This is a genomic window from Streptomyces sp. SCL15-4 (assembly GCF_033366695.1).
In the GTDB taxonomy this organism is placed as follows: Bacteria; Actinomycetota; Actinomycetes; order Streptomycetales; family Streptomycetaceae; genus Streptomyces.
In genome coordinates, this window is record NZ_JAOBTQ010000001.1 from 747,387 (window position 1) to 804,035 (window position 56,649).

Here is a 56,649-nt window from a genome sequence, read left to right on the forward strand (position 1 = left end):
GCCGCCTGGATGACCTCGTCGTAGGCGGCGTAGTCGGCGGCCGGCGAATCGGAGCGGAAGCCCTGGGCGTTGCAGTAGACCAGGCGCGGGTTGCTCTCGACGAGGTCCTCGTAGGTGAGGCCCAGCTTGCGCAGGGCCCGCGGGCGCATGTTGGTGATCAGCGCGTCGGCCGTGCCGATCAGCGCGAGCGCGGCCTGCCTGCCTTCCGGGGTCTTCAGGTCCAGGCGGACGCTGCGCTTGTTGCGGTTGAGGTTGAGCGCCAGCGCCCCGATGGTGTCGGTGTCCCGCCGGTGCACGTGGCGCATCACGTCGCCGACGGGTGATTCGATCTTGATGACGTCGGCGCCGAGGTCGCCGAGGATCTGGCAGGCGTAGGGCCCCATGATGACGCCGGCCAGGTCGATGACGCGCAGGCCGTCGAGGGGCCGGGTGCCGGATGCCGGGGTGGAGTGGCTCATGAACGTCTCATCCCCTTGCGGAATGTCTTACCGGGTGCGGAACGCGGAGGTGTGCGGTGCGGGGCTCGGGAGGGTGCGGGAGCCGCGGGCTCAGACGAAGGCGCTGATGCCGGTGGCCGCCCGGCCGACGATCAGGGAGTTCATGTCGCGGGTGCCCTCGTAGGAGTAGAGGGCCTCGGCGTCGGCGAAGAAGCGGGCCGCCTTGTACTCCAGCAGGATGCCGTTGCCGCCGAAGACCTCGCGGGCCCAGGCGACGGTCTCGCGCATCCGGGTGGTGCAGAACATCTTGGCCATGGCCGCCTGGGCCTCGCTCAGCGCGTCCTCGGCGTGCAGCTGGGCCATCCGTACCGCCAGCGCCTGGGAGGCGGTGATGTTGCCGAGCATGCGGGACAGCAGGTCCTGGACGAGCTGGAAGCTCGCGATCGGCTTGCCGAACTGCTCGCGCTCCACCGCGTAGGCGCGGGCCGCCTCGAAGGCGCCGATCGAGCAGCCGATGGCCTGCCAGGCGACACCGCCGCGGGTGACCTTCAGTACGCGCGCGGTGTCGCGGAAGGAGTCGGCCCGCTGGAGGCGGTTGTCCTCCGGCACGCGGACGTCGTCCAGGACGATGTGGGCGTTCTGCACGCCGCGCAGAGCGATCTTGCCTTCCAGTTTGCGGGCGCTGAAGCCGGGGGTGCCCTTCTCCACGACGAAGCCCTTGACCTGTCCGTCCGCCTCGTCGCGTGCCCAGATCACCACCAGGTCGGCGAACGTGCCGTTGCCGATCCACTTCTTCTCGCCGTTGAGCACCCAGCCGTCGCCGTCCCGGCGGGCCGTGGTCAGCAGTCCGCCGGCCGTGCCCGAACCCACCAGCGGCTCGGTCAGACCGAACGCGCCGATCTTGCGCCATTCGACCATCTGCGGCAGCCAGCGCCGTCGCTGTTCGTCGGAGCCGCACTCGCGGACGGAGCCCATGCCCAGCCCGCTGTGCACGCCGAAGAAAGTGGCGAAGGACGGGTCGACACGCGCCATCTCCATGCTGATGAGGCCGCTCAGCAGCGGGCTGCGGGCGGTGATGCCGGGCGCGTCGCCGGGGATGCCGGTGATGCCCAGGTCACGGATCGCGTCCACCAGGTGCACGGGGGACTCGGCGCGGGCCCACAGCTCTCCCGCGGACGGTTCCACCTTGTCGGCGAGGAAGGAGCGGATGCGCTCCAGCGTCTGCCGTTCCCCGGGTTCGAGCAGGTCCTTGATCCGGAAGAAGTCGCCTTCGACGGCGAACGGGTCCACCTTCTTGTGGTGCGCGGCCATGATCGCCCTTTCTGTCGGTGACACATGCGGGGCACCGGTCCCGGGTTCCCCGGATACCGGGCGAGCGAGTCCTGCTCTTCCAGTGCACGCCCGGCAGCCGCATAGGTCAAAGACGAAATGACGACCACTGTCCAAGGGAATTCCTATGGAGGCCGCACCGCGCGCCTGCGGGCACATCGCAGCAGAATGGAACGAAATGTCCGGCGAACCAGCGGAGGCCCGGTGATACGCGACAGCGCCGAGGACGACGAGGAGCCGATCGAGGAGCGGTTCGGCCTTCCCGACGAGGACGAGGGCACTCCCGAGGACGAGCTCTACGAGCAGACGGCCGGCTCCGACGACGAGGTCTACGACGGCACGGCCGGCCCGGGCGGAGAGCCCGCCGGCCGGAGGAGCGCGGCCGACGCCGAGCCCGACGTCTTCCTGGACGTCCCGCTGCTCAAGGTCGACCAGATCGACCTGGACGTCGAGGACCTGCGGGCACACGTCTCGCTCCAGGCCGAGGTGCTGGACCTGCTGAAGCTGAACGTGGGCGCCGACGTCGCACTGGGCCGGGTGCACCTGGGCATCTCGGGGGTGGAGGCGCGGGCCCGGCTGGAGGTGCGGCTCGACAACGTGGCACTGATCATCAACCGGGTGCTCACCACGCTCGACCGCAATCCGCAGATCCTGGAGGAGCTGACCCGTGGAGTGGGGGCCGCCGTACAGGACGTCGGGGCCGGGGCGCGACAGGCCGTCGGCGAGCTGGGCACGGGCGCGAGCAGGGCCGTCGGCGACATCGGCAGCGGAGCCGGTGCCGCCGTACGGGACGTGGGCGCGGGCGCCGGCCGCGGGGTCGAGCGGGTGGGCCGCGGGGCCGAGCGGGCCGTGGAGGGTGTGGGCCGTGGCGCCGGTGCGGCGGTGGAAGGCGTGGGCCGTGGCGCCGGCGCGGCCGTGGAAGGCGTGGGCCGTGGCGCCGCGAGCACCGTGGAGGGTGTGGGCCGCGTGGCGGGGGGCGCCGTGGAGGATGCCGCGACCGGGGTGGGCCAAGTCGTCGAGGACGTACCGGCTGCCACCGAGGTGCCCGGGGTCGCCGGCGTACGGAAGGTGGCCGGCGTACCGGAGGTCGCCGACACACCAGAGGCCACCGACGTGCCGGAGGTCGCCGACGTGCCGGACCGGGCGGGCGGTGCCGTGCGACGGGCCGCGGCGCCCGGGCGGACCCGCCCGCGGAGGCCCGACGACGAGCACGGCGAGGACCCCGCCGTCCGGAGTCGCCGCGCCGCCCGCGCGCGCCGGGTCCGTGACAAGGAGGGGAAGCCGCCGCCTCGGGCCGGTCACCGCCGCACCACCGGCGAGCGGGACGGGCCGCCGCCATGAACGGCCGACGGCCCGGGGCCGGAAGCCGGGCACCCGGTGTGGGACATCGCGTTCCGGGCGACCGTCCACGCCGATCGCCTCCGCTTCGAGGAGGAACCGCGAACGGCCGTCCGCTTCACCGGCGTTGGGAAGCGGACGTCGATGTCCCGGAGTGAGCGCGCGAACCTCCCGGGAAAGGTCGTCGCCGGCCGGGACTACCCGGACGCCCTGGTCGACTACCGCCTGGCGACCCGGCTCACCGGGTCACCGGAGGCGGGACGGGACGACGATGACGGCACGGACGGCACGGACGACGAGGACGGCCGGGGGCTTACGACTTGACGCGGTGCAACTCGATGTCCCGGTTGACGAAGAGGTGCACGTATCCGCAGTTCCAGCAGATCAGCCCCGTCGCCGTCTCGTCGGCCCAGGCCAGTTTCACGAACTCCATGCCGGTGCTGTTGAGCTTCACGCCGCGCTCGCGGAAGAGATCGCCCCGGCAGACCTGACAGGTGATCCACGTGTCGCCCAGCAAGGCGCGCACCGCCTTCGCCATCTCCGCCCTCCGTGTGCTCTCGCGCCCTGGACAGGGCGGTGTGCGGCATGATCCGCGCCGTCCGTGATCGTTCGGCGCCAAGGTGAACGACACCACACCTGCGACCGGAACGGGCGGTAACTGAGCGAGATCTGAGGAAGTGTGCCGACTCCGGCCGGCCGACGGCCTGGCGTGATCCTTGCGAACCATGGCGTTCGCGCCGTGGTCATGGGCGGGCCGGGCGGACCACGATGTTGGTGAACGGAAGGAGAGCACACTCATGACCCGCATCGCCATCAACGGTTTCGGCCGCATCGGACGCAACGTGCTGCGCGCGCTGCTCGAACGCGACAGCGCCCTGGAGGTCGTGGCCGTCAACGACCTCACGGAGCCCGCCACCCTGGCGCGGCTGCTCGCCTACGACACGACGGCCGGCCGGCTGGGCCGCCCGGTGAGCGCCGACGGGGACACGCTCGTCGTCGACGGCCGGCGCATCAAGGTGCTGGCCGAGCGCGAACCGGCGCGGCTGCCGTGGGCCGAACTCGAAGTCGACATCGTCCTGGAGTCGACCGGCCGTTTCACCTCGGCCAAGGCGGCCCGCGCGCACCTGGACGCGGGCGCGAGGAAGGTGCTCGTCAGCGCTCCGTCGGACGGCGCCGATGTCACGCTCGCGTACGGGGTCAACACCGAGGTGTACGACGCGGCCCTGCACACGATCGTGTCGAACGCCTCGTGCACCACGAACGCGCTGGCGCCGCTGGCCTCGGTGCTGGATGAACTCGCCGGTATCGAGCACGGTTTCATGACCACGGTGCACGCCTACACCCAGGAGCAGAACCTCCAGGACGGTCCGCACCGCGACGCCCGCCGTGCCCGTGCCGCCGCCGTGAACATCGTGCCGACCACGACGGGTGCCGCGAAGGCGATCGGTCTGGTGCTGCCGAACCTGGACGGCAAGCTCTCGGGTGACTCGATCCGTGTGCCGGTTCCGGTGGGCTCGATCGTGGAACTCAACACGACCGTCAGCCGGGAGGTGTCGCGGGACGAGGTGCTGGCGGCGTACCGTGCCGCCGCCGAGGGACCGCTCGCCGGCATCCTCGAATACTCGGAGGACCCGCTCGTGTCGTCCGACATCACCGGCAATCCGGCCTCGTCCATCTTCGACTCGGCCCTCACCCGCGTCGACGGCCGCCATGTCAAGGTGGTCGCCTGGTACGACAACGAGTGGGGCTTCTCGAACCGCGTGCTCGACACGCTCGACCTGCTCGCCGCGCGCTGACCTCGCCACGAGGGCCGCACGGCCGCGGCGCCCCGGACTCCCCGCCTGGTGTCCGGGGCGCCGCCATGCCCGGTCAGCCGGGCAGGTCGCCCGTGTAACGGTAGATGTTCCCGGCGGAGTTCACGCCCCACACGGTCCCGTCCGCGCCCGCGCCGATGTCGGAGAGCCCACCGGGAATCTGCACCCACGGACTCGCGTCGTTGTTCGAGTAGTGGTAGATGTTCCCGGCCGAGTTCACACCCCACACCGTGGTGCGGGAGCCCGAGGCGATCGCCTTCAGTCCGCCGCTGATCTGCTTCCAGTGGCCGGATTCCTGGTCACCGGTGTACCGGTAGATATTGCCCCCGGAGTTCACACCCCACACCGTGCCGTCCGCGCCCGCCCCGATGTCGGAGAGCCCACCGGGAATCTGCACCCACGGACTCGCGTCGTTGTTCGTGTAACGGTAGATGTTCCCCGCCGAGTTCACACCCCACACGTTCGTACGCGACCCCACCGCGATCCGCACCAACGCACCGGAGATCTGCTTCCAGTCGGCCATACCGCCGACTCCTTTCCGCTCGGGAAGTGCTGCCTCCGCATGCTCTCCGAGAGGAACGATTCACCATGTGAACCGATTTAAGGAGTGGTCTTCTTTATTGTCCTGAAGGATGCGTTTCCCGGGGTGATCGCCGGTCACCACTGGCCCCCACCGGCACTCCAATGAGTCGATGTGACGCGAATCAACATCATCCTCATAGGTTATGCACCGATGAGACGTTGACGCGCCTATAAGATCAACCGCTCTATGGATTCACGCGGCCGGCCGAGGACCCGCGCTCTTCCCTCACCTCCGAGCAAGGGGTGACACGCGCCTCGGCCCGGTTCCGGGCCCCGTCGGCTATGCCGCTGCCGGCGCCGCGCTCACGCGCCGGTGGTCCCGTCGATCCGCTCACGGATGAGGTCCGCGTGACCGTTGTGGCGTGCGTACTCCTCGATCATGTGCGCCAGGATCCAGCGCAGGGGGACCTCCTGGGAGCCGACGCGAGCCGCCTGCTGTTCGGGCAGGCGGGCGCAGTCGTCCGGTGACGCGCTGACGATCAGCCCTCGACCCCGGGCGACCTCCGCCTGCCAGGCGGTCATCGCCTCGCCTAGTCCTCGCTCCGGCAGCAGGGCGAAACCGTCCGGGTTGTTCTCGCCCCAGACCGGCGGCAGGTCCCGGCCGGCGAACACCCGCTGGAACCAGTTGCGTTCCACCTCGGCCATGTGCTGCACGAGACCGAGCAGCGTCATCGGCGACGGTGGGACCGCGGCCAGCCGCAACTGATAGTCCGTGAGGCCGGAGCACTTCAGGGCGAGAGTCGCGCGGTGGAAGTCCAGCCAGGCTTCCAGCGTGGCGCGCTCGTCGGCGTGCGCGGGCGGGACGGGCCGTCCGTCCGGTGTCGTCTTCATGCGCTCACCCTGACCGCGTTCACCGCGGTTCACGCCCGTCTTCGCCGCCGACGAACACCCGCGAGGTACGAACTCCCGCGAGGCGCGATTCCGGCCCTCCTCGACGCGACACCCTCACGCCCCTTTGCCGCCGGGCGCGGCCGCCTCCAGGTCCGTGATGGTGCCCGACATGATCGTGCGGACGTGTGCGGTGATGTGTTCGGCGGGCCAGTCCCACCAGGCCAGCGCCAGGAGCCGGGCGACGTCCTGCGCGGAGTAACGGGTGCGGATGAGGCGGGCGGGGTTGCCGCCGACGATGCCGTAGTCGGGGACGTCGCGGGTGACGACGGCGCCGGAGCCGATGACGGCGCCGTGGCCGATCCGTACGCCCGGCATGACGGTCGTGCCGTGACCGAACCAGACGTCGTTGCCGACGACGGTGTCCCCTCGGTTCGGCAGCCCGGTGAGCAGGTCGAAGTGGTCGGCCCAGGAACCGCCCATGGTGGGGAACGGGAAGGTCGAGGGGCCGTCCATACGGTGGTTGGCGCCGTTCATGATGAACCGCACCCCCGTGCCCAGCGCACAGAACTTACCGATGATCAGTTTCTCCGGGCCGTAGTGGTAGAGCACGTTGCGCGTCTCGAACGTGGTCGGGTCGTCCGGGTCGTCGTAGTACGAGTACTCCCCGACCTCGATCAGCGGGGACTTCACGAGGGGCTTGAGCAGGACCACCCGCGGCTGTTCGGGCATCGGGTGCAGGACCGTCGGGTCGGCGGGCACAGGCATGGCAGGCGGTTCCTCGGTGGTGGAGAAGCGGTGGCGAACCGCTCCATGATCGCGTCGGCGGGCCGTCCGGGGACACCGGTTTTCCGGCGCCGCCGGGTGCCCGGTGGTCCTCAGCGGCGGCGCCGGTGGGAGAGCGGCGCGCCGGACGCGCTGTCGCCGCTTGCGGCATACCTCCCGCGCACTCCTGTTGATCATATGACCAATTGGCTTTGGCGCTTCGGTCCGGGCGTGGCAGGGACATCACAGGGGTGGATTTCCCTTCCCGGTGAGGAGGCCGCATGGTGCGGGTCGAGCGTTTACTGGCCGACTGCCTGGACGACGCACGTGCCCAGCCGCTGGGCTCCGTTCCCCTCGCGGCGCAGGACCCCGGTTACCCGGCGGCCCGCCGGACGTTCCTCGCGGCCGGTCTCGATGCCCTGCGCGCCCACGCTCCCGAGGCCGGCTGGGTGCAGCTCGGCCTGGACACCACGCCGTCACCACCCTACGACCGACTCGCCGCCGCCGCGCGTGAGTTGCTCGGCACCGGACAGGCCCGCGACTTCTTCTTCATGCACAAACCGCCGGGGCTGCGCGTACGGTTCCGCGCGGCGGAGCCGGCCCGGACGCCGGAACTGCGCGCCGCCCTGCTGCGGCACCTGGAGCCGCGACGGACCGAGGACACCCGGGCGCGGCCCGTGGCCGGTGTGTACGAGCCGGAGACCTATCTCTTCGGCGGCCCCCGCTCCATGCCCTGGGTGCACGCGTTGTTCACCGCCGACTCCCGGGCCTGGCTGGACGTGCACACCGCCGTGGCCGGTGCTCCGGCACCCGTCGGCTGGCGGGTGTCCCTGGCACTGCTGCACGCCGTGTTCGACGGGCTGGACATCGTCGGCTGGGAGCACCGGGGGGTCTGGCAGGTCGTACGGGAGGAGACCGGCCGGCGGCTGCCGGGCGGCCTCGGCGACCCGGACCTGCGCCGGGCCGCCGCCGGAATCCGCGCCTACTGGGACCAGAGCCCCGAGGACCGGCTCCAGGCTCTGCCCAAGGCCTGGCGGGACGTAGTCGGCGAACACTTGGCGGCGGTGGGACGGGCCGCGGAGCGCTGGCGCACCCACTACTTCGCCTCCGGTGACGCCACGGTCGGCCCGCGCCGGGCCGCCGCCCATCACGTGATCTTCCACTGGAACCGGGGCGCGCTCCCCACGGCACGCCAGTGCCTGCTCACCGAGGCGCTCGCCGCCGACGGCCGGGAGGGGGCGAACTGAGCATGGAGCACGTACCGGCACAGGCGGCCCAGCCCACCGGCGCACCCGGCGTGGCGCTCGGGGCCACGGCGCTGCTGCGGCTGGGCGGCATGCCCGGCGCCGCGTGGACGGCCGGCGCCGCAGGGCACCTCTTCGAAGGCGCCGCCCGGCACGCCGACACCACCGAGCGGCTCGCCGTACAGGCCCGGGCGCTGGCCGACCGGCTGGGTGCCGAGGTCGTGCCGCACCCGTCGCTGGCCCCCGCCGACCGGGGCGCCGTACTCGCCCTGCGGCGGCGGCTGCACTCCGGCGCGGCACCCGGGGCACCGGACTGTGCGCTGCTGGAGCGCTCGGCCGCCGTGCCCGCCGACCTCGCCGGGCAGGCCCGCGCCCTGCTGCGCGGCGCCGAGGCCGCCGAGGCGGCGCTGACCCGGCTGCGGCAGGCGGTCACGGCCGAGCAGCAGCGGGTCGCCGAGCAGGGGTGGCGTACGGCGTGCTCCAGCCCGGTGATGCGCGCGTTCCTGGACAGCGCCGCGCCGGGACTCGCCGGCGACATCGAACGACGGCTCGCCGAGGGCCAGTCGTGGTCCGGGAAGCAGCTGCGCAAACGTACCGCCTATCTGTGGCGCATCGTGGGGCGGGCCGCCGTGAAGACCACGCCGCGCGGCTGGGCGGGCCAGATCGCCGCGCTCCCGGTGGCCGACGGACCGGACGACCGCCCACCGCTCCTCGCACCCGGCACTCCCCTCGGAGACCTCGCCGCGATCGCCGTGGAGAACGTGCACCTGCTGCGGGCCGGCTCCGCCCCCGCCGATCTGCGCACCGCCGGCCCGGCGACCCTGCTGGCGCCGACGCCCCTGCACTTCGCCGAACCGTCCACCATCGCCCCCGGCGGCCCGCCCGGCCAGGTGCGCTGTTACGTCGTGGACCCCCGTGAACCCGGCCGGCTCCGGCAGATCGTGCTGCGCCGCACCCGTGTACTGGAAAGCGTGCTGGCCCTCCTCGCCAACGGGCCGCGCACACTCGGCGAACTGGACCGCGTGCTGCCGCCGCTGAGCGCCCCGCCCGGCCGGCCGCCCGTGGCCGCGGCGGTGCTGCGCGGATTCCTCCAGCACCTGCACGGGCTCGGCGTCGTACAGATCTGCCGGGCGCCCCGGCAGCACTGCTCCGGCTGGGTGCCGGCCGAGACGGTCACCGCCGCCGGTGCCCTGCCGCCGGCGCCGGCGGGCGCGGCGGACGACTGGTTCCTCGACTCCTACCGCCGGCTCGGCACCGACGCCGCCGTGCCCGCCGCAGCCGTCGCACGCGTCCTGCGCGGGCTGCGGATCGCGGCCCGGATCGCCGCCCTCCAAGAGGCCGACCGGCCTGCCGAACCACCGGAGCGGCAGTCCTGGTTCGCCGGGCTGACCGAGCGGGCGCGCCCCATCGGCCAGATCCTCGCCGACCGGCTGAGCGCCGACGAACCACCGCCCCCGGCCCGTCGCTACACGGGCTGGCCACCGGCCCACGACCCCGCCGGCGGCTACGCCCGGCTGCTGGACCACCTCGACGCCGCCGCCCGCTCCGGCACGGCCCGCCTCGACCTGGACGACGCGCTGCTGGACTCGCTGGGCGCACCGCCCGGCGACGCCGTGCTGCCGCCCTGGCCGGTCGACTGCCTGCTGCGTCCGCTGGTCCCGTCCGCCCACGGCGGCCCGGTGGCCGTGCTGGAGACCGCCTCGTCCGCCGGGGTGCTCGACGCCCGGTTCGCCGACGGACTGCGCACCCTGCACGGCGGCTACGGCAACGGCGACGCCTACCGCGCGTTCCTCGCCGCCGTCGAGGAACGCACCGGGGTCCGCTTCGTCGACCTGCTGGTGCCGCCGCTCGCCGAGCGGTCCGCCAACGCCGTACGCCGTCCGGTGCTGACCCGCTGGTGGACCGGCGACCCGGATCCCACGCCGTACTACGGCACGCCCGGCCGGCACGCGCGCTACCTCCCGCTGGACCGCATCAGCCTGCGGCGCGCGCACGGCCGGATCGTCGCCGAGGCGGACGGCCGGCGCGTCCTGCCCGTCTACCTGGCCACCCGCTCCCCCGCCCCGCCCTACGACACCCTGGTGCGGCTGCTGCTCGCGGCGAGCCATCCGGCGTCCTCGTACCTGGTGCGCCTGGACGCGCTGGACGCGGCGCTGCCCGACCGGGACCGGCTGCCCCGGCTGACCGCGGGCGGCGACCTCGTCCTCACCCCGGCCACCTGGCGGATCGACCGCGGCCGGCTGTGGGAGCCGGGCGACGACCTGCTCGCCAAGGTCCGCGTCCTCGCTCTGCTGCGCCGGTCCGCGGGCCTGCCCCGGCACGCGTTCGTACGCACCGCCCCCGGCGCGAAACCGGTCCCGGTGGACCTCGCGTCGCTGACGGCCGTCCAGCTGATCGAGCGGCTGTGCGCCCGGGATGCGGGCTCCGCGCTGCTGGTGGAGGAGATGCTGCCGGCCCCCGAAGACCTGCTGTTGCGTGACCCGCTGCACGGCGGCGCGAGCGTCGCCGCGCAGCTCCTGCTCCGGCTCCCCCACGACCAGAGCGCCGGCCGCCTCGCCGAGGCCGCCGCCGACGCCCTGTTCCGCGGCGGCCGGCACGACGTCCCCGGCCCGTCCGCCAGACGGCCCGCCGGGGCGGCCCACACCCGATGAGTGAACAGTGAAAGGGGAAGTCCCATGCCCGCACACGAGATCACCGAACTCGACACGCTGATCAGCGACTTGGAGGAGCGGATCACCGACGAGGACCTGCCGACCGCCGCGGCGTACAGCGAGGGATGCAGCGGTCTGTGCACGATCATCGTCTGTGCCACGGTCATCATCTGTGCATGACCCTCCCGGAGCCGCCCGCCCGCCCGGGCGGGTGGCTCCGTCCCGCCCGCACGACGTCAGGAGGACGATGCCGCACGACACGGCGCCACCGGCCGCCCCGCCGGACGAGGACGTCCACGGGCTCGCCGTCCGCTACCTGCTGGAGTGGGCCGGAGCGCCCGAACGGGGCGGACACCGCTGCGACCCCGGGATCCCGGTGCTGGCACATCTGGTCGCGGACGAACGGGCGGCGCCCGCCGCCGTGGCCGTGTGGTCCCGCACGGCCGGACGCGGGCCGTCCCACCCCGCGCTGTACGACGGGGGCCTGGCCGGCACGCTCGTCGGGCTGCGCCTCGGCGCCCGGGTGCTGCCCGGGCTCGGGGCCGCGGCGGACCGGCTCGGCGCCCACCTGGCCGGGCGCCCGGCCCGCTACCGCACCCACGAGGTCGCGTTCGTCGACTACGACCTGATCTCCGGCCCGTCCGGACTGCTGCTCGCCCTGTGCGCGACGGAACCGGCGCGGCCCCTGCCGCGTCCGCTCGCCGCCCACCTGGCGCTGCTGTGCGACGAGGAGGAACTGGGACGGCTGCGCGCGGGCCAGTACGCGGACCATCCTCTCCTGGCCTGGATGCAGGGCCGGGTCAACACCGGTATGGGGCACGGTGTCGCCGGACTGGTCGCCGCGCTCACCGCGGCACTGCGCCGCTCCGCCGCTGACCCGGACCCGGCCGTCGACCTCGCCGGGGCGCTCGGCCGGGCCACCCGCTGGCTGGTGCGCCAGGCGTACGACGACGAGCGGGGCATCCGCACCTGGCCCGGCGCCGGACCCGCGCGCCCGCCCTCCCCCGAGGCCAACCCCCGCCAGGCGTGGTGCTACGGCACGCCGGGAGTCGCCTGGGCGCTGTGGGACGCCGCCGACGCCCTCGGGGACGGTGCCGCCGCCGACTGGGCGGCGACCGCCTTCACCACGCTCGCCGAGCACTACGACGAGACCTTCCACCTCTTCGGCGACGCTCCGGGCGACCGCCTCGGGCTGTGCCACGGGGCGGCGGGCGTGCTGGCCGTCGCCGACGCCTTCGACCGCCACGCCCGGCTGCCTGCGGCCGGCACGCTGAAGGACCGGCTCGCCGGCCATCTGACGGCCCGGCTCGCCGCCCACCCGCTCGCCGAATGGCCCGCGGACCTTCTCACCGGCCTGCCGGGAGCGCTGGCCGCCCTGCTGACCGCCGTCCACGGGGCACCCCGCGGCTGGCTTCCGTGTCTGGGGCTGCGCTGACCGTCGGCCGCGGCGCCGGGCCGCACCCTCACTCCTCCCACCACGGGCGGCGGCCGGCGACCCGTCTCTTCGCGGCGAGGCTCCCGCCATCCGGCGGGGGTGGTCCGGCCACCTGCCGGATGGCTGAGCCGCCCGTGCTTCCCGGAGTGTGGGGACTGGACCAGTACCACCCCGCTCACCGGGCCGGTGAGGAGCCGCCTCGTGCGGAGAAGGAGGTTCGGATGGTGACCGTGCGACTGACGATGCTGTGCGCGACCGCCACGCCGGGCAGCCCCGGCCGGGTCTTCGGGGACGGTCTTCCGGGCGAAGACGGCCGGAGCGGGGCCACCGCGGCCCTCCCGCCGTACGCGCGGGCCCTGCGGGCGCCCTCCGTCCGCTGCGCGCGGATCGCCGAGGCCCTGGCGGTCGAGGCCGCGCCGGAGGACGCCCTGCGCGATCTGGACTACGGCGCGTGGGAGGGCCGCCTGCTCCAGGACATCGCGGCCGAGGACCCGCACGGTCTGTCCACCTGGCTGCGCGATCCGCGGGCCGCGCCGCACGGCGGCGAGTCCGTCGCCCGGCTCTGCGCCCGCACGGCGGCATGGCTGACGGCGCTGCCGGCCGGCCCGGGGCGGGTACTCGCGATCACCGAAGCCCCGGTCGTCCGGGCCGCGCTGGTCCACGCCCTGGCCGTACCGGCCCGCGCCTTCTGGCAGCTGCGGGTGCCGCCCCTGTCGACGGTGACGCTGACGCTGAGCGAGGGCCACTGGACGGCCCGGCTCGGCCGGCCCGCGGCACCGCGGCGGCCGTCGACGGCCGAGGAGGCCGTCCCCGTGGCCGCCCTCACCCTGCGTCCGGGCCGGGAGCGGCTGTGTCTCGCCGCACGGTCCTGACCTGACCTCGACCGCACGGCCGCGGCGGCGGGCGGCCACGCTCCGGCCTTCCCGTGGGTGCCGGGCGGCGCGGTCGCGTCCGGCGTGGTACGAATCGGACACAGTACTCCCACAGAGGCTGGAGCACACGTGATCCGGGTACTGGTGGTCGACGACGAAGCCCTGATCCGCACGGGCTTCCAGCGCATCCTGGACGCCGCCGACGGTATCGAGGTGGTCGGCGCGGTCTCCGGCGGCCAGGCCCTGCGGGCGGTACGGGAGAAGCGCCCCGATGTCGTCCTGCTGGACATCCGCATGCCGGACGTGGACGGGCTCACCGTACTGAGCGACATCCGGCGGCTGCCGCAGCCCCCGGTGGTCGCCATGCTGACCACGTTCGACATGGACGAGTACGTGGAGACGGCGCTGCGCTCGGGCGCCGCCGGCTTCCTGCTGAAGGACACCGATCCGGAGGCGCTGCCGCCGGCGGTGCAGAGCCTGGCCCGCGGCGGCACGGTGCTGTCGCCCAAGGTCACGCGCACGGTGGTGGACGGCTATCTGAACAGCGGGGCGCAGGAGCGCCCGCCCAAGGCGCTGGGACGGCTGACCGAGCGCGAGCGCGAGGTGCTGGTCCTGATCGCCGAGGGCCTGTCGAACACCGACATCGCGGCCCGGATGCATCTGAGCACCGGCACCGTCAAGGACCACGTCAGCGCGATCCTGACCAAGCTGGAGGTCAGCGGCCGGGTCCAGGCGGCCCTTCTCGCCCAGCGGGCGGGGCTCCTCGCCGAGGGCACGGGATGACCCGCCGCCCGTCCCCGCTGCTCCTGGACGGCGTGGCCGTGGCCATGGCGCTCCTCGACGTGTGGGCGCACTGGGACATCGACGAGCCGTTGCGGATGGCCTGCGCGCTGGCCGCCGCGGTCGCCCTGCTCCTGCGCCGGCGGCAGCCGCTGCTCACCTTCCTGCTCACGCTGCCCGCCGTGCTGCTGTCCGACGCGGTCTTCGCCTGCCTGGCCGCGCTGTACACGCTCGCCTCGTTCAACCGCCCGCGGGCGCTGCTGGTCGGGTGCGCCCTGGCGTTCGCGTTCAGCGACACGACGTCGCTGCCGTCGCCGCGGCTGGATCTGACCCGCACCCCGACGCTGATCGCGCTCGGCTACAGCGCGGCCACGGCGGCGGCGGCCGTCTTCCTGGGGCAGCTGGTGCGGACCCGCCACGATCTGTCGCTGCGGCTGGCCGAGATCTCGGAGGCGCGGGACCACCAGCAGTTGCTGACCGCGCAGGCCGTCCTCGCCAAGGAGCGCGCCCAGCTCGCCCGGGAGATGCACGATGTCGTCTCCCACCAGGTCAGTCTGATCGCCGTGCGCGCCGGAGCGCTGCAAGTGGGCGCGGGCGATCCGGAGACGAGGGAGGCGGCGGCGACGATCCGGCGGCTGAGCGTGCAGACGCTGGACGAGCTGCGCCACATGGTCGGTGTGCTGCGTGCGTCCAGCGGCCATCCCACGGAACTCACCCCGCAGCCGGCGCTCAGCGACATCCGGCGGCTGGCCGACAACTGCGGCCTCAGGACCGAGCTGCGCATGGCCCTGCCGGACGGTCTTCCGCCCACCGTCCAGCGCGCGGTCTACCGCACGGTCCAGGAGGCGCTGACGAACACCCGCAAGCACGCTCCCGGGGCGACCGCGCGCATCGACCTGAGCCATGCCGACGGTTCCGTGCGGGTCAGGATCACCAACACGGCGCCGACCCAGCCGCCGCTGCCCCTGCCCGGCGCCCACCACGGTCTGCTCGGGCTGCGTCAGCGCGCCGAACTCCTGGGCGGCACGATGACCTCGGGCCCGACCGGCGACGGCGGCTACGAGCTGTGCGTCGTGCTTCCGGCCGAGGACACGCGGTGACCGTGCGCGTCGGAGGGGTTCATGTCGCGGCGACGAGTGTGTTGTCGCCGGAGCGGCCGGCGAGGTAGTCCTCGACGTTGGACACGGTGGTGCGGACGATCTGGCCGACGGCGTCCTCGGTGAAGTACGCCTGGTGCGAGGTGAGCAGGACGTTGTTGAAGGTCATCAGCCGGGCCAGGCGTTCGTCGGTCATCACCTCCAGCGACTTGTCCAGGAAGAACACCCCGGCCTCCTCCTCGTACACGTCGAGGCCGACGCCGGTGAGCCGGCCGGCGCGCAGCGTCGCCAGCAGGGCGTCGGTGTCGACGAGGCCGCCCCGGCTGGAGTTGACCAGGATCGCGTCGTCCTTCATCAGGCCCAGCGCCTCGGCGTCGACGAGGTGATGGGTCTCCGGGAGCAGCGGCACGTGCAGGCTGACCAGGTCCGCTTCGGCGAACAGCCGCTCGCGGGGAACGTACTCCATGCCGAGCGCGAGGCAGTCCGGATTCTCCGCGATGTCCCAGCCCAGCAGCCGCATCCCGAATCCGTGGGCGATCGCGGTGAACGCGGAACCGATCTTTCCGGTGCCGACCACGCCGGCCGTCCGGCCGCGCAGGTCGCGGCCCATCAGCCCGTCGAGCCGGAAGTCGAACTCGCGGGTACGGTGCGCGGCGCGGACGATCCGGCGGTTGACCGCGAGAGCCAGGGTCCAGGCGAACTCGGCGACCGAGTACGGCGAGTAGGACGAGACGCGGGCGACCGTGACACCGAGTTCCCTCGCGGTGGCGAGGTCGATGTTGTTGTAGCCGGTGGACCGCTGGGCGATCATCCGGGTGCCGCCCCCGGCCAGGGAGCGCAGCACGCCGGCGTCCAGCGTGTCGTTGACACTGCTGAGCACGATCTCGTGGCCGGCGGCGGTGGGCACGGTGTCGCGGTCCAGGAACAGCCCCAGGCAGCGCAACTCGTGCCGCCCGTCGAGCACCTTGTCGAATTCCGTCCTGAGCAGGGGCTCCTCGTCGGAGAGAACACCGTACGCGATGATCTCCACGTGCACTCCTCCCGTCGGATCCCCCCACCGTAGGCCGCGCCGCCCCGGAACAGGCTCTCGCACACGCGGTACGAGGCGGACAACCACGCGTACGCCGACGTGGCCCACCGCTTCGGCGGCGACGCCGTCCTCGACGGTCACCTGCCGTTGCTCGACCTGATCGGCGTGGTCGCGCGGTCCTGCGCGGACCGCCCGGATCACCGCGAGGACTGGCGTCCTTGAACCGTCGTGGGGGTGGCGGTGGCTTGCCGGGCCTCGCGTGGGGCCGGGTGCGGGGAGGCGGACGGTCCGGTCGGCGGCTGAGCCTGGCGGGCTTTGCCGTCCTGCTCGGCGCGGGTGTCGTACGCGGCGCGGGCCGCGTCGATGTGCGGGAGGTTCAGCAGGCTCCACTCCAGCAGGGGCGCCGTGGCCTCGCGGAGGGTTGTGCCCATGGGAGTGAGGGCGTAACTGACGTGCGGCGGCATGACGTTGTGGACGGTTCGGGTGAGGATGCCGTCGCGTTCCAGGCCGCGCAGGGTGACGGTCAGCATGCGCTGGCTGATTCCGTCGACGGCGCGCTTGAGTTCAATGAAGCGGCGCGGACCCCGGCTGAGCTGGCGCACGACCAGCAGTGACCACTTGTCCCCGACGATGTCGAGTACTTCGCGGGTCCGGCACGGCTCCTGCGCGCGTGCCCGCCGCGGCTCGCCGTCCGCTGTGCTCATGGTTACCTCCCGGGAACCGGGGCACCGCGAAGTGCCTTATTGATCGGGGTGCGACGGGTGCACCACGATGATGACGGTTCTCAAAGAGTACCGAGGCACGAAAGGGAACCGGCGGTCCGCGGTACGTCCGCGCCCTGTGCCTCCGCCCCGAACAGGAAAGGGCCGTTCCCCATGTCGACATTCCTGCTGGTACACGGTGCCTGGCACAGCGGCCGGTGCTGGGAGCGGGTGGTCCCGCTGCTGGAGTCGGCCGGGCATCGTGTGCTCGCGCCGTCGCTGACCGGCTACGGCGACAAGGCACACCTGGCCGGCCCCGAGGTGGGTCTCGACACACATGTCGGGGACGTCGTCGGTCTGATCCGCGAGGCGGGCCTGACCGAGGTGGTCCTGGTGGGCCACAGCTACGCCGGGCTGGTCGTCTCCGGCGCGGCCAACGAGGTCCCGGAGCGGATCGCGCATCTGGTGTACCTGGACGCGATGGTGCCGGAGCACGGTGAGTCCGCCGTCGACGTGATGCCGGTGACCCGGCAGCTGATCGACCTGGCCGCCGGGTCGGGAGGCGGCTGGCGCGTGCCGCCCCCGCCCGAACTGCCCGCTCCGCTGGGCCTGTTCGGGGTCACCGACCCCGCGGACGTCGCATGGCTGCGCACGCTGCTGTCGGATCAGCCGGTGCGCTGCCTGGAGCAGCCGGTCCGGCTGGACGACCCGGCCCTGAACGCGATCCCGCGCACCCACATCCACTGCACCGGCGCCCGGCCGGAAGGCATCACACGCCGGCCGGTCCCACCCGTCCAGCCCAACGGCACCCCGGCCCGCGTCCTGGAACTCCCCACCGGTCACGACTGCATGATCACCATGCCGGCGGAGCTGAGCGAACTCCTGCTCGGGCTCGTCCCGTAACCCGGTCGAGGAGGCGGGGGCCGGGCAGGCGGGCGGGGGCACGCCACCGCCCCGTCCGGCTCATGTGGTGTGCACGAGCTGGATCAGGTTCCCGCAGGTGTCGTCCAGGACGGCCGTGGTGACCGTGCCCGTCTCCAGCGGCTCCTGGGTGAAACGCACCCCCAGCCCGCGCAGCCGGTCGAACTCGGCCCGCACGTCGTCCACGGCGAAGGAGGCCGCGGGGATGCCGTCCTGCACCAGCGCGGTCTTGTACGGCTGCACCGCCGGATGGCCGGAGGGCTCCAGCAGCAGTTCGGTCCCGTGGGGATCCTCCGGCGAGACCACGGTCAGCCACCGGTCCTCGCCGAAGGGAACGTCGTGCTTCGTCACGAAGCCCAGTACGTCCGTGTAGAAGCGCAGGGCCTTGTCCTGATCGTCGACGAAGACGCTGGTGAGGTGGATCTTCATGGAGTTCTCCCCGGTGTGGCGGGTGTCGGGGCGGGGAGCCGGCGGCGGCCCCTGCGGTGAGCGACGACGTGGTCTCGAGGCCATCGTCCGCCAAGAGCGCGAGGCGCGCAGCGGCGTGGCGGCGCTCCGGGTCCGGCGGCCGGTCGGCCGCGCCCGGTGATCAGCGGCCCGGGACCCGGAGACAGCCGGTGGGCGTCCGGGGCGGCGCCGGAGAAAATGAGGACGCGGCTCCGGGCCCGGTCTGCCACTCTGACGGATCACGCGAACCGGTTGCGACTCAGGAGCCTTTGATGACGGTGCCGCCCCGCCTGCTGCCCCTTCTAGAGCAGTTCGACTTCGCCCGCGAGCGCCTGGCCGGCCGCATGGCGGGGCCCGTCATGGACAGCGGCGACGGGACGGACACCCCGGTCGGTCCCATGACGGACGCCGAGTACCTCTGGGAGCCGGTGCCGGGCTGCTGGTCGGTACGGCGGCGCGGGGACGGGCCGGGACCGCGCGCCACCGCCCTGGCGGGCGCCGGCGACTGGGGACGCGACACCGCCGCCTACCCGCATCCTTGGCCGCCGCCCTTCACCACCATCGCGTGGCGTCTGAGCCACCTCAGCGAAATGCTCACCCTGCGCGCGGACCACACGGCCGGCGATCACCGGCTCACCCGGGACGACTACCGGACCGGCGGGGACGCGGCGACGGCGGTGGCGGCGTTCGACACCGGCGCCGAGGCCTGGCGGAAGGCCCTGCTCGGCGCCGCCGACGGCGCGCTCGACACCGTGGGGTACTGCACCTATCCGCACGGCAGCGACCCGGAGGAGCCGTTCATCGACATCGTGTGGTGGGTCAACCAGGAACTGCTGCACCACGGAGCCGAGATCGGCCTGCTGCGCGACCTCTACCACGCCCGCGCCCGGGCCGACGGCCGCTGAGGACACCGGGGAAGAGCGGCCCGGGGCGCGGCCCGAGGGGGCCGAAAGGCCCTGGGGGCGGGACGGGCGGCCCGTGGTGGTGCGGTGGGGCGCGGCGCAGAGTGGTGGCAGACCACACGAAGGGAGCCGGCGTGATGACTTCCGCCACCACCATGAACGCGGTCCTCCCCGTCGAGCACCGTGAGCGGCTGATGCGGCTGGCCGACGGGGTGTCCTTCGCGGCCGGGACCCGGCTGTTCGAGGAGGGCCGGCGCGCCGACCGGCTGTGGATCATCCGCACCGGCACGGTCGCCCTCGACGTCCGTGTCCCGGGCCGGCGGCCCGCCGTCGTCGCGACGCTCGGGCACGGCCAGCTGGTCGGCTGGTCCTGGTACCACCCGCCGTACCTCTGGCACCTGGGCGCCGAGGCCACGAGTCCGGTCCGGGCGTGGGAGCTGGACGGCGGCACGGTCCGGACGATGTGCGCCGAGGACCCCGAGTTCGGCCGCGCGATGGCGGTCTGGGTCGGCCGCGTGCTCGTGGAGCGGCTGCACGCCTCCCGCGTCCGGCTGCTCGACCTGTACGCCCCCTACGGCAGCGGAAGCCTGATCTGACCGCGCGGAAAGGGCGCTCGCTCCTCCGCTCCGCCGTGCGGCGGAGACGGCTCCCCGGCTGGCACAGTTCCGTCGGCCCGGGCAGCGTGGAGAGTACCGACAACGACTGCTGGTGAGGTGCCCATGCAACCCCCTGAACCGAAGATCCGCGTGGTCGCGGGTGTGGACGGCTCCCCGTCGTCGTACGCGGCGCTGCGCTGGGCGGCGCGGTACGCGGATATGGTCGGCGGTTTCGTGGAGGCCGTGTGCGCCTGGGACACACCGTCGGCCATCGGCTGGACCGGGCCCGCGATCGACCCCGAGTTCGACCTGGAGCAGGCGCAGGAGCGGTTCGCGGAGGAGATGCGCACGGTCTTCCCGGACGTGCGGCCCGCCGGTCTGCGGGAGATCCTGGTGGAGGGCGACCCTTCCGACGTGCTGATCGCCGCCTCGGAGGGGGCGGAACTCCTCGTCGTGGGCCGCCGGGGCCGGGGCGGCTTCGCCCGGGCGATCCTGGGGTCCGTGAGCCTGCGCTGCGCTCAGCACGCGGCCTGCCCGGTCGTCGTGGTCCGGGAGGACCAGGACCGGCCGCACTGACCGGACGTGACGCCAGGTAACGGCCTCGGATGGGTTCCGCGCACATGTGTCCGGCCCTCAGCAGGGTGTCGGGCACATGTGCGCGGAGCCCATAAGGCAGGACGGCTCACCAGGTGTCGATGCGGCGGCCGGTCAGCGCGGTCATCCCGACGCGGACCCAGACGTCGCGCTCCCCGCCCGCCCAAGGAGCGCTGTAGGCCTGCTCGGCGATGCGCCGTACGGCGTCGGGATCGGTCACCTGTTCGGCGGCGCCGTGCACCACTACGCTCCAGCCCTGGCTGAGCGCGTCGTCCACCCGGTCGACCTCGAACGCCACCTCCCGGCCGAGTCCCTGGAGGGAGACGGTCCCGGCCTGCGTCCGGAAGACGATGGCGTCGTCGACGACGCTGTAGTTGACTGGTACGACGACCGGGGCGGCGTCGGTGGACACCGCGATCCTGCCCACGCCGTGGGTCGACAGCAGCCGGCGGCACTCCTCCTCGCCCAGTTCGGTGAAGCGGGGAGCCCGGGCGGCGTGCCCGAGGCCCGGCGGCAGGCCGACGTTGCCGCCGCCGAGTTCCGCGGGGCTGGTCCGCAGGGCCCCGGCCAGCCGGAGCAGCGTGCCGGCCTCGGGTGCGGCGGTGCTGTGCTTCTCCAGGTGCTCGATGTAGGCCGGGGCCATGGCCGCCCGGAACGCCAGTTCCTCCACGGTGAGGCCCAGTTCCGCGCGGCGCTGTTCGATGCGGCGCCCGAGGTCGCCCTGCGGGGGCCGGCCGGCCGTCGGCCCCGGTGGTCTCTGCTCGGCCATGGTTCCTCACTCCTCGGGCTGCGGAACTCCTCGGGTCGCGGACCGTCGGCCCGTCCGTCCACCATGACCGATCCCCCCGGGCCGGGCCCGGCCAAACGGTCCCCGGTCCCGGTGGGCTACGGCCGTTCGGCCCCCTTCGCTGCTCCGCTCGGGTGAACCGGGCGCGACGGCGGGCAACCGGACGCCGGACGCCACGTCACCGTCTGCCCGGCCCCGCTCACCCGCCTCACGTCGGTTCGCGCCGCGCAACTTCCCGGAAGGCGTGCAGCCGCTGGCATGAACGCCCGCAGTCACCGCAGACTGCGGCTCTCCCACGCCTGGGTGCCGGAGCGGTTCCGCGTCGCCGGGCGGCATGCGGACGATGGCGCTCAAGCGGGCGTCGTGACCGCGCTCCCGACAGCGTCCACGAGGTCGCTCTGGTAGTGGGCGACGCCGTCCCGGAGGACCAGCGGAGTGCGCGCGAGACTGGCGAAGTCGGTGAAGGGATCACCGTCGACGACGGTCAGGTCCGCGATCTTTCCCGGCTCCACGGTGCCCAGATCGCGCTCGACGCCGAACAGCCGCGCGGGGACGGCGGTGGCGCACTGGAGGGCCTGGGCCGGGGTGAAACCGTGGGCGTGCAGGGCGCGCAGGGCGAGGTGGAGGGAGAGACCGGCCGGGACCAGGGGCGCGTCCGTGCCCACCGCGAGCACGGCGCCCTCGGCGGCGAGGCGGCGGTAGGCGGCCATCTCGGTGGAAAGGGCCCGTCGTTGCTCGTCGGTGGGCGCGGTGCGGGCGCGTTCGCGGACGGCGGCGACGTCCCAGGGCGGCATGAGGGTGAGTACGCGTGGGTCGTCGGCCAGGGCGGGGTCGGCGCCGAGCAGCGACTGCGCGGTGAACGGGGTCATGATCAGCGCGAAGCGGCCGTCGGCGTACTGCTGGACGACGTCCTGGTGGATGTGGCCGGTGGGAGTGGTGGCGTGGCCGTAGGGCAGGCGCTGGGTGGCCTGGAGGTGCGTGGTGAGGTCCTGCCCGGCGGCCCGGCCCGGTGCGCACAGGTGGCTGCCGCTGGGCACGCCCAGCCGGTGCGCGGCCTCGGCGGCCTGCGCCATGACCCGGCCGGGGGCGCGGACATAGGTCTTGACGAAGTCCACCCGCAGGGCGGTGGCCCGCTCCAGGGTGCGCCGCACACCGGCGCCGGTGCGGTGGGCGCGGCCCATGGCGTACGCGGTGCGGGCGCCGTCGACGAGTTCGGCGCAGGCCAGCAGGCGCGGCCCGGTGCTGTGCCCGGAGGCCAGGGACTCGCGCAGCCGGATCGCCTCGTACAGGGACGCGCCGAGGCAGGCCGTGGTGGTGATGCCGTAGGCGAGCGCGGTGAGGCTGTGCCGGGCGCCGTAGGTGGCGCTGTAGGGGTGGGTGTGGCTGTCGAACAGGCCGGGCAGGACCGTGTGTCCGGAGGCGTCGACGGTGCGGTGGCCGGGGCGGCGCGGGCGGTGCGGTTCGACGGCCGTGATCCGGCGGCCGTCGGTGAGGATGTCGACGTCCTGGCGCGGGGTGGTGCCGGTGCCGTCCCACAACTGCCCGGCGTGGACGCGCAGTCGCTGCCGGGGGCGGACCGGGCGGTGGGCGAGCGGCACGGGCAGCGTGCGGGGCCCGGACGGAGCCGGGTCGAGGAGGCGGAGCCGGCCCGAGGACAGGTAGAGCAGGGTGTTCGTCTCGCGCGCCCAGGTGGGATGGTCGGCCGGTTCGTCGGTGATCCGGCGGGCGGGGCCGGTCGGGGTGCCGTCGCCGGCGACGGGCAGCAGCCAGAGCGCCGACTCGGCGACCAGCGCCATCCAGCGGCCGTCGGGCGACCACACGGGTCCGGCGGCGGCGCGGTCGGACAGGGACTGGTGGGCGGCGGGCAGGTGGCGCTTCTCGGTGCCGGTGCGGGTGTCGAGGACCCGGATGAGGTGGTAGCCCTCGCGGAAGCGGTGGTTGAGCCGGTTGCGGTCGCAGAAGGCCACGTACCGGCCGTCCGGCGACCAGGTCGGGGCGCCCGGCGGCCCGTCGGCGGCCAGCGGCCGGGCGAGCAGCCGCTCCGCGCCGGTGGCCAGGTCGCGCAGCAGGACGTTGCCGCTGGTGTCCTGGCAGGCGAGGCGGGTGCCGTCCGGTGACGGCGCCGGGTACAGCCGGCCCGGACCGGTGACCGGTTCGTCGTGCCCGCTGTCCGGACGGAGCCGGCGTACGGCCGTCAGCCCGTCCCGGTCGGTGCAGTACAGCAGGCTGCGACCGTCCGGTGCCCAGGCGGGCATCTGCACATGGTGGACGGCGGCGGCCTGGAGCACCTTGCGGGGCGTGCCGTCGACGGGCAGCACCCACAGGGCGTTCAGCGCCGCGAAGGCCACGCTGCCGCCGTCGGGCGCGAGGGCCGGAAGGTGGATGCCGCGCACCGGTCCGGCGGCTTCCAGGGAGGGCGGCCTGGGGCGTCGCCGGGGTCGCGGGACCGTCATCCGGGCGGTGAAGGGGATGTCCCGGACCGCGCCGGGGGTGCCGAGGGTGCGGACGCGGATCCGGCCGTCGGCCACGTACAGGAGCCGGTCGTCGTCGAGCCAGCACGGCGGTGCCGCCGCCGGATCCTCGTCCTCGGTCACCACGCGGCCGTCCACCAGGAGCGCGGCCCGCGCGGCCGGCAGGGACGGGGAGGCCGTGGTGCCGGTCAGGTGCAGGTGGGCGATCCGGCCCGAGGGGGACACGGACGGGCACAGCAGCCGGCCCTCCGTCACCTCACGGAGCACCTGCCCGCGACCGCCGTCGGCGGGCACCCGGACCAGTGCCAGACCCCCGTCGCTGCCGCCGTCGGGCGTGTGGGCGGCGCGGACGCACACCACCGAGCGCCCGTCCGGCCACCACACTGGGTCGATGTCCTCGTAGGGACCGCCGGTCAGCCGGACGGCCGAGCCGCCGTCCGCGGCCACGGTCCACAGCCCGAACGACGCACCGGTCACCGCGTCGCCGCCGCGTTCGGAGGCGAAGACCAGGCGGCTGCCGTCGGGCGACCAGGCCAGGCCCCGGTCGTCCCAGGGTCCGTCGGTGATCTGGCGCAGCTCGCTGCCGTCGGTCCTGAGCGTCCACAGGTGGAAGCCGCCGCCCCGGTAGCCTCCGACCGCCAGCCGTCTGCCGTCCGGGGACAGGACCGGCCGGGTCGCCTCCAGGTCCCAGTCGGTGATCCGCACCGCCTCCCCGCCCTCCGGCGGCACGCGCCACAGGACGCCCTGCACCTCGGCGATCAGCACGGACCCGTCCCGGGAGGAGGTCACCGATCCGCCCGTCATCTCCCGGTAGCGCAGGGTCTGCCGGTCCACGGCGGTGGACGCGGCCCTGGCCGGGGGTGCCATCGGGGACGCCGCCGCCGTCAGTCCGGCGGCGGACGCCCGCAGCAGGCCCCGGCGGCCGACCCAACCCTGATCCGTCGCCATCGCTCTCCTCGCCAGGTCGCCCGACGGCCGTGCCCGGCGCACCACCACGGTGGGCCGGCGGCACGGCCGGGTCCATGGTGGCGGCGGACGGGACCGGATGGGGGACGACGCGCTGGGCTTCGGACACCGCGCGCGGGATTTCGGCCGTGTCCGGTCCGGGCCACGGCCCGGGCGTGCTCCCGCCGATCACGTACGCGAAAGGGCCGTCGCCTCAGGCCTCACCGCGGCCCAGGCGACCGCGTTGAGAGAGATGACGGGCCCGATGACCATGCGCGAGCTGTCCGAGCGGATGAGCCGCGAGCCCTCCGACGCCACGTTCGTCGTCGACAAGCTGGAGAAGCAGGGCCTGGTCGAGCGGCGCCCGCACCCCGCCGACCGCCGCGCCAAGCACCAGCGACGGCATCGGCATCGGCATCGGCATCGGCAGGCCGCGCGGGTGCCACGCAGCCGAAACCGGCGCCCCACCAGGGGTTTCCCGGCGATTCACGAACGGCTGATGGGCTGACGCCTGTTGACGCCCGCCCATCCCGGACGGGCTGCCCCAAGGAGTCGCTTCCATGCACAGACCGTCCCGCCGCCACCTCACCCTCGCCACCGCGCTGGTGGCGTCCACCGCCGCCGCCGTCGCCTTCACGACCGGCGCCGGTGCGACCGACACCAAGCAGCAGGCCGAGGACGCCATCAAGGGCGGCAAGGCGAAGAACGTCATCCTGCTGATCGGTGACGGCATGGGAGACTCGGAGATCACGCTCGCCCGTGACTACACCGTCGGCGCCAACGGCCGTCTGAACATGGACAGGTTCCCGCTGACCGGCGAGTACACCACGTACGCCGTGCACAAGGACGGCACGCCGGACTACGTCACCGACTCCGCCGCGAGCGGCAGCGGCTGGGCGACCGGTGTGAAGACGATCAACGGCCGCATCTCCAAGACGCCGGCCTCCGACAAGGCCGTCCGTACGATCCTGGAGCTGGCGCAGAAGAACGGTTACGCCACCGGCAGCGTCACCACCGCCGAGCTGACCGACGCCACCCCGGCCGTGCTCGCCTCGCACGTCACCGACCGCTCCTGCCAGGGCCCGGCCGACATGGCCAAGTGTCCCGCCGACACGATCGCGGCGGGCGGTCCGGGCTCGATCGCCGAGCAGTCCGTCAACCACAAGGTGGACGTCCTCTTCGGCGGCGGCAAGCAGCGCTTCGAGCAGAAGGTCACCAACGGCGCGTACAAGGGGCTGACCGTCACCGAGCAGGCGAAGAAGCTCGGCTACCAGGTCGTCACCGACAAGACGTCGATGAAGGCCGCGAAGTCCGGCAGGCCCGTCCTCGGCCTCTTCGCCTCCGGGAACGTGCCGGTCGAGTGGACCGGCAAGCCGGCCGCCGTCGGCGGCACCGACCCGCAGCGCTGCGTCACCTCCAACCCGAACCGGCCCTCCAGCACGCCGAGCCTGGCGGACTCCGCCACCAAGGCGATCCAGCTGCTGGAGGACAAGCAGCGCCGGAAGCACTCCAAGAACGGCTTCTTCCTGCAGATCGAGGGCGCCTCCATCGACAAGCAGGACCACGCCGCCGACCCCTGCGGCCAGATCGGCGAGACCGCCGCCTTCGACCGCGCGGTGAAGGTCGCCCGCGCCTACGCGGCCAAGCACCCGGACACGCTCGTCGTCACCACCGCCGACCACGGCCACACCAGCCAGATCGTCCCGCTGGAGGCCACCCCGCCCGGCCTGTCGTCCACCCTGGTGACCAACGAGGGCCAGCAGCTGAAGGTCAACTACTCGACCAACACGCCGGGTCAGTCCCAGGAGCACACCGGCACCGAGGTCCGCATCGCCGCGCAGGGCCCGCTGGCCTACCGCGTGCTCGGCGTCACCAACCAGACCGACCTGTTCACCACCCTCCGCGAGGCCCTGCGCCTGCGCTGAGCCCGGTAACGGAAGAAGGGGAGACCGAGCCGTCGGTCTCCCCTTCTCCTTTTTCGCGTTCCCGCTCCGAGGCGACCGCGGCGGCGGCCTGCGGCCCGGCGCTCACCCCGGGTGCTCCTCCCGTACACGGCGGGTCCCACGGTGGTGCGGCGGTACCGGACGCCTCGATCCGCTCAGGATTGGCCGACGGTCTGCCCGGCCTGCTCCACCAGGCGGGCCAGTTCCACCCGGGAGCGGACGCCGAGGGCGGCGAAGACCTTGCGCAGGTGGTAGTCGACGGTGCGGGTGCTGACCGACAGGCTCAGGGCCACCTCGCGGTTGGTGAGCCCCTGGGCGACGCGCCGGGCGATGCGCAACTGCTGCGGAGTCAGCCGCGCCAGCCCGTCCGGCGGCACGGCGCCCTCGGACACGGCCCCTCCCGGCCCGTCCGCGCCGAGCGCACCGGCCGCCCCGATCACGCCGTTCGCCCGGAGTTCCGCCGCCGCCTGCTGGGCCCACGGTCCGGCACCGCAGCGCTCGAAGCCGAGCAGCGCGGCCCGCAGATGGGTCCGTGCCTCGCGCAGCCGGCGGCGTCTGCGCAGCCACTTGCCGTAGAGCAACTCGGTGCGGGCCCGTTCGAAGTCGCCGGCGGCCTCGTCGTGGCGTCGCAGCGCCTGCCGGTACAGCGCGTCGGCGGCCTCGGGCGGGGCCAGCAGGGCGCGGCAGCGCAGTAGTTGGGCGGGGGCCTGGGCATCGGCCTCGCAGGCCACCCAGAGCGCGAAGTCCTCGACCGCGTCCCCGGCGCCCTCCGGCTGCCGGGCGAGCGCGCATGCCTCCACGTAGCACGGTACGGCGAGCATCCAGACGGCGAAGTGGCCGCGTTCCGAACCGGGCCGGACGAGGGGCGCCAGCCGTTCGGCGGCCTCGCGGGGCCGGCCGTGGCCCAGGTCGGCGCGGGCCAGCGCCCACTGGGCCAGCGCGGCGGCCTGGGCCAGGCCGTGCCGGCGCGCGATGGTCATCGCCGCCGTCGCGTGCTCGGCCACGGTGTGCGCCTCGCCGGCGATCGACGCGGCCAGGGCCAGTACGGCGTGGTGGTGGGCGGCGGTGTTGCGCTGCCCGCTGCGGGCGGCGCTGCGCACTCCCTCCTCGGCGTGTGCCCGGGCCAGCGCGTGCCGTCCGGCGCGGAGTTCGCCGTAGGCCAGGTACTCCAGGGCCCGCGCCTCGTGCAGGGCGGCGCCGTGCGTACGGGCCACCGCGAGCGCCCGGGCACCGGCCCGCCGGGCGGCGGCGGTGTCCCCGAGCAGCAGGGCCGCGGAGGCCGCCCGCAGCAGTTCCTCCGGGCCGTCCGCCGTCCACGCGCGCTCCACGACCCGCCGCAACGGAGCCACGGCCCGGTCGAACCGCCCTTGCAGCACGGCACGCATCCCCGCGCGGTGATCGCGCAGGGCCGCCGCGGCACCGGGATCCCGCGCGGCCGTGAGGGGTCCGGCCGACACGGGCGGTGACTGGCCCACGAGCCCGGCGCCAACGGCCTCCGCGGCACCGGCATCCCGCTCGGCCGTGAGCGCTCCGGTGAGCGGGGACGAGGTCCCGGAGGGCGGCTGCCCCACACGACCGGCACCGGAGGCTTCCCGCGCACCGAGATCCAGGCCGGCCAAGGGCCGGCCGGCGGGCATGGGCGGACCACCGGACGGTGACTGGCCGGAGGGACCGGCACCGGAAGCCTCGTCCACCGCACCGAGATCCCGCCCGGGCAGAGGCAGACCGGCGGGCACAGGCGGGCTCGCGGACGGTGCCCGCCCGAAGAGACCCGCGCCGGCATCCTCCTCCACCGCACCGAGATCCCGCCCGGACAGAGGCAGGCCAGTGGGCATGGGCGGATCGCCGGACGGTGACTGGCCCAGGAGACCGGCGTCGGAAGTCTCCGTGCGGTGGGTCCCGGTCCACCAGCCTCCCTGTGCCAGGGCGCGCAGGCACGCGGTGACGTCGCCCGCCGACCAGGCGGCGTCCGCGGCGGCCAGAGCGGCCTCGGCGGACCGCTCCGGGTCGTACGGAGCGGCCAGGGCCGCGGCGAGCAGCAGGGTTTCGCGGGCGTCGTCGACCGGGCCGTCCCAGCGCAGCGCGGTGCCGCGCAGCAGCTCGGCACGCGCGCGTTCCGGCGCGGGGGCCGGTCGGCAGCGGGCCGTGTCGAGCAGGCGCAACGCCCGGGCCGACTGGCCGGCCAGCAGCGCCTGTTCGGCGGCGGCCGTGTACCAGCGGACGCGGTCGGCGCCGTCGGGGGCGAGTTCGGCGGCGCGGGTGTGGGCCGTGCAGCGCAGGGCGGGCGGGGCCGCCGACGCCGGGTCCGCCGCGGCGGACGCGAGGGCGGCGGCGAGCGCGGGGGCGGGAGCGGTGGCGGCCCAGGCGCGGTGCAACAGCGCCGGGAGGCCGTGCGCGTCGGGCAGCGCCCGGGCCAGCGCCTCGTGGGCGGCACGGCGCCGCTCGGGCGCCGCGCCTGCGTACACCGCGCGGCACAGCACCGTACTGCGGAAGCCCAGCCGGCCCCCGGCGGCGAACAGCGCCTCCGGCAGCGCACCACCGCCCCCCGGGGGCCGGTCGACGCCGGTGCCGTGCGAAACAGTGCCGTGGCGTGGCGTGGAGCCGCCGTCGGCGTACGGCTCCGGGAGCGGATCGCGGCCGCCGCCCGGCACAGGCCCTCCGTCGGCGCGCGCACTCGGCAGGGAGTCGGGTCCCCGGCCCGACCCGGCCCCACGCACGACACGCGAACTCCGCACCGCCTCGGACCCGAAGCCCGACACGACCCCGCCCCCGGCATCCGGACCCGGCACCGCGTCAGAACCACGGACCGGCACGGCCCAGCCCTCGCCATCCGCCTCCCCCGGCGAACCGAAGCCACGGCCCGGCACGACCCCGCCCCCGGCACGCGAACCCGGCACCGCGTCAGAACCGCTGTCCGGCAAGGCACCATCGTCAGCACGCCGCTCCGGCAGCGGACGCGAAGGTGTTCCGTCGTCAGCGAGCGACCTCGTCGCGCGCGCCACGACCTGGGCCTCCACGGTCGGCTCCTCCGAGGCGTGCAGGGCAGCGGCGGTCACGAGCAGCAGGTCCCGTTCGGCCGGGGGCAGGCCGGTCAGGTGGGAGGCCGTCAGTGCGGTGAGGGCCTCGGCGTCGACCAGGGGACACGGCAGGGGCGCGAGGCCGCCGAGCTGGGCCGCAGTCAGGCGGTGCACCACGCCGAGCAGCAGGCCGGGGTTGCCTTCGGCGGCGGCCGTGATCTCGTCGCGTACCCGGGGGTCGAGGGCGCCCGGCGCGGCGTCGTCCAGCAGGGCGGCGGCGTCCGCCGTCGACAGCGGGGCGAGGCGGAGCAGCGGCAGTCCGGCGAACTCCGGGTCCACCGGCCGGTGTCCGGCCACGGTGAGCACCAGGGAGACTCCGTCGCCCGGGGAGAGACGCGCGGCCAGCCGGCCGAGGGCGGTCCGGGAGGCGGCGTCCCACAGATCGGCGTCGTCGGCACAGAGCAGGACGGTCCCGGGCGCGGCGGTCCTCCGCAGCGCGCCGATCAGGTCTCCGACCGGGCCGGCGGCGTCGGCGGCGGGCACTCCGGCCGCCCGGCACAGCGCCCGGAGCCCGGCCAGTGGCTGTCGGCAGCGCTCGGGAAGGGCGGGCACGACGACGGCGGGACCGGCGTCGAACGCGCGGGCCACCCGGGCGAGGACGGTCGAGCGGCCGCCGCCGGGCTCACCGGTCAGGACGCACGCGCCGCCCTCGCGCAGCCGCTCCCCCAGCGCCGCGACCGGGCCGGGCCGGTACCGCTCCGCGCCGGTCCCCGGAGTCGTCTGTCCGCTCATTCCCAAAACCTTACTGACGCGTAAGGACGGGCGGAAGCCGTACGTCCGCGCCCCTCGGGCCGGCCCTGTTCTCCCGGAGCCACGGCGAGGTGACGAGCAGCGCCGACCGGCGGGCCCCGGCCCCGCTGTTCCGGACCCACGTCAACTCCTTCTCGTACGGCTGCCTGATCCTCCTCCCGGGCGCATCCCCCGCGAGAGCTACCGGAGTTGTCCATGTGCGGGTGACTCGCGGACGGCGCCGGATTCCTAGCGTGGTTGTCAGGTCGCAGCCTGTGCGACCGCGGCAGGGGAGGCCACGATGAGTACAACGTCCACCGCACGGCACGACGCCGGAGGCCCCGGCCCGGACACGGGCCCCGACGGTCCCGGCGCTCGCGGCGGTCGTCTCGGCCGGATCGTCCGTTCTCCGCTCGGCCGGATGCTGACGGGTCTGATCGGCGTCGGCGTGGTCTCGGGCCTGACCGCCACGGGTCCCGGTCCGGGCCGCCGGGCGCCTGCGTCCCGACGTGGTGGTATGGACATCCGGATGCCCCTGCTGGGCGGCATCGAGGCGACCCGGCAACTGGCCGGTCCCGACGCCGAGGCACCGCCGAAGGTGCTGGTCGTCACCATCTTCAACGTCGACGCGTATGTCTACGACGCGCTGCGTGCCGGGGCCAGCGGCTTCCTCCTCGAGGACGCGCCCCCGGCGGAGCTGGTCAACGGCATTCGGACGGTCGCCAGGGGCGAGGCCCTGCTGGCCCCCGCCGTCACCCGCCACCTCATCGGCCGCTTCGCCGAACACCTGCGCCCGGCCGATACGTCCCGGCCGGCCAGGGAGGACGTGGTACGGGCACTGACCCCGTGCGAGCTGGAGGTGCTCCGGCAGATCGCCGAGGGGCTGTCGAACGCGGAGATCGCCGCGAAGCTCTTCATCACCCCGGAGACGGTCAAGACCTACGTGTCGAGGTTCCTGGCCGAACTCGGCCTGCGCGACCTGGTCCAGGCCGTCGTCCTCGCCTACCGGGTCGGGCTGGTGTCCTCCACCGGCTGAATCCACGCGCTCGTGGGCCTGGACACCGAGGTGGGTACGACGCACGCCGGCCGGCCGGACCCTTGCGGCCGGCCGCGCGGCCGGACTGACCGGAGCCTCGCGCGGGCGGCGCGGGCCGCGCCGCCGGACGGCACCACGGCCGCCCCACTCCGCCCGGCTCCGGGCCCGCCTCCCGCCGTGTGTGCGGCACCACACCCGCATGCTCGGCTTGTCTTCCTTCCAACTGCCCCGCCTGCCCGACGCGTTGTGACCTCGGCGCGCTTGGGCGCTCCTGACGAGGAATGACCGTGCGGACGCCGCTACGGCCTGCTAGCGTCTCCGGCATGAAGCGCGCTGCCATGACGACGACGCCGGAGAGTGTCCCGGCGCGCTGACAGATGTCTTTGTCCGAAGCCCCGGGGCGAGTGCCCCGGGGCTTCGCCTTGCGGTCACTCGCCCGATGTCCGCGAGGAGACCGCCATGCATGACCACCGCAAGCTCGGACGTGAACTGGGCCTGTTCGACACCGACCCGCTCATCGGCGCCGGCCTGCCGTACTGGCTGCCCGACGGTGCGACCGTACGGCACACCCTGGAGGAGTACATCCGTGCCGCCGAGCGGCGGGCCGGGTACCGCCACGTGTACTCACCGGTCCTCGGCAAACGGGAGTTGTACGAGATCTCCGGGCACTGGGCGCACTACAGCGACGACATGTTTCCCCCGATGGACCTCGGTGGTGAGCAGGTCGTCCTGCGGCCGAGCCTGTGCCCTCACCACGCGGTGATCTACCGCTCCCGCTCCCGCAGTTACCGCGAACTGCCCCTGCGCATGGCCGAGCTGGGGGGCATGTACCGCTCCGAACTCTCGGGCGTGCTCGGCGGGTTGACCCGGGTGCGGGCCATCCAGCTCAACGACGCGCACATCTTCTGCACCCTGGAGCAGGTCGCCGAGGAGGCGCGGGCGGCGCTGGAGCTGATCCGCCGGGCGTACGAGGCGCTCGGCATCACCCCGGCCCGCTACCGGCTCTCCCTCCCGGGCCCCGGTGGCAAGTACGTCGCCGCACCCGAGAAGTGGCGCCGGTCCACCGCCCTGCTGACCGACGTCCTCGACCGCTCCGGCCTGCCCTACGAGGCGGCCGAGGGAGAGGCCGCCTTCTACGGCCCCAAGATCGACGTTCAGGTCACCGACGGCGCCGGCCGGGAGTCCACTCTCTCCACCGTCCAGGTCGACTTCCACCAGCCCGAGCGGTTCGAGCTGCACTACATCGGCGCGGACGGCGCCAGGCACCGCCCGGTCATGATCCACCGCAGCATCATCGGCAGTGTGGAACGGGCCGTCGCCCATCTCGTCGAACGGCACGGCGGCGCCTTCCCCGCCTGGCTCGCCCCCACTCAGCTGGTGATCCTCCCGGTCTCCGGCGCCGAACTGCCGAACGCCGCGGCCCTCGCCCGACGCTGCACCCGTCTCGGACTGCGTGCCGAGATCGCGGGACCGGACCGCGGCAGCCTGGGCGCCCGTATCCGAGAGGCCCGCCTGGTTCCCTACCAAGCCGTCATCGGCGCCGAGGAAGCCGCCGACGAGTCCGTCGCGCTGCGCCTGCGCGACGGACGCCGGCTCGAACCGCAGCCGGTCAGTGAGGTACTGACCCGCATCAGCGCTCTCGTCGAGGCTCACAGCACCGACCTGTGGGCCGGCCCCGCCTCATAGCGAGCGCCGCGATCAGCGCATGCTGTCGCCGGGCCGCGAGGAGGCTCGCGGCGGTGTGCCCGGAACGGGGCATGGTCCGTCCCACCGGCACGAGTACGGGGTGCCGGGAGCCGGCACGGCACGGCTCCGGCGGCGACCGCCGCGAGGGGCGGTCGCCGCCGGCTTCCGGGCGGTCGGTCAGGAGGTGTGCGGGCAGTTGCCCCGGTACTCCTCGATGGTCAGGCTCGGCCGCGGCAGCGGGCAGAGGAACTGCTCGTAGCGGGTGTCGTCGTCGATGAACCGCTTCAGCCAGGAGATGCTGTACTTCGCGATCGTCGTGTTCGAGGTGTTGGGCGTGAAGTGGGTGGCGCCGTTCAGCTCCAGGTACGCCCGGTCGAGGGCCGTCGGGAGCGTGTTGTAGAAGGGCTCGGCGTGGCTGAGGACGGGGGCGATCGTGTCACCGTCGGCGCCGAAGATCAGGGTGGGGGTCTTGATCTCGGACCACGTCTTGTCCAGGTTCCACGGGGTCAGCGGGATCGCCGCCTGGAGCGAGGGACGGGACTTGGCGGCCTCCAGGCTGCCGCCGCCGCCCATCGAGTGGCCCATGACGCCGAGACGGCTGGAGTCGATGCGGTTGCGGACGGAGCTGCTCCGGGTGAGGTAGTCGAGCGCGGCGAGCAGCTGGTTGCCCCGGGAGTCGGGCTGGTCCAGCGTGGTCAGCGTGTCGATGGTGAAGACCACGAAGCCCTGGGACGCCAGCCGGGGGCCGAGCCAGGCGATGGAGGACTGGGTGCCGGTGTAGCCGGGCGAGACGGCCACGGCGCCGAAGGTGCCGTCGGCGGTGCTGGTCGGGTAGTAGATGGTGCCTCCGCCGAAGCCGCTGACGGCGAGCCGGGAGACGCTGGTCTCCGCGACGGAGTACGGGCCGCGGAGCGCCTCGATGCTGGATTCGGTGGGCGCCGGTCCGCGCTCGTAGGGGTTGTCCGCGCCATGGGCCGCCGGCCCGCCGAGCATGGTCAGGCCGACGGCGGCGGTGACCGCCGTGGCGAGGGCCGCGAGCCGTCCGGTACGACGGGTGGGGCGCGGGCGGGTGGCCGGTGCGGTGGTGCTGGTGCGCGGGTGCTGCACGACGAGTCGTCCTCTCTGTCGTGGCGAGCCGTCCGCCGGGCCGAAGGGCACGCACGAGCGCGCCGGCCGGCGGGCTCCGCCAGTGGGGTGAGCAGTGCCACTGTCGGCTCCGCGCGGCACGACCGGACCGGCAATGTCACCGGTCTTGTGAGGACACCCGCCGGCGAAACCGCATCGTCCCGCCACGAAACCGCACCATAGAGGTCCCGGCATCCCGTGCGTCGGCATGCGAAGGCCGGCCCGCCCCGGCCCGCCACCCGCCGGCGGCGAAGGCGCGCCACCGCGGTCAGAACCGCCCGCGGCCAGGCGCCCGCGGTCAGGCCGGCCGGCCGCCGGCGGTGAACGTGACGGGGAGCCGCGCCGGGCCGCGCAGGCCGCCCGGCCGCCAGGTCAGCTCGGCCGGCGGCACCGCCAGGGCCAGGCCGGGAAGGCGGCGCAGCACCGCCGCGACGGCGATCCGGCCCTCCAGCCGGGCGAGCGGCGCGCCCAGGCAGTAGTGGATGCCGTGCCCGAAGGCGAGGTGGCCGCTGTCGCCACGGGTGATGTCCAGCCGGTCGGGGTCGGCGAACCGGGCCGGGTCGCGGTCGGCGATCGCGGACGCGATCACCACGGTGGCGCCGCGCGGAATGGTCACGCCCGCGATCCGGACGTCCTCGCGCGCGAACCGGGCGATGCCCGGGTTGACCGGTCCGTCGTGGCGCAGGAACTCCTCGACGGCGTCCGGCAGCAGCTCGGGGCGCTCCCGCAGCAGGGACAGCTGCGCGGGGTGGGTGAGCAGCGCGGCGATGCCGCCGCCGATCAGGTTGACCGTCGTGACGTACCCGGCCACCAGCAGCAGGAACGTCATGGCGATCAGCTCGTCGTGGCTCAGCCGCCGCTCCTCGTCGTGGGCGCTGATCAGGGCGCTGAGGAGGTCGTCGCCGGGGCGGGCGCGCTTGGTCCGCAGATGCTTCGTCAGATAGGCGTGCATCCGCTGCCACGCCTCGTCGACGACGGCCGGGTCGGGCAGGGTCTCGCCGCGTACGAGCATGGCGTCGGTCCACCGCTGGAAGTCCCGGCGGTCGTCCACCGGCACGCCGAGCAGTTCGCCGATGACGGTGACCGGGAGCGGCAGCGCGAAGTCCGCCACGAGGTCGGCGCGGCCGGCCGGTGCCACCGCGTCGAGCAGCCGGTCGGCGATCTCCTGGACGCGGGGCCGCAGCGCGGCGACCCGGCGCGCGGTGAACGCCTTCGCCACCAGGCGGCGCAGCCGGGTGTGGTCGGGCGGGTCGGAGCGCAGCATGGTGCTCATCATCGACTCGCGCTCGAAGCGGGGCAGCTGTGCGGTGATGCGGGGGTCCGAGGCGTCGCGGACATCGCTGCTAGCCGGGGGTCGGACAGCGCGGCGAGCGCGTCCGCGTAGCGTGTGACCAGCCAGGCTTCCAGGCCGCCGGCGATCACGGCGCGCCGGACCGGGCCCTCCTCGCGCAGCCGCCGGTAGAGCGGGAAGGGGTCCGCCAGGAAGGCCGGGTCGGAGTAGGGCAGAAGGACTGGCTGCTGGCTCATCGTGTCTCCCGGGCCGACGCCGACCGCAGATGCCGCTTTGCCGACATCGGGAGGCATATACCCGGAATGAGAGTGGCGGCACCGGCCGACGCCCCGCCCGGTGACCGGAAGGCGCCGGCAGACGGCCGGAGGCGGCCGGAGGACTTCCCTTCCGGCCGCCGGAAGGATAGGTTCCGGCTACCCCGCGCCAGCGCCGCGAGGCGTCGGCCCGCCCGTCCCGGGGGGCGGGCCGCGCGGGGTCCAGTCGTCCGCCCGCGCGGCGGCCGTCCTACCAGGAGTGCGCCACGTCGACCACGAGCTGGTCGGGCAGCTGGACCACGCGGAACGGCAGGCGGGCGCGGACGCCGAGACCGATCTGCGTCTCGCCCTCGAAGCTGCCGGCGAACCGGGTGTCCCTGAAGGTGCTGTAACCGCTGACGTCCACGCCCGGGAGGGGCCGGCCGGCCCGGCCGGGGTACGCGGGCGCGCCGCTCGCCGGGTCGTAGGCGGGCGCCCCCACCCGGACGTCGAGCACGGCGCCGCCGCCCACCGGGATGTAGTCGCCGGTGGCCGTCTGCGAGAGCCGGTCGACGTAACGCACGGAGTAGCCGAGGGTGCCGCCGCCGGGCACGTCGAAGACCAGACGGTCGTAGCAGTCGTGCCGGCCGGCTCGGATGTTCTCCAGCGGCACGGCTCCCGCCGTGGCACCGCCCTTGTCGCCGCTGCCCCAGCCGGTCGGGCAGGCCGTCGCGCGGCCGGTGGCCGCCGTGGCGGTGCCGGCGGCGGCCGTCGCCAGCCCCAGTCCGCTCGCCGCCAGCACGAGCGCCGCCATCGCCGCCGCTGCTCGTCGCATGAAGTCCCCCTCGGTCGAGTGTCACGCCGTCGGGAGTGAGACACACGGGCCCGGCGGAGGGTTGCCCGCCGCTGCCCGTCCGTACCCGTGTTGCGAGGTCATGAACAATCCTCACGTTTCCTTGGACCTCTCCATGGCCCGCTCCTATGGTCACGGCGGCGCGATCACCCGACGCACGCGTTCGGACGCACACACCCGAAGGAGCCGTATGTCCAGAAGGACGCTCAGCCGGGCCCTGGCCTTCGCCCTGGCCCTGACCGCGGGCACCGCCGTCGCCGCGCCGTCTCCCGCGCCGGCCGGCCCGATCCCGAAGGCGCCGGGCCACCGCCTGGTCGACGCCTACTCCGGTGCCCCGGCCGCCGCGCAGCCGCTGCCCGGCCCGCAGCCGCCCCGGCACCCCTACCTCGCGCCCGACGGCCGGTCCGGGATGCACGCCGACGGCTGGGGCAGCGCCACCTCCTCGTGGTCCGGTCCGCTCGGCGACCATCCGGAGGTGAGCAGCGAGCAGATGGCACCGCTGGGCGGAGAGTGCGCCACCGTCACCTTCGACCGGGCGGGGCGCATCGTCACCGTGTGCGGGACGTTCACCGGGTTCCTGGTCAAGCTGCTCGACCCGCGCACCCTCGCCACCCTGGCCGAGTACGAGCTGCCCCAACGCCCGTCCACGGTCGAGGCGATCACCCGGCTCGACTTCTCCCGGATCTTCAAGGACACCTCGGGCGGTGCCTATGCGTACCTGGACGACGAGGACCGGCTGGTCCTCGCGGACTCCCGGCAGCACATCGTCCGCCTCGCCCACCGGCAACGACCCGACGGCGCGTGGGAGTTCACCGTCACCGACGACTGGGACCCGGGCCGGCAGGTGCCCCACGACTGCGCCACCTGGGCCGATCCCCACCCCGACGGAAGCTGCGACCCGGTCACCTCCGTCATGCCGGACTGGCAGGGCCGGATCTGGTGGGTCACCCGGCAGGGCCGGGTCGGCACCGTCGATCCCGCCACCGGCACCATCCGCTCCGTCCGACTGGCCGGCGAGGAGATCCAGAACTCCTTCTCCGTCGCCGCCGACGGCGTGTCCATCGTCTCCGACCACGCGCTGTACGAGTTCACCGCGACGGCGGACGGTATCCCCGCCGTGGTGTGGCGGCAGACCTACGACCGGGGCACCGGCACCAAGCCCGGCTCGGTGAACCAGGGTTCGGGCACCACACCGGACGTCTTCGGCGACGGCGGCCGGTACGTGGCGATCACCGACAACGCCGACGACCGCATGCACGTCCTGGTCTACCGGCGCGGCGCGGACGTCCCCGCCGACCGGCGCCTGGTGTGCGAGGTCCCCGTCTTCGCCTCCGGTGCCTCCACGACCGACAACTCCCTGATCAGCTGGGGCGACAGCCTGGTGGTCGAGAACAACTACGGCTACGAGAACATCTCGTCGCTCACGTTCGGGCGGAGCGTCGCCGGCGGGGTCGCCCGGATCGACGTCCGCCCGGACGGCAGCGGCTGCGACACCGTGTGGGAGAGCGCCGAGCGGTCGCCGTCCGTGGTACCGAAACTGTCCACCGGCAACGGGCTGATCTACCTGTACACCAAGGACCCCGACGCCCTCGGTGTCGACGCCTGGTACCTGACCGCCGTCGACTTCCGTACGGGACGGACTCGTTGGAAGCAACTCGTCGGCACCGGAGTCGCGTACGACAACAACTGGGCGCCGATCACCCTGGGTCCGGACGGCACCGCCTACGTCGGCGTGTTCAACGGCCTGGCCGCCGTACGCGACGGCGGCTGACCCGGCGCCGGGCGGGCATCCGGGAGCGCTCCCCCGCGCGGCCGCACCCGTCCCCGCCCGGATGACCTGCTGGTTCGAAATTCCTTCGACAGATCACCTTGTCAGGCCGCGGCCCTGTCTCTACAGTCCCCACCGAGCCGTTGATGGGAGCGCTCCCACCTTGTGCGGGACCCTTCCCGCACGCTCCTCCCGTCTCCCCGGAGAGGACCCGCATGCGACTGTCACCGCACCACCATGGCGCCGCCAGGCGCTTCCCGTCCGCCCGCCGCCGGGTGACGGCGGCCGCGGCCCTGTGCGTGGCGGGCCTGGTCCTCTCCGGGCCGGCCGCGGCCGTTCCGGAGCGGGCCGCCGCCGCGCCGGCCGCGGCTCTCCCCTACCAGGACGCCTCGCTGCCCGTCACCGACCGGGTGAACGACCTGCTGTCCCGGATGACGCTGGACGACAAGCTCGGCCAGATGACCCAGATCGAGAAGGACGCCCTCGTCCCGCAGTCCGACCTCGCCGCCTACCGCATCGGGTCCGTGCTGTCCGGCGGCGACTCCACGGTCGTCCCCAACAACGCCCAGACCTGGGCGGACACCTACGACTCGCTGCAACGCACCGCGCTGACCACACCGCTCGGTATCCCCATGATCTACGGCATCGACGCCGTGCACGGCCACAACGCGGTGCGCGGGGCCACGCTCTACCCGCACAACATCGGACTCGGCGCCACCCGCGACCCCGCCCTGGTCCAGCGGGTGGGACGCGCCGTCGCCGAGGAGATCTCGGGCACCGGCATCGACTGGGACTTCGCCCCCTGCCTGTGCGTCGCCCGCGACGACCGGTGGGGCCGCACCTACGAGTCGTACGGCGAGACTCCCGAACTGCCGTCCGCCATGACGACGTTCATCACCGGCCTGCAGGGTGACACGCTCGGCTCGGGCCCGGCGTCGGTGCTGGCCACCGCCAAGCACTACCTCGGCGACGGCGGCACCGCCGGCGGCACGGACCAGGGCGACACCCGGCTGTCCGAGGCCGAGTTGCGGGCGATCCACCTGCCGCCGTTCAAAGAGGCGGTGCGCCGCGGGGTCGGCTCGGTGATGCTGTCGTACAGCAGCTGGAACGGGGTCCGGTCGCACGCCAACACCCACCTCGTCACCGACGTGCTCAAGGGCGAACTGGGCTTCACCGGTTTCGTCGTGTCCGACTGGGCCGCGGTGGACCAGCTCGACGGGCAGAGCGGTTTCACCGGCGCCGAGATCTCCACGGCCGTCAACGCGGGCGTCGACATGGTGATGGTCCCGCACGACTACAAGAAGTTCCTCGGCCTGCTGCGCGGCGAGGTGACCGCCGGGCGCATCCCGCAGGCCCGGATCGACGACGCCAACCGCCGCGTCCTCACCAAGAAGTTCCAGCTGGGCCTGTTCGAACACCCGCTCACCGACCGGTCGTACACCGGCACGGTCGGCTCGGCGGCACACCGGGCGCTGGCCCGGCAGGCGGTGCGCGAGTCCCAGGTGCTGCTGAAGAACGACGGCGGGGTGCTGCCGCTGGCGAAGTCGGCCAAGCTGTTCGTCGCCGGCAAGTCCGCCGACGACATCGGCAACCAGAGCGGCGGCTGGACCGTGGGCTGGCAGGGCCGCAGCGGTCCCGTCACCGACGGCACCACCGTGCTCCAGGGCATCCGCGCCGCCGTCACCGACACCTCCCGGGTCACCTACGACCGCTACGGCAACGGCATCGACTCGAGCTACACCGCCGCCGTCGCCGTCGTCGGCGAGACGCCGTACGCCGAGGGCCGCGGCGACCGGCCGGGCGGCATGGGACTGGACCAGGAGGACCTGCAGACCCTCGCCCGGCTCAAGGCGAGCGGAGTACCGGTCGTGGTCGTGCTGGTCTCCGGCCGGCCGCTCGACATCGCCGCCCAACTGCCGGAGTGGAAAGCGCTGTTGGCGGCCTGGCTGCCCGGCACGGAGGGCGCCGGCGTCTCCGACGTCCTGTTCGGCGACCACGCGCCCACCGGCAGGCTGCCGATGAGCTGGATGCGCTCCGCCTCGCAGGAGCCCGTCAACGACGGCGACGGCAAGAGCCCGCTGTTCCCGTACGGGTACGGGCTGACCTACGACGACACACCCCAACCGGCCCCGACGCCCACTCCGACTCCGACGCCCACTCCGGTCCCGACGGCGGGCGCGTGCACGGCGACCTTCCGTACCGCCTCCTCCTGGCAGGGCGGCTACCAGGCCGAGGTCACCGTGGAGAACACCGGTTCCGGCGCGCTGACGGGCTGGTCGGTCGACTGGGACCTGGCCGGGTCCACCGTCACCAGTCTGTGGAACGGCGATCTGACCACGGCTCAGGGCCGGGCGACCGTCCGCAGCACCGCCTTCAACGGCGCCCTCTCCCCCGGCGCCAGGGCCACGTTCGGTTTCACCGCGAACGGCACCGCGGGCACACCGGCCCCGCACTGCGCCGGAACGTGACCCCTCCTCGGCCCGCCGGCGCCCGGCCCCGTCCGCTTCGCGTCCCCGTTCCGTCCCGCACACCCGCCGATCGCACCGAGGAGGCCCCGTGACGCACCGCACCGGCCGGACCGCACCCGCCTACCGGCCCGGACCGGACCGGCCACGCCTGCGGAGGTCCGCGGTCGCCGCGGGGATCGCCGTGCTGACCCTGGGACTGGCGGGCCAGCTCGGCACCGGGCAGCGCGCCGCGGCGGCCGAGGCACGCGTCGGCCGCCCGCCCGCGACGGCTTCCGTCCACGTCGACCGCGCTCGCACCGACCCGGACGAGGCCGGCGCCCGGGGCCGGAGAACCGGCACCGCGCGCGCCGCCGCCCCGGCGCACGGCACGGCCGTACGGCACGCCCCGTCGGCCTGATCCCTCCTCCTCCGCGCCGGAGCCGTCCCGGCGCGGGCCGCCTCGTCCTCGCCCGCCCGGGTGGCACGATCCCCGGGCGGGCGGGGCTCCCAGCGTGCCGCCGGCGGCCGGGTCAGCGGGTGATCCGCAGCAGGCGCGGCGACCGTGCGGCCGGCTCGGGCAGGCGCAGCGGTGACCGGCCGGGAGTGATGCTGCCGAGCACCGTGGCACGGCGGGCGCCGGTGCCCGAGGGCAGGGCTCCGGGCAGGCCGTGGACGGTCAGGAAGCCCAGGACGGCGAAGGCCAGCGCCTCCTTGGCGGCCGACGGCAGGCCGAGGTCGTCGCTGGGGCGCAGCGGCACGCCCGGGAGTTCCTCGGCGAGCAGGCGCATCAGCACCGGGTTGCGGGTGCCGCCGCCGGAGACGACGAGCTGGGTGACGCCGTGGGCGCGGCAGGCGTCCGCCACGGTGACGGCGGTCAGCCGGGTCAGGGTGGCCAGGACGTCGGCCGCGGACGGCACGGGCACGGTGTCGAGCGCGCGCCGCAGATAGGGCAGGTGGAAGTGTTCCTTGCCGGTGCTCTTCGGGGCGGGCCTGCGGTAGTAGGGGTCGTCCAGCAGGACGCGCAGCAGTGCGGGGCTGACCCGGCCGGCGGCGGCCCGGCGGCCGTCCTCGTCGTAGGCGGCGGCGCCGTCGGTGAAGTGGTGGACGGCCGCGTCCAGCAGGGCGTTGGCGGGGCCGGTGTCGAAGGCCAGGGGCTCGGCGCCGGGTGCGAGGACGGTGATGTTGGCGATGCCGCCGAGGTTGAGCGCGGCGGGGGTGCCGGGCAGGCCGGACAGCAGCAGGGTGTCGGTCAGGGCCACGAGGGGCGCGCCCTGGCCGCCGGCGGCGACGTCCCGGCCGCGCAGGTCGGAGACGACGGGGAGTCCGGTCGCCTCGGCGATCCAGGCGGGCTGGCCCAGTTGGAGGGTGCCGCGGACCGTGCCGTCCTCCACCCAGTGGTGCAGGGTCTGGCCGTGCGAGACCACGAGGCCGGCGCTGCCGGCGCACAGCTCGCGCAGGGCACGCGTGGCCGCGCCGGCGAAGGCCTGGCCGATGCCGGTGTCCAGGACGCAGACGGTGCGCGTGGTGGTGCCGGCGGGGGGCAGGGTGGCGGCGATGAGGTCCCGGAGTTCGTCCGGGTAGGGGACGCGGAGGTGTCCGAGGGGCCGCAGGAGGAGCGTGTCGTCATCCAGCGCGAGGTCCGCCGCGGCGGCCTCGATGGCGTCGAACGAGGTGCCCGACATCAGGCCGATCACGCGCACGGCGCCTCCTTGCCGGTCGCCGCCGGCTGTGGCTGGTGCATGGTTCCTCCCGTGCTGCGTCGCGCCGCCGGGCGCGTGCCCGGTCACTCCGGGGCGACGGCGGCCGCCGTACGGTCGGTGCCGCCCTCGTCCAGCGGGGCCGGGACACTCTCGGGTGCCCGGTGGAAGAGGCTGGTCAGGCCGCCCACGGCCAGGGTGACGGCCACCCCTAGGGGGACGAGCCACTGGGCGGCGATCGCGGTGGGGACGGTGGTGCCGCCCGCGCTGACGTCGATCTTGACGCCGCGCACGAGGTACGTCATGACGCCCACCGTCACCAGGAACGCCACGACGGCGTCGGTCTCGCGCGCCCGGCGGACCAGCCGCCCGAGGAGGAACGCGCCGAGGAGCGCGCCGTAGGTGTATCCGGCGATGGTCAGGCCGGTGAGGTAGACGTTGCCGGTGCTGGTGCTGAACGCGCAGGCGAACAGGGCCATCAGCGCCGCCCACACCAGGGTCGTCAGCCGGGCGAGCCGCAGCAGGAACTCCTCGGTGGGCACGCTCCGGAAGAAGCTGTGGATGAGGTCGGCGACGGTCGAGTTCGACATGGAGTTGAGCGCGGAGGACAGCGAGCCCATCGCCGCGCCGAGGATGCCGGCCACGAGCAGGCCGGAGACCACCACGGGCAGTCCGTGCAGGACGAAGTCCGGGTAGAGGTTGTCGGAACTGCCGAGGCCCAGTTCCCGGAACGTCCTGCCCTGGTTGTAGGACCACAGCAGCGCGCCGACGAGGGAGAAGGCGGCGAACTGGAGGGTGACGAAGACACCGGACGCGATCATGGCTTTCTGGCCGTCGCGCAGTGAGCGGGTGGCCAGGACGCGCTGGACGATGAGCTGGTCGGAGCCGTGGCTGGCCATGGCGAAGATGGCGCCGCCGATGATCGCGGTGGGCAGGGCGAACGGGCTGGTGAGGATGTGCGCCAGGCCGAAGTCGGTGTCGAAGAGCCGGAACCGGCCCGCGTCCAGGGCGCGCCGGACGCCGTCGCCGCCGACGTGGGCGGCGAGCACGCCGATGGCGAGGAGGGCGCCGCCCAGGTACAGGCCCATCTGGATGGCGTCCGTCCAGATGACCGCCCGGATGCCGCCGAGGTAGGTGTAGACGACGGTGATCGCCGTGAGCACGATGATGACGAGGCGGTAGCCCGCGTGCACGCCGAACTCGTCGAGCAGCAGCTTGATCGGGATGGCGGAGGCGAACAGCCGGACGCCCTCGGCGAGCAGCCGGGTGCAGACGAACGTCACCGAGGCGAGGCCCTGGAGCCGGAGTCCGAATCTGCTGCCCAGGTACTGGTAGGCGCTCACGAAGCCGCCGCGCTTGTACAGCGGGATGAGCAGGGTCGCCACGACGACGCGTCCGATGACGTAGCCGAGGGCCAGTTCGACGTTGCCGAAGCCCTGTCCGCTGTAGGCGCCGCCCGGCAGGCTGATGACGGTGAGCACGCTGGTCTCGGTGGCCACGACGGAGAAGGAGACGGTCCACCACGGCATGTGGCCTTCGCCGACGAAGTAGTCCTTGGCCGTCTTCTGCCGTCCGGCCAGACGCAGTCCGATCACGGCGATCGCCACGAGGTAGACGACGACCACCAGCAGGTCGAGCTGACGCACGCTCACTGAAGGAAAGTTTCCTTCGTGTCTTCATCCATGCGGGGAAAAGTAGTTTCACCCGTTCCCGTCGTCAACAACCCCGTACGCACAGCACGGCGGGATGGTTCGGACGCCCACCCGTTTTCCCTCGGACGGACGGGGCAGTGTCCGCGGCAGCGACCGCCGGCCCTGAGGGAGCCCGTATGGACTACTACGACCTCGGCAGTCACGGCCGGACCGTGACGACGACGTCCGCCGAGGCGCAGACCTGGTTCGACCGCGGGCTGAACTGGACGTACGCCTTCCACCACGAGGAGGCCGTGCGCTGTTTCGAGGCCGCCGGCGCGGCGGACCCCGGCTGTGCCATGGCCGACTGGGGCCTGGCCTACGCGCTCGGCCCCAACTACAACAAGCCCTGGGACGCCTTCGACGAGCGGGATCTCGGGCGGACGGTGGAGCGTGCGCACGCCGCCGTGCGACGCGCGCACGCGAAGGCGGCCGGCGCCGCCCCGGTCGAGCGGGCCCTCATCGACGCGCTGGCAGCCCGCTACCCGCGCGCCGCGTCCCCGGACGCCGAGGAGGGCCCGGTGTGGAACGCCGCCTACGCCGACGGCATGCGGGCCGCGTACCGGCTGGCGCCCGACGACCCCGACGTGGCCGCCCTGTACGCCGACGCCCTGATGAGCCTGACGCCGTGGCGGCTGTGGGACATCCGCACGGGCGAGCCGGCCCCGGGCTCGCGCACCGCCGAGGCCGGGGCGGTGCTGGAGCGGGCGCTCGCCACGGAGGCGGGCGCACGGCATCCGGGCCTGCTGCACCTGTACGTCCACCTGATGGAGATGTCCCCCGCCCCCGAGGCCGCGCTGCCCGCGGGCGACCGGCTGCGTGATCTGGTGCCGGACGCGGGACACCTCCTGCACATGCCGTCCCACCTGGAGGTGCTCTGCGGTGACTACCGCCGGGTCGTCTCCGACAACACGGCGGCGATCGCGGCCGACGAGAAGTTCCACGCCCGGGCCGGCGCGATGAACTTCTACACCCTGTACCGGTGTCACAACCTGCACTTCAAGATCTACGGCGCGATGTTCCTCGGCCGCTTCCGGGACGCCGTCGAGACGGCGGAGCGGCTCGAAGCGGCGGTGCCCGAGGAGTTGCTGCGCGTGGACAGCCCGCCGATGGCGGACTGGCTGGAGGGGTTCGTCGCGATGCGGGTGCACGTGCTCGTCCGCTTCGGCCGCTGGGACGACATCCTGCGCCTGCCGCTGCCCGCCGACGCGCGGCTGTACTGCGTGACCACGGCCATGCTGCGCTACGCGCGCGGGGTCGCGCTCTCGGCCCTCGGCCGCACCGAGGAGGCCGCGAGGGAACGCGAGCTGTTCCGCGCCGCGGCCGTCCGGGTCCCCGGGACCCGGACGCTGTTCAACAACACCTGTACGGACATCCTGGCGATCGCCGCGGCCATGCTCGACGGGGAACTGGAGTACCGCAAGGGCCGTTACGACGCGGCGTTCGCGGCCCTGCGCCGGTCGGTCGAGCTGAGCGACGGCCTGGCGTACGACGAGCCGTGGGGATGGATGCAGCCGGCCCGGCACGCGTACGGCGCGCTGCTCCTCGAACAGGGCCGTGTCGAGGAGGCCGAGGCCGTCTACCGCGCCGACCTGGGCCTCGACGACACGCTGCCGCGCCCGCTCCAGCACCCGAACAACGTCTGGGCGCTGCACGGCCTGCACGAGTGCCTCGTACGGCTCGGCAAGGAGGGCGAGGCCCGGCTCGTGGCGCGGCAGTTGAGGCTCGCCGCCGCGCTGGCGGACGTACCGGTCGAGGCGTCCTGCTTCTGCCGGCTGGAGACCGCCGCGCACCGCACGCCTCCGCACGAGTGCTGTGCCGGCTGAGCACGGCCGGCCGCCGGACCGGGCCCGCGTCGGGCCGGCCGGGACCGGACATCTGCGCTCGGTGTCCGGCGGGCGCGGCGATCGCGCCGGACGGGTTCGAGCGGGGAGTGTGCGGCTCGGCACCGGCTACGCGTATGACGACGTGCTCGGCTCCCGGACGGTGTCGGCCCTGTTCCGGGCGTACGTCGACGACATCGCCGAGCGCAGGGGCTGCACGCATGTGACGTACCCGGACGCGGCGGACTTCCGCCATCTGTGAGGTTCGTCCAGGTCACTCCGGCGCGTCCGCAAGGGCCCTTCGCCAGGCGGCCTCGCGCAGCAGCCGCAGCCCGTTGAGGCCGACGAGGACGGTGGACCCCTCGTGGCCCGCGACACCGAGCGGCAGCGGCAGGTCGCCGGCCAGGTCCCAGACCACCAGTCCGGCGATGAAGACACCGGCGACGACGAGGTTCTGGACGACCAGGGCGCGGGCCCGGCGGGACAGGGAGACCACGGCGGGCACGGTGATGAGTTCGTCGCGGACCACGACCGCGTCGGCGGTCTCCAGCGCCAGGTCGGAGCCCGCCCGGCCCATGGCGACGCCGGTGTGGGCGGCGGCCAGCGCGGGTGCGTCGTTGACGCCGTCGCCGACCACCATCACCTTGCGGCCGGCGGCCTGGAGTTCCCGGACCGCGCGCACCTTGTCCTCGGGCAGCAGCCCGGCCCGGACGTCCTCGATGCCGGCCTCGGCGGCGAGGCGGGCGGCGGCGCGCGGGTTGTCGCCGGTCAGCAGCACGGGAGCGGTGCCGGTGCGGGCGGTCAGGGCGCCGACGGTGCGCGCCGCGTCCGGGCGGAGCCGGTCGGCGATGCCGAGCAGGCCCGCCGGGCCGCCGTCCACGATGACCAGCACGGCCGTCCGGCCGCCCTCCTCCAGTTCGGCGGCGAGGACGGCCGCCCGGGCGGCCTCCGCTGCCGTGGCCCCGGCCGGCGGCCGGGAAGGCCGGCCGACCGCGACCGACCGCCCGTCCACGGTGGCGGTGACACCGATACCCGGAGTGGAGGCGAAGCCGTCCGCGGCCGGCAGGTCCGTACCCCGCTCCCGTGCCGCGTCCACGACGGCCCGCGCCAGCGGATGCTCGCTCGGGCGCTCGGCGGCGGCCGCGAGGCGCAGCAGCGTGTCCGCGTCGACGCCGGAGCCGGTCAGCGGCCGTACGTCGGTGACGCGCGGAGTGCCCTCGGTGAGGGTGCCGGTCTTGTCGAACGCCACCGCGTCCACCTGTGCCAGCTGTTCCATCACCACGGCGGACTTGACGAGGACTCCGTGCCGTCCGGCGTTGGCGATGGCCGACATCAGCGGCGGCATGGTGGCCAGCACCACCGCGCACGGCGAGGCGACGATCATGAAGGTCATGGCCCGCAGCAGGGCGCCGGTGAGGTCGTCTCCGAGGGCGAGCGGGACGAGGAACACCGCGAGGGTCGCCGCCACCATGCCCAGCGAGTAGCGCTGTTCGACCTTCTCGATGAACAGCTGTGTCGGTGCCTTGGTCTGCGAGGCCTCCTCGACCATGCGCACGATCCGGGCGATGACCGTGTCGGACGCGTCCCGCTCGACGCGGACGCGCAGGGCGCCGCTGCCGTTGAGGGTCCCGGCGAAGACCTCGTCGCCCTGTTCCTTGGTCACCGGCAGCGGTTCGCCCGTGATGGTCGCCTGGTCGACGTCGCTGCGCCCGTCGAGCACCCGCCCGTCGGCGCCCACGCGTTCTCCGGGCCGTACGAGGACGATGTCGCCGACGGTGAGGTCCGCGACGGCGACGGTCTCCTCGCCGTCGCCGTCGCCGAGGCGGGTCGCCGTGGCGGGCGCGAGGTCGAGCAGTCCGCGCACGGAGTCGGCGGTGCGGGCGGTGGCCAGGGCCTCCAGCGCGCCGGAGGTGGTGAAGATGACGATCAGCAGCGCGCCGTCCATGACCTGCCCGATCGCCGCCGCCCCGAGCGCGGCCACGACCATCAGCAGGTCGACGTCGAGGCTCTTCTCGCCGAGGGCGCGCAGGCCCGCCCAGCCGGGTTCCCAGCCGCCGGCCGCGTAGGTGAGCGCGTACAGCGGGCCCCAGAGCCAGGCGGGGGCGCCGGTCAGGTGCAGGGGCAGCGCGAGCAGGAAGCAGACGGTGGCCGCGGCGGCCCAGCGGGCCTCGGGCAGGGAGAGGAAGGGGGTGCGGCGCCGCGGGGCGGTCCCGCCGGGCGCGGGTGCCGCGTGGCCGGCCGGGGCCGGGGCGAGTGCGGAGGTCATCGGCAGAGTCCTTCACGGGGCGTGACGAGTCAGCGGCCGGCGCGGGGCGGTGCCGCTCCTCCACCGTACAGGATCAAATGAAGACCTATTCATGTATTCGCTTCCGGCCTGCCCTGCCTCCGTAGGATGGAGGGCATGGGCCACGGAGTCGACGCCAAGAACACCGCCACCGCGCGCCAGCGCCTGGAGACCGTGGGCGCCGCCGATGTGGCCGCGACCCTCCAGGCCCTGGCGACGCCGTCCCGGCTGCGGATCCTGGCCCGCCTCCAGGAAGGCCCGTGCGCCGCGACCGAGCTGGCCGACGCCGTCGGCATGGAACAGTCCGCCTGCTCCCACCAGCTGCGCCTGCTGCGCAACCTCGGCCTGGTGGCCGGGGAGCGCCGGGGCCGCTCGGTCATCTACGCCCTCTACGACAACCACGTGGCCGAACTCCTGGAACAGGCCCTTTACCACGTCGAACACCTGCGCCTCGGCTTGCGCGACACGTCACCGACGGCGGTCGCCGCGGCTCGCTGAGAACCGCTCGCGGGTGACCGGAGCCGGCGGTCCGACGAGCCGGCGAAGACGGCCGTACCGGTTTCAGAGGCCGAAGAGGAAGGCCGCGTATCCGCACTCCTCCTCGACCCAGTGCCGCCGGCAGCGCATCCCGTGTTCGCCGAGCGCGCGCACGATGCCGTCCACCGTGAACTTGCGCACCACGTCGTGGAGGAGCAGCTCGCCGGCGTCGAAGTCCACCGTCAGCCCCAGCCCGGGCAACGTCACCCGCTGCCGTCGCAGGCTGCGGATGCCGCCGAGCACCTCGCGCCGTGCCACGTCGTAGGCGAGTTCCGGCTCGAAGGCGTCGACGTCGAAGTCGGCGTCGTAGCGGCGGTTGAGGTGGAGGAGGGTGTTCAGGGCGAACATCCGGCGGACGGGGCGCGGCCCGGTGTACCCGGCCCCGTAGGCACGCCGCACCGCCTCGGCCGGTTCGGACAGGTCCACGCAGACCAGCAGGTGATCGTTCGGGGCGCAGCCGGCGCGCACGGCCCGCAGGAAGCGCGCCTGCTCGGATGCGGACAGGTTGCCGAGCGTGTTGCCGAGCAACGCCAGGAGGCGGCCGCCCGTGCCGTCGCCCGCGGTCGCGGAGCCGTTCGCGACGGCGACCCGCCGCGCGCGGCGCAGCCAGGGCAGGGCGGTCAGGAAGTCGCCGTGCACGGCGGTGACCCGGGCTTGCGGCCAGCGCCGCCGGATACGGGCGGCGGCCTGCCGCATCGGCTCGGGGCTGACGTCCACGCCCGTGTACGCCCGCAGCAGGCCGTGCCCGTCCATGGCCGCGAGCAGGATCTCGGCCTTGCGCGCACTGCCCGCCCCGAGGTCCACCAGCTCGGCCGGCTTCGCCAGGCCGACCAGGTCGTCGCCGTGCTCGGTCAGCAGCCACCGTTCGGCCCGGGGCGGGTAGTAGTCGGGCAGGCGCGTGATCTCCTCGAAGAGTCGCGAACCGGTCTCGTCGTAGCCGAAGACCGACGGAATCCTGCGGTGCCGTGCCGGAGCGGGCGCGGTGAGCCCGGCCCGGAGTTCCTCCTCCGGCGTACCGGCCTCACCGTCGGCCGCCGACGGCAGTTCGACCTCCGTGACCGGCGCCGCCGTGCGTGACTCGGTCATCCCGTCCTCCTCGCCGGCGACGAGTCGCCGAAGGGTGCTTCCTCACGGAAGGCATCCCGATAAAAGGCATATGGAGTATGACTCTCATACATACAACATTTCATGGTCGGCGGCAGCTTCGAGGATGCGCCGCGGCCCCGGCCCGGCAGGACCGCCGGGCCGGAAGCGGGCTCATTCGCCGACCGGTTCTCCCACGTTCGCCCGGAACTTGCCGATGACGTTCCCTGCCGGGCCGTAGCCGCAGACGATGTACGTCTCGTACGCCTCGCCGCCGGCCGGTCGTCCCGCGGCCCGGCCGCAGCCGAGCACGCTGGTGGACTTCCACACGACCTGGGTGAAGGAGCCGGTGTCGGGCGAGTAGCCGGGCCGGTCCCAGTCGTAGCCGCCCGTCCAGCGGGCCTCGTACCAGAGCCGCACCGCCTCCTCGCAGGACGCCGGCTCGTCCTCGTACGTCGCGAACCAGAAGCGGTTCTCCCCATAGCCCCGCGTCCCCGGTGACGGTGTGCGGCCCTCCTGCGCCGAGGCATCCCGGGCACGGCGCACGGCGTGCGCGATGGCCGCGTCGTCCAGGACGAGCGGCGGGGCGCCGTGCCGGGCGCGGTAGGAGTTGTGCGCCGCGAGGCACTCCTCGTTGAACGCCTCGTCCGTGGTGTCGGGCAGGACCGGACGGCCGTCCGACGCCTGCGACGCGTGTACGGGCTGCCCCGTGACGACCGCGGTCGACGCCGCCGCCGCGAGCGCCAGAACTCCCTTTGTGAGCCGGCCCATTGCTCCTCCTCGTACGTACGCCGCGAGTGCCGGGGCCGCTCGGCCGCCGGGCAGGTCCCATCAAAGAGCCCCGATCCACCCGCGCGTCGCCGCGCCTCGCGCGCCATCACCCGTTCGCGGGACACGGTGACCCGGTGCCGCGCACGACCGTGCCGTCCGGCGCGTGGGATGACGGTCGTCGGCGCGTGGGATGACGGTCGCCGTCGTGTCGGCGGCTCGCCTAGGGCGCGCGGGTCGTGGAGGAGGAGAGGCGCCGCTGAGCCGCCGAGGACAGCCCGGACACGGCGGGCCCGTCGGTGCCGTACGGCGGTCAGGTCGGGTCGGAGACGCCTTCCGGCGCGTCCAGGCCCTCGCCGCCGGTACGGGGTTGCCCGGTGTCCGGCCGGTCCTGCGGGGAGCGGGCGCCACCGCTGCCGGAGGCGCCCGGACGGCGGCGGACGCGGACCGTGCGCGGCAAGGCCGTGGTGGCGGCCGGGGCCGGTCCGCCCAGGGCCTCGGTCACGGCTATCTCGACGCCGCCGCTGTACAGCGCCGACAGGTTGTAGAGGAAGGCCCCCAGCGTCACCAGGCCGGTGCCCAGGACGACTTCCACGATGACGACGCCGACCGCGACGGCCAGGAAGGTGCCGAAGGCGGGCAGGACGTCCGGGGCCATGGCGTTCACCATGATCCAGGAGACGCCCGCCGTGGCGACCACCAGCACACCGAGGCCGGCCAGCAGAAGGAAGCTCGTCACCATCGTCGACCAGGGGTCGGCCTCCTCCAGACGCAGCCGTATCGGCCGCCTGCCGGAAGGCCTCGGCGACCCACCGCGCGGCATCCGTCGCGTCCAGGCACCGGGCACCGGGTGGGGCCGGGCCGCGTCGGCCGGCGCGAACTGCTTGGGCCGTCCGGGTGATTCCGGTGATGCAGGAGGTCCCGCTGGTCCGGGTGGCCCCACGGGAGCGGGATACCCCGGTGCCGGGTCCCGCACGTCCTCGGCGCGGCCGGACCGCTCCGGCGGCGGGGACGGCCCGTCGCCGGGTATCGGCCCGGGCTCTTCCGGCGGCACCGCGCGCCGGCGGCCGGTCGGCCCGGTCTTCGCGGAGGGGCCGGAACCGCCGTCCTGCCTGGGTGTCATCCGTCCGCGGAAGGTGCCGCTGGGCCTGCGCTTGGCTCGGCTCATGCCTGTCTCCCTGACTGGCCTGGCAGCCGGGCCGCGCCGTCCACCGTCGAACGGGCCTCCGTCGACCGCCAGGCGGCCTCTGGGGCCTGCTGGTCCGTGAATCCGACGGTATCGGCACTTTTGCCCGCATGCACCCGCGAGAGGTACGGCGGAGGACCGCGGCACGGAGGCGGTACTCGACGCCGTCGGCCGGTGCGGGAGGCGCCGAGGTACGGGAAGCCGGGGAGCGGATCGGTGCGCGGGCCGGTGTGGCCGGTGGCGGCCGGCTCACGGGAGGGCGGGCCCGGTCGCCGTTCGCTCCGTGGACGGTGACGGTCCGCCGTCCGTCCACGGACCGGGGAGAACACGAAGCCGAAGGCCACATCGGCCCGCCCCGCCACCGCTTGCGCCGGCAACGCCCGGCTGGACCTGACGGGACCCGTTCGCCGTCACCGCGGCCCACCGCATCAGCGTGGACACCGAGGCGGACCGCCGCCGGTCCCGGTGCGGTGCCGGGTGCCGGACGTTTCGACGGGGGTCGGCGGACGCTCAGTGGCCGGAGCGGTCCGTCGCCCGGGACGCCGGTTGGCCGTGGCGGAGCCAGTCCTCGTAGCGAGTGGTCGCGCGGTGCGCGGTGTCGTCACCGATGAGCGCACCGTCCGGCATGCCCGCGAACAGGCCGGCGGTCTCGTCGGTGACGACACTGCGGCCGTCCGGCCGCACCGCCAGCGTGATCTCGCCGAGCCGGTCGAGGCGGTGCACCTCGGGACCGGCGATGTCGCGCACGCCGTACGACGGTTCGCCGAGGGCCGTCTCGGTGACGGCGGAGGCGACGTCGGCGGAGGCCATCGGGCGCAGCCGGGTGGACGGCAGGCGCACCCGGCCGTTCTCCGTCGACATGTCCATCACCGGAGCAACGAACTCGAAGAACTGCGTGGCACGCACGATGCTGAACGGGACCCCGCCGTCCCGGACGGCCTCCTCCTGCGCGACCTTGGCCCGGTAGTAGCCGTAGTCGGGCACCCGGTCGACGCCGACGATGGAGAGCGTGACATGGTGCCGGACGCCCGCCTCCTTCTCGGCCTCGCTCAGGTGCCGTGCCGAGCGGGTGAAGAAGTCCAGTGCGGGCTCGGTGTCGAAGGACGGGGAGTTCGACACGTCCACCACCACGTCGGCGCCGTCGAGGACCTGGGCCAGGCCCTGGCCGGTGACGGTGTCGACGCCCGTGGAAGGAGAGGCGGCCACGGCCTCGTGGCCTCGGTCGCGCACCAGCGCGACCACCTGCGAGCCGATGAGCCCGGTACCGCCGACGACCACGATCTTCATCGCTCTCTCCGTTCGCTGTCCCGCTGTCCGACGGACACGGCGTCCACGCTCACCCGGCGGGCGGCCCCGCGCAAGACGGCGGCGGTTCGATGCCGGGGGCACGCGGCGGCGCGTCACCGGGGCCAGGGCGCCACCGGGGCGGGTCAGCGGACGACGTCGAAGACGTTCTTCTGGATGCCGTTGGCGTAGGCCTCGTGCTCGACCAGCCTCAGCTTCTGGGCGTCCTTGTCCGTGGCGCTGAACAGACGCTTGCCGGCGCCGAGCAGCAGCGGGAAGACGAGCAGGTGGTAACGGTCGATCAGGCCGGCGTCGGAAAGGCCCTGGTTCAGGGCGGCGCTGCCGTGGACGATGATCGGGCCGCCCTCGGTGGCCTTCAGCGCGGCGACCTCGTCGAGCGAGCGCAGGATCGTCGTCTCGCCCCAGTTCGACACCAGGTCGTCCTCGGTGAGCGTGGTGGACACGACGTACTTCGGCATCGCCTGGTAGTCCGCGAAGTCCGCCATGTCGGGCCACACCGGGCTGAACGCCTGGTAGCTGACCCGGCCCAGCAGCATCGCGGTGGCCTCCTCCTGCTCCCGGCCCTTGATCTCGAAGGCCTCGGGCAGGAACTCGACGTCCTTGAAGGTCCATCCGGAGTTCCGGTACCCGGGCTCGCCGCCCGGAGCCTCCACGACACCGTCGAGCGAGACGAAGGCGGTGCTGATCAGGGTGCGCATCTGGGTTCCTCGGTATCTCGTGGTCGGTTGTGCCGGCCGGCGGGTCAGGACAGCCGCGGCACATCATTCGTGATCTTCGACCGTGCGTCACGCGAAAACTCATCGGCCGCCGCCCGTCTCCCTACGATGTCGCCATGAAGATCATTGGGCCGGAACAGCCGCTGATACGCGTCCTGTACGACGACTCCCGCCCTGACCTGCGCAAACCCGATCAGCCGCGGCCCGTCCGACTGTACTCGTGGGAGCCGGACCGGCCGTCGGCCGCGCGCGTCCCGCTGGTCGTCGTCTCGCACGGCACCGGAGGTTCGGGCCGCACGATGGACTGGCTGGCCCGTCCGCTGCGCGCGGCCGGTTTCCGGGTCGTGGCCTTCGACCACCACGGCAACAACTTCGTCGACGGCTACGAACCCGAGGGCTTCGTGCGCATATGGGACCGTCCCCGGGACGTGTCCTTCGCCCTCGACGCGCTCGCCCGGGAACGGCCTTTCGGCCCGGTCGGCGCGGCGGGCTTCTCCCTCGGCGGCTATACGGCGGCGGCCCTCGCCGGGGCCCGGCTCGACCCGCGCCTCCTGCGAGCCGTGCTCACAGGAGCGGTATCGCTGCCGGAGATCCCCGAGTTCCCCGGTGTGCTGGAGCGGGTGCGGAAGAAGTATCCGGACGAGGAGGCGGCGCGGCGCGCGCTGGACGGCGCCGGGGCCGACCTCTCGGACGACCGGGTGCGCGCGGTCTTCCAGGTGGCGCCGGGAGCCGGTCCGCTGGTGACCCCGCGGAGCCTGGCCGGCGTGCGGGTGCCGGTGGAGGTCCGCTGGGGCGGTGCGGACACGGTCGCCCCGTACGACAGCGACATCCGGCCGTACCTGGAGCACATCCCGACGGCGAGCGGCCGCTCGGCCGGTCCCGAGGTCCGTCACGACGACTTCTTCGCGCCGCGGCCCGCCGACCCGGCCGCCCGGGACCGGGTCGGCGCGGAGGCCGCCGCCTTCTTCCGCCGGCACCTGCGCTGACCGCGGGCCCGTGCCCGGCCGAGAACGGCGGCCGCCCACGGGCTTTCCCGGCCGCACGGTCGTCACTCCCCCGTCAACGTCCGTCCAACGGGACGCGCCGGCGGGGGAATCCGGGCGACCGTGGAAGCCTCCGGTGCCGTCGTGTGCCAGGCTGCCACCGGGCGCGCCGCTTCGCCCGTCCGGGCCCGTCTCACCGCAGGAGGCACCGCTCTTGACCGACGAAGACCCGCTCGGCTGGGACACCACCACCGTCGCCGACGCCTACCGTGACCGTGACATGCGGCTGGCCGAGCAGCTGATCTTCCCCGCCGTGCTGCGCCGGCTCGCGGGGAGGGCCGGGCCCGGCCGGCTGGCGCTGGACGTCGGGTGCGGGACCGGCGCGGTCGCGGCGCGGCTCGCGGACGCCGGGGAGTGGGCGGTCCAGGGCCTCGACCCCTCGGCCGGCATGCTCCGCATCGCCCGCGCGGACCGCCCCCACCCCAGCGTCACCTACCGCCGGTTCGACGGCCGCGGCCTGGACTGGCTCGCCGACGGCAGTGCCGACGCCGCCGTGTGCTGCCTGGTGTACTGCACCGACCCGGACGACGGCCGGCTGGCCGCCCTGACCGCCGAGATCCGCCGGGTGCTGCGGCCCGGTGCGCCGTATCTGCTGGCCGACCTCAACCCGGCGGCCACCGGCGTGCCCTTCTCCACGCTGCGCCACGGCGAGCCGGGCGCGGTCTACGCCGACGGCGACACCGTGCCCACGCTGCTGCGGCTGCGCGACGGCAGGACGATGACGAGCACCACGTACCACCGCTCTCTCGACCGGTACCGGCGCTTCCTGACCGACGCCGGCTTCCCGCCCCCCGCCGTCGAGCTGCCCACGCTCCCCGCCCGCGCCCCCAACTCCCCGGCGGAGACCCGGACCGCGCCGTACATGATCCTCGCCACCCACGCGTGACCCGGCCGGAGGCCCGCCGGTTCGGGGAGTGGGCGGCCGGTCAGGCCGATTTCCCGGCCGGCAGAGCGCTCTTGCGGACCGGGGGCGTCCCTCGCGCGCCCTCCCCGCCGCCGTCTCCCCTGGTGGCAGCGGCCGGTACGCACACGTGGCGGGACCGTCTCCTCCTCCGGGTGCGCGATAGGACGCGGCCGGCTTCGGTAACGTGGGCGCCCACCCCGTGGAAGGAGGCACACCGATGTCGCGGAGTACGCCCCGTCTTGCCGAGGCCATGCAGGTCGAAGCCTGTCCGGTCACCGAGGTGCTCGACCACGTGGCGGGCAAGTGGAGCATCGGCATCCTGATCGCCGTCGCCCACGGGCCGCTCCGTTTCACCGAGATCGAACGTGCCGTCGGCGGCATCAGCCGGCGCATGCTCACGCTCAATCTGCGCCGGCTGGAGCGGGACGGGCTGCTCGTGCGCACCGTGTACCCGACCGTCCCGCCCAAGGTGGAGTACGACCTGACGCCCATGGCCCGCGAGCTGTACGCCTCGCTGACCGGCCTGGTCGACTGGGCCGAGCGCCACCGTTCCGCCATCGCCCGGGCCCGCGCCGCCTACGACACCACCGAGCAGCGGACGGCGGACGCCGTCTGACCGAGGCCGGCCGCTACGGGATGCCGGGCGGCCGGGGCCGCTGTCGTGACGGTGGCTCAGTAGCGGTAGTGGTCCGGCTTGTACGGGCCGTCGACGTCCACACCGATGTACGCCGCCTGCTCCGGGCGCAGCGTGGTCAGTTTGACGCCGAGGGCGTCGAGGTGGAGGCGGGCGACCTTCTCGTCGAGGTGCTTGGGCAGCGTGTACACGCCGATCGGGTACGCGTCGGGCTTGGTGAACAG

48 protein-coding genes and 3 pseudogenes (2 of these 51 running past the window's edge) are annotated in these 56,649 nt (G+C 74.0%); 27 read left to right on the top strand and 24 right to left on the bottom strand.

From position 1 onward, the window contains the following. Both SCK26_RS03070 and SCK26_RS03075 read right to left on the bottom strand, forming a co-directional pair. Positions 1-458: the beginning of a CoA transferase gene (locus SCK26_RS03070; protein WP_318199683.1), read on the bottom strand. The gene continues 739 nt to the left of window position 1, outside the view; only the first 458 of its 1,197 coding nucleotides appear in the window; its start codon is at positions 456-458; its stop codon lies off the left edge, out of view. Between the two features lie 90 nt (positions 459-548). After that, positions 549-1,748, bottom strand: a complete 1,200-nt coding sequence (locus SCK26_RS03075) for an acyl-CoA dehydrogenase family protein (RefSeq protein ID WP_318199684.1) — start codon at positions 1,746-1,748, stop codon at positions 549-551. A 222-nt stretch (positions 1,749-1,970) separates the two neighbouring features. Here SCK26_RS03075 and SCK26_RS03080 point away from each other — a divergent pair, with 222 nt between their 5' ends. Both SCK26_RS03080 and SCK26_RS03085 read left to right on the top strand, forming a co-directional pair. Continuing rightward, positions 1,971-3,107, top strand: coding sequence for a hypothetical protein (locus SCK26_RS03080; RefSeq protein ID WP_318199685.1), 1,137 nt, complete (start codon positions 1,971-1,973; stop codon positions 3,105-3,107). A gap of 141 nt (positions 3,108-3,248) precedes the next feature. Next, positions 3,249-3,428 carry a hypothetical protein gene (locus SCK26_RS03085; protein ID WP_318199686.1) on the top strand — a complete coding sequence of 60 codons (180 nt, stop codon included), beginning with the start codon at positions 3,249-3,251 and terminating at the stop codon, positions 3,426-3,428. On the opposite strand, the gene SCK26_RS03090 is transcribed toward SCK26_RS03085, so the two are convergent. Continuing rightward, the gene (locus SCK26_RS03090) at positions 3,418-3,642 is read right to left on the bottom strand and encodes a hypothetical protein (RefSeq protein ID WP_318199687.1); all 225 of its coding nucleotides are present in this window, start codon (positions 3,640-3,642) and stop codon (positions 3,418-3,420) included. The two genes, SCK26_RS03085 and SCK26_RS03090, sit on opposite strands and share 11 nt — an antisense overlap. Before the next feature lie 259 nt (positions 3,643-3,901). Between SCK26_RS03090 and gap the strand changes: the two genes are divergently transcribed. Then, positions 3,902-4,900 (top strand): type I glyceraldehyde-3-phosphate dehydrogenase, encoded by a 999-nt coding sequence (gene gap / locus SCK26_RS03095; protein WP_318199688.1) that lies wholly within the window; start codon positions 3,902-3,904, stop codon positions 4,898-4,900. Positions 4,901-4,973: 73 nt separating this feature from the next. On the opposite strand, the gene SCK26_RS03100 is transcribed toward gap, so the two are convergent. The 3 genes from SCK26_RS03100 to SCK26_RS03110 form a co-directional block, all read right to left on the bottom strand. Beyond that, the gene (locus SCK26_RS03100) at positions 4,974-5,441 is read right to left on the bottom strand and encodes a tectonin domain-containing protein (RefSeq protein WP_318199689.1); all 468 of its coding nucleotides are present in this window, start codon (positions 5,439-5,441) and stop codon (positions 4,974-4,976) included. Between the two features lie 362 nt (positions 5,442-5,803). Next, entirely contained in the window at positions 5,804-6,331 is a 528-nt protein-coding gene (locus tag SCK26_RS03105; RefSeq protein WP_318199690.1) for a DinB family protein, read from the bottom strand. Between the two features lie 114 nt (positions 6,332-6,445). Beyond that, on the bottom strand, positions 6,446-7,096 hold the full coding sequence (locus tag SCK26_RS03110; protein ID WP_318199691.1) for a CatB-related O-acetyltransferase: 651 nt from the start codon (positions 7,094-7,096) through the stop codon (positions 6,446-6,448). Positions 7,097-7,374: 278 nt separating this feature from the next. On the opposite strand from SCK26_RS03110, the gene SCK26_RS03115 reads away from it, so the two are divergent. From SCK26_RS03115 to SCK26_RS03145, 7 genes are all read left to right on the top strand, one after another. After that, positions 7,375-8,340 (top strand): thiopeptide-type bacteriocin biosynthesis protein, encoded by a 966-nt coding sequence (locus SCK26_RS03115; RefSeq protein WP_318199692.1) that lies wholly within the window; start codon positions 7,375-7,377, stop codon positions 8,338-8,340. Positions 8,341-8,342: 2 nt separating this feature from the next. Further along, positions 8,343-10,988 carry a lantibiotic dehydratase gene (locus tag SCK26_RS03120; RefSeq protein WP_318199693.1) on the top strand — a complete coding sequence of 882 codons (2,646 nt, stop codon included), beginning with the start codon at positions 8,343-8,345 and terminating at the stop codon, positions 10,986-10,988. A 24-nt stretch (positions 10,989-11,012) separates the two neighbouring features. Then, complete coding sequence (locus tag SCK26_RS03125; RefSeq protein WP_318199694.1) at positions 11,013-11,168, top strand: hypothetical protein; 156 nt, start codon at positions 11,013-11,015, stop codon at positions 11,166-11,168. Positions 11,169-11,235: 67 nt separating this feature from the next. Then, the gene (locus tag SCK26_RS03130) at positions 11,236-12,423 is read left to right on the top strand and encodes a lanthionine synthetase LanC family protein (protein ID WP_318199695.1); all 1,188 of its coding nucleotides are present in this window, start codon (positions 11,236-11,238) and stop codon (positions 12,421-12,423) included. A 221-nt stretch (positions 12,424-12,644) separates the two neighbouring features. Then, on the top strand, positions 12,645-13,295 hold the full coding sequence (locus tag SCK26_RS03135) for a histidine phosphatase family protein (RefSeq protein ID WP_318199696.1): 651 nt from the start codon (positions 12,645-12,647) through the stop codon (positions 13,293-13,295). Between the two features lie 129 nt (positions 13,296-13,424). After that, positions 13,425-14,078, top strand: coding sequence for a response regulator transcription factor (locus tag SCK26_RS03140; RefSeq protein WP_318199697.1), 654 nt, complete (start codon positions 13,425-13,427; stop codon positions 14,076-14,078). After that, positions 14,075-15,175, top strand: a complete 1,101-nt coding sequence (locus SCK26_RS03145) for a sensor histidine kinase (protein WP_318199698.1) — start codon at positions 14,075-14,077, stop codon at positions 15,173-15,175. The genes SCK26_RS03140 and SCK26_RS03145 overlap by 4 nt, the downstream gene beginning before the upstream one ends. A 19-nt stretch (positions 15,176-15,194) precedes the next feature. Here the strand turns inward: SCK26_RS03145 and SCK26_RS03150 are convergent, their stop codons facing one another. Both SCK26_RS03150 and SCK26_RS03155 read right to left on the bottom strand, forming a co-directional pair. Next, entirely contained in the window at positions 15,195-16,202 is a 1,008-nt protein-coding gene (locus SCK26_RS03150) for a 2-hydroxyacid dehydrogenase (protein ID WP_318199699.1), read from the bottom strand. Positions 16,203-16,399: 197 nt separating this feature from the next. After that, entirely contained in the window at positions 16,400-16,906 is a 507-nt protein-coding gene (locus SCK26_RS03155) for a winged helix-turn-helix transcriptional regulator (protein ID WP_412080697.1), read from the bottom strand. A gap of 171 nt (positions 16,907-17,077) precedes the next feature. On the opposite strand from SCK26_RS03155, the gene SCK26_RS03160 reads away from it, so the two are divergent. Next, positions 17,078-17,806, top strand: a complete 729-nt coding sequence (locus tag SCK26_RS03160; protein ID WP_318199700.1) for an alpha/beta hydrolase family protein — start codon at positions 17,078-17,080, stop codon at positions 17,804-17,806. A gap of 60 nt (positions 17,807-17,866) precedes the next feature. Here the strand turns inward: SCK26_RS03160 and SCK26_RS03165 are convergent, their stop codons facing one another. Then, positions 17,867-18,253 carry a VOC family protein gene (locus SCK26_RS03165; RefSeq protein ID WP_318199701.1) on the bottom strand — a complete coding sequence of 129 codons (387 nt, stop codon included), beginning with the start codon at positions 18,251-18,253 and terminating at the stop codon, positions 17,867-17,869. A gap of 290 nt (positions 18,254-18,543) precedes the next feature. Between SCK26_RS03165 and SCK26_RS03170 the strand changes: the two genes are divergently transcribed. The 3 genes from SCK26_RS03170 (at position 18,544) to SCK26_RS03180 (ending at position 20,345) form a co-directional block, all read left to right on the top strand. Next, the gene (locus SCK26_RS03170; protein ID WP_318199702.1) at positions 18,544-19,176 is read left to right on the top strand and encodes a DinB family protein; all 633 of its coding nucleotides are present in this window, start codon (positions 18,544-18,546) and stop codon (positions 19,174-19,176) included. A 134-nt stretch (positions 19,177-19,310) separates the two neighbouring features. Continuing rightward, positions 19,311-19,769, top strand: coding sequence for a cyclic nucleotide-binding domain-containing protein (locus tag SCK26_RS03175; RefSeq protein WP_318199703.1), 459 nt, complete (start codon positions 19,311-19,313; stop codon positions 19,767-19,769). A gap of 123 nt (positions 19,770-19,892) precedes the next feature. Then, entirely contained in the window at positions 19,893-20,345 is a 453-nt protein-coding gene (locus SCK26_RS03180; RefSeq protein ID WP_318199704.1) for a universal stress protein, read from the top strand. A 106-nt stretch (positions 20,346-20,451) separates the two neighbouring features. On the opposite strand, the gene SCK26_RS03185 is transcribed toward SCK26_RS03180, so the two are convergent. After that, positions 20,452-21,132: a helix-turn-helix domain-containing protein gene (locus tag SCK26_RS03185; protein ID WP_318199705.1), complete on the bottom strand. Its 681-nt coding sequence runs from the start codon at positions 21,130-21,132 to the stop codon at positions 20,452-20,454. A gap of 368 nt (positions 21,133-21,500) precedes the next feature. Further along, on the bottom strand, positions 21,501-24,569 hold the full coding sequence (locus SCK26_RS03190; protein WP_318199706.1) for an amidohydrolase family protein: 3,069 nt from the start codon (positions 24,567-24,569) through the stop codon (positions 21,501-21,503). Between the two features lie 181 nt (positions 24,570-24,750). Between SCK26_RS03190 and SCK26_RS03195 the strand changes: the two are divergent. Next, positions 24,751-24,960, top strand: a pseudogene (locus tag SCK26_RS03195) (MarR family transcriptional regulator); the annotation flags it as partial. 166 nt (positions 24,961-25,126) lie between these two features. Continuing rightward, positions 25,127-26,491, top strand: a complete 1,365-nt coding sequence (locus SCK26_RS03200) for an alkaline phosphatase (protein WP_318199707.1) — start codon at positions 25,127-25,129, stop codon at positions 26,489-26,491. A 173-nt stretch (positions 26,492-26,664) separates the two neighbouring features. Here the strand turns inward: SCK26_RS03200 and SCK26_RS03205 are convergent, their stop codons facing one another. Then, positions 26,665-30,318 carry a helix-turn-helix transcriptional regulator gene (locus tag SCK26_RS03205; protein WP_318199708.1) on the bottom strand — a complete coding sequence of 1,218 codons (3,654 nt, stop codon included), beginning with the start codon at positions 30,316-30,318 and terminating at the stop codon, positions 26,665-26,667. A 476-nt stretch (positions 30,319-30,794) separates the two neighbouring features. Here SCK26_RS03205 and SCK26_RS03210 point away from each other — a divergent pair. Next, positions 30,795-31,351: pseudogene (locus SCK26_RS03210) on the top strand (LuxR C-terminal-related transcriptional regulator); the annotation flags it as partial. Positions 31,352-31,708: 357 nt separating this feature from the next. Further along, positions 31,709-33,037 carry a threonine--tRNA ligase gene (gene thrS, locus SCK26_RS03215; protein WP_318199709.1) on the top strand — a complete coding sequence of 443 codons (1,329 nt, stop codon included), beginning with the start codon at positions 31,709-31,711 and terminating at the stop codon, positions 33,035-33,037. Positions 33,038-33,214: 177 nt separating this feature from the next. Here thrS and SCK26_RS03220 read toward each other — a convergent pair whose 3' ends face one another. The 3 genes and pseudogenes from SCK26_RS03220 to SCK26_RS03235 all read right to left on the bottom strand — a co-directional run bounded on the left by SCK26_RS03220 (position 33,215) and on the right by SCK26_RS03235 (position 36,521). Continuing rightward, positions 33,215-34,144, bottom strand: a complete 930-nt coding sequence (locus tag SCK26_RS03220) for a dienelactone hydrolase family protein (RefSeq protein WP_318199710.1) — start codon at positions 34,142-34,144, stop codon at positions 33,215-33,217. A 316-nt stretch (positions 34,145-34,460) separates the two neighbouring features. Next, positions 34,461-35,689 (bottom strand): annotated as a pseudogene (locus SCK26_RS03225) (cytochrome P450 family protein). A gap of 268 nt (positions 35,690-35,957) precedes the next feature. Beyond that, the gene (locus tag SCK26_RS03235) at positions 35,958-36,521 is read right to left on the bottom strand and encodes a hypothetical protein (protein WP_318199713.1); all 564 of its coding nucleotides are present in this window, start codon (positions 36,519-36,521) and stop codon (positions 35,958-35,960) included. 208 nt (positions 36,522-36,729) lie between these two features. Between SCK26_RS03235 and SCK26_RS03240 the strand changes: the two genes are divergently transcribed. From SCK26_RS03240 to SCK26_RS03250, 3 genes are all read left to right on the top strand, one after another. Continuing rightward, a complete protein-coding gene (locus SCK26_RS03240) occupies positions 36,730-38,310 on the top strand; it encodes a hypothetical protein (protein WP_318199714.1) in 1,581 nt (526 codons plus the stop codon). A gap of 212 nt (positions 38,311-38,522) precedes the next feature. Beyond that, complete coding sequence (locus SCK26_RS03245; protein ID WP_318199715.1) at positions 38,523-40,775, top strand: glycoside hydrolase family 3 N-terminal domain-containing protein; 2,253 nt, start codon at positions 38,523-38,525, stop codon at positions 40,773-40,775. Between the two features lie 88 nt (positions 40,776-40,863). Beyond that, positions 40,864-41,172, top strand: a complete 309-nt coding sequence (locus tag SCK26_RS03250) for a hypothetical protein (protein WP_318199716.1) — start codon at positions 40,864-40,866, stop codon at positions 41,170-41,172. Between the two features lie 112 nt (positions 41,173-41,284). Here SCK26_RS03250 and SCK26_RS03255 read toward each other — a convergent pair whose 3' ends face one another. Then, a complete protein-coding gene (locus SCK26_RS03255; RefSeq protein WP_318199717.1) occupies positions 41,285-42,454 on the bottom strand; it encodes an anhydro-N-acetylmuramic acid kinase in 1,170 nt (389 codons plus the stop codon). 83 nt (positions 42,455-42,537) lie between these two features. Further along, on the bottom strand, positions 42,538-44,097 hold the full coding sequence (locus SCK26_RS03260) for a sodium:solute symporter (RefSeq protein ID WP_318205891.1): 1,560 nt from the start codon (positions 44,095-44,097) through the stop codon (positions 42,538-42,540). A 182-nt stretch (positions 44,098-44,279) separates the two neighbouring features. Here SCK26_RS03260 and SCK26_RS03265 point away from each other — a divergent pair, with 182 nt between their 5' ends. Continuing rightward, entirely contained in the window at positions 44,280-45,968 is a 1,689-nt protein-coding gene (locus SCK26_RS03265; protein WP_318199718.1) for a hypothetical protein, read from the top strand. 109 nt (positions 45,969-46,077) lie between these two features. Continuing rightward, positions 46,078-46,227 (top strand): hypothetical protein, encoded by a 150-nt coding sequence (locus SCK26_RS03270; protein WP_318199719.1) that lies wholly within the window; start codon positions 46,078-46,080, stop codon positions 46,225-46,227. Positions 46,228-46,239: 12 nt separating this feature from the next. Here SCK26_RS03270 and SCK26_RS03275 read toward each other — a convergent pair whose 3' ends face one another. Beyond that, positions 46,240-48,231 (bottom strand): heavy metal translocating P-type ATPase, encoded by a 1,992-nt coding sequence (locus SCK26_RS03275; RefSeq protein ID WP_318199720.1) that lies wholly within the window; start codon positions 48,229-48,231, stop codon positions 46,240-46,242. A 135-nt stretch (positions 48,232-48,366) separates the two neighbouring features. On the opposite strand from SCK26_RS03275, the gene SCK26_RS03280 reads away from it, so the two are divergent. After that, positions 48,367-48,747 carry an ArsR/SmtB family transcription factor gene (locus SCK26_RS03280; RefSeq protein ID WP_318199721.1) on the top strand — a complete coding sequence of 127 codons (381 nt, stop codon included), beginning with the start codon at positions 48,367-48,369 and terminating at the stop codon, positions 48,745-48,747. Between the two features lie 63 nt (positions 48,748-48,810). Here the strand turns inward: SCK26_RS03280 and SCK26_RS03285 are convergent, their stop codons facing one another. From SCK26_RS03285 to SCK26_RS03305, 5 genes are all read right to left on the bottom strand, one after another. After that, positions 48,811-49,872 (bottom strand): L-histidine N(alpha)-methyltransferase, encoded by a 1,062-nt coding sequence (locus tag SCK26_RS03285; protein ID WP_318199722.1) that lies wholly within the window; start codon positions 49,870-49,872, stop codon positions 48,811-48,813. Between the two features lie 171 nt (positions 49,873-50,043). Beyond that, positions 50,044-50,640: a CAP family protein gene (locus SCK26_RS03290; RefSeq protein WP_318199723.1), complete on the bottom strand. Its 597-nt coding sequence runs from the start codon at positions 50,638-50,640 to the stop codon at positions 50,044-50,046. Positions 50,641-50,950: 310 nt separating this feature from the next. Further along, positions 50,951-51,379 carry a hypothetical protein gene (locus tag SCK26_RS03295; protein ID WP_318199724.1) on the bottom strand — a complete coding sequence of 143 codons (429 nt, stop codon included), beginning with the start codon at positions 51,377-51,379 and terminating at the stop codon, positions 50,951-50,953. Positions 51,380-52,333: 954 nt separating this feature from the next. Beyond that, positions 52,334-53,110 carry an SDR family oxidoreductase gene (locus SCK26_RS03300; RefSeq protein ID WP_318199725.1) on the bottom strand — a complete coding sequence of 259 codons (777 nt, stop codon included), beginning with the start codon at positions 53,108-53,110 and terminating at the stop codon, positions 52,334-52,336. 143 nt (positions 53,111-53,253) lie between these two features. Beyond that, entirely contained in the window at positions 53,254-53,826 is a 573-nt protein-coding gene (locus SCK26_RS03305; protein WP_318199726.1) for a dihydrofolate reductase family protein, read from the bottom strand. Positions 53,827-53,960: 134 nt separating this feature from the next. On the opposite strand from SCK26_RS03305, the gene SCK26_RS03310 reads away from it, so the two are divergent. From SCK26_RS03310 to SCK26_RS03320, 3 genes are all read left to right on the top strand, one after another. Next, entirely contained in the window at positions 53,961-54,830 is an 870-nt protein-coding gene (locus SCK26_RS03310) for an alpha/beta hydrolase family protein (protein WP_318199727.1), read from the top strand. A gap of 211 nt (positions 54,831-55,041) precedes the next feature. Further along, complete coding sequence (locus SCK26_RS03315) at positions 55,042-55,773, top strand: class I SAM-dependent methyltransferase (protein ID WP_318199728.1); 732 nt, start codon at positions 55,042-55,044, stop codon at positions 55,771-55,773. Positions 55,774-56,008: 235 nt separating this feature from the next. Further along, complete coding sequence (locus SCK26_RS03320) at positions 56,009-56,407, top strand: helix-turn-helix domain-containing protein (protein ID WP_318199729.1); 399 nt, start codon at positions 56,009-56,011, stop codon at positions 56,405-56,407. Between the two features lie 56 nt (positions 56,408-56,463). Here SCK26_RS03320 and ahcY read toward each other — a convergent pair whose 3' ends face one another. After that, on the bottom strand, positions 56,464-56,649 hold the 3' portion of the coding sequence (ahcY, locus tag SCK26_RS03325) for an adenosylhomocysteinase (RefSeq protein WP_318199730.1). The gene runs 1,278 nt beyond the window's last position; the window shows 186 of its 1,464 coding nt (coding positions 1,279-1,464); the start codon falls outside the window, past its right edge — the gene reads right to left on this strand; it ends in the stop codon at positions 56,464-56,466.

What these genes read in the sequence shown, in the direction of transcription:
- SCK26_RS03110 (WP_318199691.1), bottom strand. Translation starts at nt 7,096, where the DNA reads ATGCCTGTGCCCGCCGACCCGACGGTCCTGCACCCGATGCCCGAACAG.
- SCK26_RS03300 (WP_318199725.1), bottom strand. Translation starts at nt 53,110, where the DNA reads ATGAAGATCGTGGTCGTCGGCGGTACCGGGCTCATCGGCTCGCAGGTG.
- SCK26_RS03265 (WP_318199718.1), top strand. Translation starts at nt 44,280, where the DNA reads ATGGACTACTACGACCTCGGCAGTCACGGCCGGACCGTGACGACGACG.
- SCK26_RS03295 (WP_318199724.1), bottom strand. Translation starts at nt 51,379, where the DNA reads ATGGTGACGAGCTTCCTTCTGCTGGCCGGCCTCGGTGTGCTGGTGGTC.
- SCK26_RS03075 (WP_318199684.1), bottom strand. Translation starts at nt 1,748, where the DNA reads ATGGCCGCGCACCACAAGAAGGTGGACCCGTTCGCCGTCGAAGGCGAC.
- SCK26_RS03310 (WP_318199727.1), top strand. Translation starts at nt 53,961, where the DNA reads ATGAAGATCATTGGGCCGGAACAGCCGCTGATACGCGTCCTGTACGAC.
- SCK26_RS03185 (WP_318199705.1), bottom strand. Translation starts at nt 21,132, where the DNA reads ATGGCCGAGCAGAGACCACCGGGGCCGACGGCCGGCCGGCCCCCGCAG.
- SCK26_RS03125 (WP_318199694.1), top strand. Translation starts at nt 11,013, where the DNA reads ATGCCCGCACACGAGATCACCGAACTCGACACGCTGATCAGCGACTTG.
- SCK26_RS03275 (WP_318199720.1), bottom strand. Translation starts at nt 48,231, where the DNA reads ATGACCTCCGCACTCGCCCCGGCCCCGGCCGGCCACGCGGCACCCGCG.
- gap (WP_318199688.1), top strand. Translation starts at nt 3,902, where the DNA reads ATGACCCGCATCGCCATCAACGGTTTCGGCCGCATCGGACGCAACGTG.
- SCK26_RS03235 (WP_318199713.1), bottom strand. Translation starts at nt 36,521, where the DNA reads ATGCGACGAGCAGCGGCGGCGATGGCGGCGCTCGTGCTGGCGGCGAGC.
- SCK26_RS03205 (WP_318199708.1), bottom strand. Translation starts at nt 30,318, where the DNA reads ATGAGCGGACAGACGACTCCGGGGACCGGCGCGGAGCGGTACCGGCCC.
- SCK26_RS03100 (WP_318199689.1), bottom strand. Translation starts at nt 5,441, where the DNA reads ATGGCCGACTGGAAGCAGATCTCCGGTGCGTTGGTGCGGATCGCGGTG.
- SCK26_RS03090 (WP_318199687.1), bottom strand. Translation starts at nt 3,642, where the DNA reads ATGGCGAAGGCGGTGCGCGCCTTGCTGGGCGACACGTGGATCACCTGT.
- SCK26_RS03165 (WP_318199701.1), bottom strand. Translation starts at nt 18,253, where the DNA reads ATGAAGATCCACCTCACCAGCGTCTTCGTCGACGATCAGGACAAGGCC.
- SCK26_RS03290 (WP_318199723.1), bottom strand. Translation starts at nt 50,640, where the DNA reads ATGGGCCGGCTCACAAAGGGAGTTCTGGCGCTCGCGGCGGCGGCGTCG.
- SCK26_RS03280 (WP_318199721.1), top strand. Translation starts at nt 48,367, where the DNA reads ATGGGCCACGGAGTCGACGCCAAGAACACCGCCACCGCGCGCCAGCGC.
- SCK26_RS03175 (WP_318199703.1), top strand. Translation starts at nt 19,311, where the DNA reads ATGACTTCCGCCACCACCATGAACGCGGTCCTCCCCGTCGAGCACCGT.
- SCK26_RS03180 (WP_318199704.1), top strand. Translation starts at nt 19,893, where the DNA reads ATGCAACCCCCTGAACCGAAGATCCGCGTGGTCGCGGGTGTGGACGGC.
- SCK26_RS03285 (WP_318199722.1), bottom strand. Translation starts at nt 49,872, where the DNA reads ATGACCGAGTCACGCACGGCGGCGCCGGTCACGGAGGTCGAACTGCCG.
- SCK26_RS03145 (WP_318199698.1), top strand. Translation starts at nt 14,075, where the DNA reads ATGACCCGCCGCCCGTCCCCGCTGCTCCTGGACGGCGTGGCCGTGGCC.
- SCK26_RS03135 (WP_318199696.1), top strand. Translation starts at nt 12,645, where the DNA reads ATGGTGACCGTGCGACTGACGATGCTGTGCGCGACCGCCACGCCGGGC.
- SCK26_RS03160 (WP_318199700.1), top strand. Translation starts at nt 17,078, where the DNA reads ATGTCGACATTCCTGCTGGTACACGGTGCCTGGCACAGCGGCCGGTGC.
- SCK26_RS03085 (WP_318199686.1), top strand. Translation starts at nt 3,249, where the DNA reads ATGTCCCGGAGTGAGCGCGCGAACCTCCCGGGAAAGGTCGTCGCCGGC.
- SCK26_RS03130 (WP_318199695.1), top strand. Translation starts at nt 11,236, where the DNA reads ATGCCGCACGACACGGCGCCACCGGCCGCCCCGCCGGACGAGGACGTC.
- SCK26_RS03120 (WP_318199693.1), top strand. Translation starts at nt 8,343, where the DNA reads ATGGAGCACGTACCGGCACAGGCGGCCCAGCCCACCGGCGCACCCGGC.
- SCK26_RS03245 (WP_318199715.1), top strand. Translation starts at nt 38,523, where the DNA reads ATGCGACTGTCACCGCACCACCATGGCGCCGCCAGGCGCTTCCCGTCC.
- SCK26_RS03305 (WP_318199726.1), bottom strand. Translation starts at nt 53,826, where the DNA reads ATGCGCACCCTGATCAGCACCGCCTTCGTCTCGCTCGACGGTGTCGTG.
- SCK26_RS03115 (WP_318199692.1), top strand. Translation starts at nt 7,375, where the DNA reads ATGGTGCGGGTCGAGCGTTTACTGGCCGACTGCCTGGACGACGCACGT.
- SCK26_RS03105 (WP_318199690.1), bottom strand. Translation starts at nt 6,331, where the DNA reads ATGAAGACGACACCGGACGGACGGCCCGTCCCGCCCGCGCACGCCGAC.
- SCK26_RS03155 (WP_412080697.1), bottom strand. Translation starts at nt 16,906, where the DNA reads ATGAGCACAGCGGACGGCGAGCCGCGGCGGGCACGCGCGCAGGAGCCG.
- SCK26_RS03320 (WP_318199729.1), top strand. Translation starts at nt 56,009, where the DNA reads ATGTCGCGGAGTACGCCCCGTCTTGCCGAGGCCATGCAGGTCGAAGCC.
- SCK26_RS03190 (WP_318199706.1), bottom strand. Translation starts at nt 24,569, where the DNA reads ATGGCGACGGATCAGGGTTGGGTCGGCCGCCGGGGCCTGCTGCGGGCG.
- SCK26_RS03200 (WP_318199707.1), top strand. Translation starts at nt 25,127, where the DNA reads ATGCACAGACCGTCCCGCCGCCACCTCACCCTCGCCACCGCGCTGGTG.
- SCK26_RS03240 (WP_318199714.1), top strand. Translation starts at nt 36,730, where the DNA reads ATGTCCAGAAGGACGCTCAGCCGGGCCCTGGCCTTCGCCCTGGCCCTG.
- SCK26_RS03170 (WP_318199702.1), top strand. Translation starts at nt 18,544, where the DNA reads ATGACGGTGCCGCCCCGCCTGCTGCCCCTTCTAGAGCAGTTCGACTTC.